The 55,380-nt window shown below is 65.8% G+C and carries 56 protein-coding genes (2 of these 56 only partly in view); 20 read left to right on the top strand and 36 right to left on the bottom strand.

Features of this window, described 5'->3' with window-relative positions; genetic code table 11:
* The 11 genes from fliF to WOC76_RS16495 form a co-directional block, all read left to right on the top strand.
* A protein-coding gene (fliF, locus tag WOC76_RS16545) for a flagellar basal-body MS-ring/collar protein FliF (RefSeq protein WP_341105312.1) crosses the window boundary here: on the top strand, positions 1-313 show its 3' end. Its footprint begins 1,361 nt before the window's first position; the window shows 313 of its 1,674 coding nt (coding positions 1,362-1,674); the start codon falls outside the window, past its left edge; it ends in the stop codon at positions 311-313.
* A gap of 9 nt (positions 314-322) precedes the next feature.
* The gene (locus tag WOC76_RS16540; protein ID WP_341431503.1) at positions 323-988 is read left to right on the top strand and encodes a hypothetical protein; all 666 of its coding nucleotides are present in this window, start codon (positions 323-325) and stop codon (positions 986-988) included.
* The gene (locus WOC76_RS16535; protein ID WP_341431502.1) at positions 985-1,974 is read left to right on the top strand and encodes a flagellar motor protein MotB; all 990 of its coding nucleotides are present in this window, start codon (positions 985-987) and stop codon (positions 1,972-1,974) included. Before WOC76_RS16540 ends, WOC76_RS16535 begins: the two co-directional genes overlap by 4 nt.
* Complete coding sequence (locus tag WOC76_RS16530) at positions 1,971-3,086, top strand: hypothetical protein (RefSeq protein WP_341431501.1); 1,116 nt, start codon at positions 1,971-1,973, stop codon at positions 3,084-3,086. The genes WOC76_RS16535 and WOC76_RS16530 overlap by 4 nt, the downstream gene beginning before the upstream one ends.
* Entirely contained in the window at positions 3,083-4,462 is a 1,380-nt protein-coding gene (locus WOC76_RS16525) for a flagellar hook-length control protein FliK (RefSeq protein WP_341431500.1), read from the top strand. Before WOC76_RS16530 ends, WOC76_RS16525 begins: the two co-directional genes overlap by 4 nt.
* 37 nt (positions 4,463-4,499) lie before the next feature.
* The gene (locus tag WOC76_RS16520) at positions 4,500-4,976 is read left to right on the top strand and encodes a transglycosylase SLT domain-containing protein (protein WP_341431499.1); all 477 of its coding nucleotides are present in this window, start codon (positions 4,500-4,502) and stop codon (positions 4,974-4,976) included.
* 69 nt (positions 4,977-5,045) lie between these two features.
* Positions 5,046-5,921: a flagellar motor stator protein MotA gene (motA, locus tag WOC76_RS16515; RefSeq protein WP_341105319.1), complete on the top strand. Its 876-nt coding sequence runs from the start codon at positions 5,046-5,048 to the stop codon at positions 5,919-5,921.
* A complete protein-coding gene (locus tag WOC76_RS16510) occupies positions 5,918-6,844 on the top strand; it encodes a FliM/FliN family flagellar motor switch protein (RefSeq protein ID WP_341105320.1) in 927 nt (308 codons plus the stop codon). Before motA ends, WOC76_RS16510 begins: the two co-directional genes overlap by 4 nt.
* Before the next feature lie 77 nt (positions 6,845-6,921).
* Positions 6,922-7,227 carry a flagellar motor switch protein FliN gene (gene fliN / locus WOC76_RS16505; protein ID WP_341108737.1) on the top strand — a complete coding sequence of 102 codons (306 nt, stop codon included), beginning with the start codon at positions 6,922-6,924 and terminating at the stop codon, positions 7,225-7,227.
* A gap of 16 nt (positions 7,228-7,243) precedes the next feature.
* Positions 7,244-8,266, top strand: a complete 1,023-nt coding sequence (locus WOC76_RS16500) for a flagellar motor switch protein FliG (protein WP_341389044.1) — start codon at positions 7,244-7,246, stop codon at positions 8,264-8,266.
* Positions 8,267-9,355 carry an EscU/YscU/HrcU family type III secretion system export apparatus switch protein gene (locus WOC76_RS16495; protein WP_341105322.1) on the top strand — a complete coding sequence of 363 codons (1,089 nt, stop codon included), beginning with the start codon at positions 8,267-8,269 and terminating at the stop codon, positions 9,353-9,355. It abuts the gene before it with no gap.
* Between the two features lie 31 nt (positions 9,356-9,386).
* On the opposite strand, the gene WOC76_RS16490 is transcribed toward WOC76_RS16495, so the two are convergent.
* Both WOC76_RS16490 and WOC76_RS16485 read right to left on the bottom strand, forming a co-directional pair.
* Positions 9,387-10,520, bottom strand: a complete 1,134-nt coding sequence (locus WOC76_RS16490) for an alpha-amylase (protein ID WP_341389042.1) — start codon at positions 10,518-10,520, stop codon at positions 9,387-9,389.
* A 426-nt stretch (positions 10,521-10,946) separates the two neighbouring features.
* Entirely contained in the window at positions 10,947-11,132 is a 186-nt protein-coding gene (locus WOC76_RS16485; protein WP_341105324.1) for a hypothetical protein, read from the bottom strand.
* A gap of 357 nt (positions 11,133-11,489) precedes the next feature.
* Between WOC76_RS16485 and WOC76_RS16480 the strand changes: the two genes are divergently transcribed.
* Positions 11,490-12,458: an outer membrane protein gene (locus WOC76_RS16480; RefSeq protein WP_341105325.1), complete on the top strand. Its 969-nt coding sequence runs from the start codon at positions 11,490-11,492 to the stop codon at positions 12,456-12,458.
* A gap of 83 nt (positions 12,459-12,541) precedes the next feature.
* Here the strand turns inward: WOC76_RS16480 and WOC76_RS16475 are convergent, their stop codons facing one another.
* From WOC76_RS16475 to rph, 11 genes are all read right to left on the bottom strand, one after another.
* Complete coding sequence (locus WOC76_RS16475; RefSeq protein WP_341105327.1) at positions 12,542-13,645, bottom strand: flagellar basal body P-ring protein FlgI; 1,104 nt, start codon at positions 13,643-13,645, stop codon at positions 12,542-12,544.
* Between the two features lie 4 nt (positions 13,646-13,649).
* Positions 13,650-14,102 carry a flagellar basal body P-ring formation chaperone FlgA gene (gene flgA, locus WOC76_RS16470; protein ID WP_341105328.1) on the bottom strand — a complete coding sequence of 151 codons (453 nt, stop codon included), beginning with the start codon at positions 14,100-14,102 and terminating at the stop codon, positions 13,650-13,652.
* The gene (flgG, locus tag WOC76_RS16465; RefSeq protein WP_341105329.1) at positions 14,099-14,887 is read right to left on the bottom strand and encodes a flagellar basal-body rod protein FlgG; all 789 of its coding nucleotides are present in this window, start codon (positions 14,885-14,887) and stop codon (positions 14,099-14,101) included. The genes flgA and flgG overlap by 4 nt, the downstream gene beginning before the upstream one ends.
* A 13-nt stretch (positions 14,888-14,900) precedes the next feature.
* Positions 14,901-15,227: a flagellar hook-basal body complex protein FliE gene (locus WOC76_RS16460; RefSeq protein ID WP_341431498.1), complete on the bottom strand. Its 327-nt coding sequence runs from the start codon at positions 15,225-15,227 to the stop codon at positions 14,901-14,903.
* Positions 15,227-15,646 (bottom strand): flagellar basal body rod protein FlgC, encoded by a 420-nt coding sequence (flgC, locus tag WOC76_RS16455; RefSeq protein ID WP_341105333.1) that lies wholly within the window; start codon positions 15,644-15,646, stop codon positions 15,227-15,229. The genes WOC76_RS16460 and flgC overlap by 1 nt, the downstream gene beginning before the upstream one ends.
* On the bottom strand, positions 15,643-16,053 hold the full coding sequence (locus WOC76_RS16450) for a flagellar basal body protein (RefSeq protein ID WP_341431497.1): 411 nt from the start codon (positions 16,051-16,053) through the stop codon (positions 15,643-15,645). The genes flgC and WOC76_RS16450 overlap by 4 nt, the downstream gene beginning before the upstream one ends.
* 34 nt (positions 16,054-16,087) lie before the next feature.
* Positions 16,088-16,591: a methylated-DNA--[protein]-cysteine S-methyltransferase gene (locus WOC76_RS16445; RefSeq protein ID WP_341105335.1), complete on the bottom strand. Its 504-nt coding sequence runs from the start codon at positions 16,589-16,591 to the stop codon at positions 16,088-16,090.
* Positions 16,588-16,938 carry a DUF779 domain-containing protein gene (locus WOC76_RS16440; protein ID WP_341108740.1) on the bottom strand — a complete coding sequence of 117 codons (351 nt, stop codon included), beginning with the start codon at positions 16,936-16,938 and terminating at the stop codon, positions 16,588-16,590. The genes WOC76_RS16445 and WOC76_RS16440 overlap by 4 nt, the downstream gene beginning before the upstream one ends.
* A gap of 132 nt (positions 16,939-17,070) precedes the next feature.
* Positions 17,071-18,588, bottom strand: a complete 1,518-nt coding sequence (gene adh, locus WOC76_RS16435; RefSeq protein WP_341105337.1) for an aldehyde dehydrogenase — start codon at positions 18,586-18,588, stop codon at positions 17,071-17,073.
* Positions 18,589-18,701: 113 nt separating this feature from the next.
* Entirely contained in the window at positions 18,702-19,331 is a 630-nt protein-coding gene (gene rdgB / locus WOC76_RS16430; protein ID WP_341105338.1) for an RdgB/HAM1 family non-canonical purine NTP pyrophosphatase, read from the bottom strand.
* Complete coding sequence (gene rph / locus WOC76_RS16425) at positions 19,328-20,047, bottom strand: ribonuclease PH (protein WP_341105340.1); 720 nt, start codon at positions 20,045-20,047, stop codon at positions 19,328-19,330. The genes rdgB and rph overlap by 4 nt, the downstream gene beginning before the upstream one ends.
* 158 nt (positions 20,048-20,205) lie before the next feature.
* Here rph and WOC76_RS16420 point away from each other — a divergent pair, with 158 nt between their 5' ends.
* Together WOC76_RS16420 and WOC76_RS16415 are read left to right on the top strand one after the other, a co-directional pair.
* The gene (locus WOC76_RS16420) at positions 20,206-22,287 is read left to right on the top strand and encodes an elongation factor G (protein ID WP_341105342.1); all 2,082 of its coding nucleotides are present in this window, start codon (positions 20,206-20,208) and stop codon (positions 22,285-22,287) included.
* Between the two features lie 157 nt (positions 22,288-22,444).
* Positions 22,445-22,765, top strand: coding sequence for a hypothetical protein (locus WOC76_RS16415; protein ID WP_341105344.1), 321 nt, complete (start codon positions 22,445-22,447; stop codon positions 22,763-22,765).
* 117 nt (positions 22,766-22,882) lie between these two features.
* Here the strand turns inward: WOC76_RS16415 and phbB are convergent, their stop codons facing one another.
* Together phbB and WOC76_RS16405 are read right to left on the bottom strand one after the other, a co-directional pair.
* On the bottom strand, positions 22,883-23,608 hold the full coding sequence (phbB, locus tag WOC76_RS16410; RefSeq protein WP_341105345.1) for an acetoacetyl-CoA reductase: 726 nt from the start codon (positions 23,606-23,608) through the stop codon (positions 22,883-22,885).
* Between the two features lie 82 nt (positions 23,609-23,690).
* Positions 23,691-24,866 (bottom strand): acetyl-CoA C-acetyltransferase, encoded by a 1,176-nt coding sequence (locus tag WOC76_RS16405; protein WP_341105346.1) that lies wholly within the window; start codon positions 24,864-24,866, stop codon positions 23,691-23,693.
* A 248-nt stretch (positions 24,867-25,114) separates the two neighbouring features.
* Between WOC76_RS16405 and phaR the strand changes: the two genes are divergently transcribed.
* The gene (gene phaR, locus WOC76_RS16400; RefSeq protein WP_341389033.1) at positions 25,115-25,741 is read left to right on the top strand and encodes a polyhydroxyalkanoate synthesis repressor PhaR; all 627 of its coding nucleotides are present in this window, start codon (positions 25,115-25,117) and stop codon (positions 25,739-25,741) included.
* 144 nt (positions 25,742-25,885) lie between these two features.
* Here the strand turns inward: phaR and ychF are convergent, their stop codons facing one another.
* Positions 25,886-26,983 (bottom strand): redox-regulated ATPase YchF, encoded by a 1,098-nt coding sequence (ychF, locus tag WOC76_RS16395; RefSeq protein WP_341105347.1) that lies wholly within the window; start codon positions 26,981-26,983, stop codon positions 25,886-25,888.
* A gap of 100 nt (positions 26,984-27,083) precedes the next feature.
* Complete coding sequence (locus WOC76_RS16390; protein ID WP_341105350.1) at positions 27,084-28,835, bottom strand: di-heme-cytochrome C peroxidase; 1,752 nt, start codon at positions 28,833-28,835, stop codon at positions 27,084-27,086.
* Between the two features lie 214 nt (positions 28,836-29,049).
* Between WOC76_RS16390 and WOC76_RS16385 the strand changes: the two genes are divergently transcribed.
* Positions 29,050-30,405 carry a L,D-transpeptidase family protein gene (locus WOC76_RS16385; protein ID WP_341105351.1) on the top strand — a complete coding sequence of 452 codons (1,356 nt, stop codon included), beginning with the start codon at positions 29,050-29,052 and terminating at the stop codon, positions 30,403-30,405.
* Positions 30,406-30,459: 54 nt separating this feature from the next.
* Here the strand turns inward: WOC76_RS16385 and WOC76_RS16380 are convergent, their stop codons facing one another.
* The 8 genes from WOC76_RS16380 to WOC76_RS16345 form a co-directional block, all read right to left on the bottom strand.
* Positions 30,460-31,236 (bottom strand): ABC transporter permease, encoded by a 777-nt coding sequence (locus tag WOC76_RS16380; protein ID WP_341105353.1) that lies wholly within the window; start codon positions 31,234-31,236, stop codon positions 30,460-30,462.
* Complete coding sequence (locus WOC76_RS16375; protein ID WP_341105355.1) at positions 31,233-32,051, bottom strand: ABC transporter ATP-binding protein; 819 nt, start codon at positions 32,049-32,051, stop codon at positions 31,233-31,235. The genes WOC76_RS16380 and WOC76_RS16375 overlap by 4 nt, the downstream gene beginning before the upstream one ends.
* A complete protein-coding gene (locus tag WOC76_RS16370) occupies positions 32,048-33,037 on the bottom strand; it encodes an ABC transporter substrate-binding protein (RefSeq protein WP_341105357.1) in 990 nt (329 codons plus the stop codon). The genes WOC76_RS16375 and WOC76_RS16370 overlap by 4 nt, the downstream gene beginning before the upstream one ends.
* A 41-nt stretch (positions 33,038-33,078) precedes the next feature.
* Positions 33,079-34,413 carry a TldD/PmbA family protein gene (locus tag WOC76_RS16365; protein WP_341105359.1) on the bottom strand — a complete coding sequence of 445 codons (1,335 nt, stop codon included), beginning with the start codon at positions 34,411-34,413 and terminating at the stop codon, positions 33,079-33,081.
* Positions 34,414-34,417: 4 nt separating this feature from the next.
* Positions 34,418-35,962, bottom strand: a complete 1,545-nt coding sequence (locus tag WOC76_RS16360) for a TldD/PmbA family protein (protein ID WP_341105360.1) — start codon at positions 35,960-35,962, stop codon at positions 34,418-34,420.
* A 19-nt stretch (positions 35,963-35,981) separates the two neighbouring features.
* The gene (locus tag WOC76_RS16355) at positions 35,982-36,728 is read right to left on the bottom strand and encodes an RluA family pseudouridine synthase (protein ID WP_341105361.1); all 747 of its coding nucleotides are present in this window, start codon (positions 36,726-36,728) and stop codon (positions 35,982-35,984) included.
* A gap of 23 nt (positions 36,729-36,751) precedes the next feature.
* Positions 36,752-37,543 (bottom strand): SGNH/GDSL hydrolase family protein, encoded by a 792-nt coding sequence (locus tag WOC76_RS16350; RefSeq protein ID WP_341105363.1) that lies wholly within the window; start codon positions 37,541-37,543, stop codon positions 36,752-36,754.
* Between the two features lie 141 nt (positions 37,544-37,684).
* Positions 37,685-38,710 (bottom strand): acyltransferase family protein, encoded by a 1,026-nt coding sequence (locus WOC76_RS16345; protein WP_341105364.1) that lies wholly within the window; start codon positions 38,708-38,710, stop codon positions 37,685-37,687.
* Positions 38,711-38,882: 172 nt separating this feature from the next.
* Between WOC76_RS16345 and WOC76_RS16340 the strand changes: the two genes are divergently transcribed.
* The gene (locus WOC76_RS16340) at positions 38,883-39,683 is read left to right on the top strand and encodes an enoyl-CoA hydratase (RefSeq protein ID WP_341105365.1); all 801 of its coding nucleotides are present in this window, start codon (positions 38,883-38,885) and stop codon (positions 39,681-39,683) included.
* Positions 39,684-39,690: 7 nt separating this feature from the next.
* Here the strand turns inward: WOC76_RS16340 and cysE are convergent, their stop codons facing one another.
* Both cysE and WOC76_RS16330 read right to left on the bottom strand, forming a co-directional pair.
* Complete coding sequence (gene cysE, locus WOC76_RS16335; RefSeq protein ID WP_341105367.1) at positions 39,691-40,542, bottom strand: serine O-acetyltransferase; 852 nt, start codon at positions 40,540-40,542, stop codon at positions 39,691-39,693.
* A 1-nt stretch (position 40,543) separates the two neighbouring features.
* The gene (locus WOC76_RS16330; RefSeq protein ID WP_341105368.1) at positions 40,544-41,140 is read right to left on the bottom strand and encodes a LemA family protein; all 597 of its coding nucleotides are present in this window, start codon (positions 41,138-41,140) and stop codon (positions 40,544-40,546) included.
* A 131-nt stretch (positions 41,141-41,271) separates the two neighbouring features.
* Between WOC76_RS16330 and WOC76_RS16325 the strand changes: the two genes are divergently transcribed.
* Positions 41,272-41,694, top strand: coding sequence for a SufE family protein (locus WOC76_RS16325; RefSeq protein ID WP_341105369.1), 423 nt, complete (start codon positions 41,272-41,274; stop codon positions 41,692-41,694).
* A gap of 36 nt (positions 41,695-41,730) precedes the next feature.
* On the opposite strand, the gene WOC76_RS16320 is transcribed toward WOC76_RS16325, so the two are convergent.
* Together WOC76_RS16320 and WOC76_RS16315 are read right to left on the bottom strand one after the other, a co-directional pair.
* Entirely contained in the window at positions 41,731-42,582 is an 852-nt protein-coding gene (locus WOC76_RS16320) for a DUF6456 domain-containing protein (RefSeq protein WP_341105370.1), read from the bottom strand.
* Positions 42,579-42,953 carry a chromosomal replication initiator DnaA gene (locus WOC76_RS16315; protein WP_341389026.1) on the bottom strand — a complete coding sequence of 125 codons (375 nt, stop codon included), beginning with the start codon at positions 42,951-42,953 and terminating at the stop codon, positions 42,579-42,581. Before WOC76_RS16315 ends, WOC76_RS16320 begins: the two co-directional genes overlap by 4 nt.
* Positions 42,954-43,075: 122 nt before the next feature.
* Between WOC76_RS16315 and WOC76_RS16310 the strand changes: the two genes are divergently transcribed.
* Both WOC76_RS16310 and WOC76_RS16305 read left to right on the top strand, forming a co-directional pair.
* A complete protein-coding gene (locus tag WOC76_RS16310) occupies positions 43,076-43,411 on the top strand; it encodes a DUF6477 family protein (RefSeq protein WP_341105372.1) in 336 nt (111 codons plus the stop codon).
* A gap of 65 nt (positions 43,412-43,476) precedes the next feature.
* The gene (locus WOC76_RS16305) at positions 43,477-44,283 is read left to right on the top strand and encodes a hypothetical protein (protein WP_341105374.1); all 807 of its coding nucleotides are present in this window, start codon (positions 43,477-43,479) and stop codon (positions 44,281-44,283) included.
* On the opposite strand, the gene yidD is transcribed toward WOC76_RS16305, so the two are convergent.
* The 7 genes from yidD to pheT form a co-directional block, all read right to left on the bottom strand.
* Positions 44,280-44,606, bottom strand: coding sequence for a membrane protein insertion efficiency factor YidD (gene yidD / locus WOC76_RS16300; RefSeq protein ID WP_341105376.1), 327 nt, complete (start codon positions 44,604-44,606; stop codon positions 44,280-44,282). The genes WOC76_RS16305 and yidD overlap by 4 nt on opposite strands.
* 85 nt (positions 44,607-44,691) lie before the next feature.
* Positions 44,692-48,873, bottom strand: coding sequence for a DNA-directed RNA polymerase subunit beta' (rpoC, locus tag WOC76_RS16295; RefSeq protein ID WP_341105378.1), 4,182 nt, complete (start codon positions 48,871-48,873; stop codon positions 44,692-44,694).
* Positions 48,874-49,042: 169 nt separating this feature from the next.
* A complete protein-coding gene (gene rpoB / locus WOC76_RS16290) occupies positions 49,043-53,182 on the bottom strand; it encodes a DNA-directed RNA polymerase subunit beta (RefSeq protein WP_341105380.1) in 4,140 nt (1,379 codons plus the stop codon).
* Between the two features lie 160 nt (positions 53,183-53,342).
* Positions 53,343-53,720, bottom strand: coding sequence for a 50S ribosomal protein L7/L12 (gene rplL, locus WOC76_RS16285; RefSeq protein ID WP_341105382.1), 378 nt, complete (start codon positions 53,718-53,720; stop codon positions 53,343-53,345).
* Between the two features lie 45 nt (positions 53,721-53,765).
* The gene (gene rplJ / locus WOC76_RS16280) at positions 53,766-54,281 is read right to left on the bottom strand and encodes a 50S ribosomal protein L10 (protein ID WP_341389023.1); all 516 of its coding nucleotides are present in this window, start codon (positions 54,279-54,281) and stop codon (positions 53,766-53,768) included.
* 571 nt (positions 54,282-54,852) lie between these two features.
* Complete coding sequence (locus WOC76_RS16275; protein ID WP_341105384.1) at positions 54,853-55,191, bottom strand: hypothetical protein; 339 nt, start codon at positions 55,189-55,191, stop codon at positions 54,853-54,855.
* Positions 55,188-55,380, bottom strand: the 3' end of a protein-coding gene (pheT, locus tag WOC76_RS16270) for a phenylalanine--tRNA ligase subunit beta (RefSeq protein ID WP_341105386.1). Its footprint extends 2,219 nt past the window's final position; the window shows 193 of its 2,412 coding nt (coding positions 2,220-2,412); its start codon lies beyond the right edge, outside the window; the stop codon is at positions 55,188-55,190. Before pheT ends, WOC76_RS16275 begins: the two co-directional genes overlap by 4 nt.

The following is a 55,380-nucleotide window of genomic DNA, read 5'->3' as shown; positions in this document are numbered from 1 at the left end:
CCTGGCGCCGGCGCGGCGCGCACTTCTCGCCGAAGCGCAGCCGGCGTCGCAGGAGAGAGTCGAGCCGCCGCCATTGGCCTCGCCCGCGGCGCCATCTCTCGCGCCGGCTGAACTTCCGCTCGCCCTCGAACCGGCTTTCCCCAATTTGGCGCCGATTCTCGACATTCCAGAGGAGGGATTACTGCCCGGCGCCGCGCTGTTCGATGGCATCGTCGAAGTGGCGAGAGGAAGCGCGCGCAAGAAACTCGAGCGGCTGATCGAGCAGGACGACGCTCATGCCGCTGCGATCATGAAACAATGGATGAGGTCCTAAGGCCACGCCATGAACATTCACGACGTTTCCACTTATCTGCTGCGTTTCGACGAGGCCCCCCGTCTTCCGCCGCAATCGCCGCTCCCTGCGCCGCTTCCTCCGCCCTCGCCGATCCTCGAAACGCTCTTCGAGGCGTCGGCGGAAATTCCGGACGAAGACTTCGCGCCGGATATCGTCGCGCGGGAAGCGCGCGATGACGCCGCGCTGCTGCGCCGGGCTTTCGACGAAGAGCTCGCCGCCGCGCTCGAAAAGCAACAGGCTGCGCATGAGGAGGATTTGCGCCTGCTGCGGACGCAATGGATCGAGGAGCAGGGCGAACTTCTGGCGAGGCGTCTTTCGGAGAGTCTCGCCGAGGCGCTGGAGGCGCTGAGAACCGATGTGGCGCGCATACTCGCGCCCTTTGTGGCGAGGGAAGTCGAGCAGACGACCTCGCAGGAACTGATCGACGCCATCCGACGCGCTGTCGCCGGCGAGAATGGACCGGCGATCCGCCTCCAGGGCCCGAGAGAGCTGATCGAAAAGATGGCCGAGGCGCTCGTGGAGCAGCAGGCTGCGGTGAGTTTGACCGAAACGGACGGCGTCGACGTCACGGTCGATTTCGACCTGACGCGGATCGAGACGCGGCTCGACGCCTGGATGCGGCGTCTGCGCGACAGCAGGAGTGAAGGTCTATGAGCAACGGCCCCCCGATCATCATCAAGAAAAAGGTCGAAGGCGAAGAGGACCATCACGGCGGCGTCTGGAAGCTCGCCTTCGCCGATTTCATGACCGCGATGATGGCCTTCTTCCTTGTGATGTGGCTCATCAACTCCACCTCCAAGGAAACGAAGGCGGTCATCGTTCAATATTTCAACCCCGTGCAGCTCGTCGACACGACCAAGGCGCACAAGGGGCTGCGCGATCCCGCCACCGGCTCGGAAGGGAAGAGCGCCATCAATCCGCCGGTGCCCAAGAAGGGGGGCGCAAGCGAGTCGAAGGATACGGAGGCGGCGCTACAGAGCGAGCCCCTGAAGACGCTCGACGCAATCGCAAGGGAGGAGCCGCGCGCGGGCGAGCCGCCGGCCTCCGAGGTCTTGCGCGATCCTTTCGAACGCACCCTGAAAAAGGAGATGCGGCCCGCACCCGAGCCTGCGCCGGCGGAGCCGCCGCCCGCGCACGACAAGGCTGGTCTCAAGCAAGGTCCGACGGCCGCGGGAGAGAAGGCCGCGATGGCGAGCGACTTGCAGGCGGAGATCGAAAAGATCGCCGCGCAGGAGGCGCGCGCGCCCAAGGTCGAGGTCCGGCAGACCGAGGAAGGCCTGTTGATCAGCCTCACCGACGACGCGAATTTCTCGATGTTTGATGTCGGCTCGATCAAGCCGAAGCCGCAACTCGTGCGCATCATCGGCGAAGTGGGCAAGATTCTCGCCGGCAAACCCGGCGCGGTGGAGCTCAGGGGCCATACGGACGGCCGCTCCTATAGTGGAAAGAACTACGACAACTGGCGGCTCTCCAGCGACCGCGCGACAATCGTCAATTACATGCTGATCCGCGGCGGCCTGCCGGCCACGCGCATGGAGAGAGTCGTCGGCTTCGCTGACAGGCGCCCCAGGAACGCGAAGGATCCATTGTCGCCGGTCAACCGGCGGATCGAAATTCTGCTGCGTGGAGTCGAGCCATGACAATCGCAGGAAGGGCGATCGCTTTCGCCGCCTTGTTGCAGATGAGCGGCGCGGCGCAGGCGGAGGAATTCGCGGCGATGGTGCGCGATCTCAACGCCATGCAAAATCTCATGGCGGCCGGAAACGCCGGGGCGCGCGACCGGGCGGCGCGGCAGTTCGATCTCATCGAGAAGCAGATCGATTCCGTCGAGCCCGACGGTTGGCGCGACGAGCGCAATATTCGCGCGGCGATCGTCTATCTCCTGTGCGGCGGCGCGCCGGCGAAACTGCGGGAAATCTACGAGGCTCAATTCGTCGATCCGAAAGACGCAGGATTATTCGCCGCGAGCGTCGAATATGCGGAAGGGCGCGAGGGCGGCATTCCCAAGGCGCTGCAGGAGATCAGCGCGCGTGACGCTCCGGCGCTGCTCGGCGGCCATCTCGCGCTGGTGCAGGGCGGCGCGCTGATCGGCAAGGACAATGCGCGGGCGGTCTCCCTTCTCGATCTCGCGCGCCTGCTGATGCCGGGCTCGCTCGTCGAGGAAGCGGCGCTCCGCCGTGAGATCGCCCTTCTCGACCCAGCGCGGGAAAGCGGCAAGCTGGCGATGCTGGCCGCGCGCTATACCGCCAAATACGCCGCCTCGCCCTATGCGCAGAATTTCTGGGAGGCGTTTCGTCAGGCGACGGTCGGGCAGGAGACGTTTCTCGATCGCTCCGAACCCTTCGAACCGCTCTTCGACAAGGCCGCCCCAAATCAGCGCCTCTCGCTTTATCTCGCCCTCGCGCGCCAGGCGTTGCAGGCGGGCCGGTTCGACTTCGCCAGCAAGACGATCGAGAAGGCGGCGCCTTCGGCGACGACTCCTTCCGCCAGAAAGCGCATCGACGCCTATCGCAGCGTCGTCGCCGCTTTGACCGATGAGAGAAGCGGCGACGATCTGAAGGCGCTCGACCAAAAACAGCTCGAGCGGGAGGACGCCCGGCTGATTGCGCTCGCGTCCGGGGTCGTGTCGAGGCTTGCGGCAAGAGAGGAGCCGGAGACAAGGCCGGACGACCCCCCCAACGAAATGCTCGAGACCGCGCGGCAGGCGATCGCCCGGAGCGACGAGCTTCTCGAAAGGTCGGCCCGCCGATGACGACGAGCCCCCTGAGCGATCCTTTGGGAGCGGGCGGCCTGCTGTTGCTGCTCGCGGGGCGCGCGGCGCCGGATGCGCCTCCGGCCGCGCCGCCGTCCGCCGATTTCAGCCGCATCCTCGATACGCTGGCCGAGACGGCGGACGCGTCGCCCGATAAGGGCGACGCCGGGGAGGCGCCGGCCCCCGTCGCCGTCTCGGGCGCGGCATTCTCCTTCGCTTTCCTCGGGCTGGCCGCGCCGGCGAAAGCGGCCGACGCCCCGCCGCAAAAGGCGCCCGATGCGGCCCCCGAAACGGCCACGGTCACGGACCCGCTGGCGAACGCCGCGCCGCCGCCTGCGAAAGCCCCGGATGAACGGCGACGCGCCGAAGCGGATGCGGCGCAAGCTCCGGCGGCCAATGCGCCGCCCGCCGCGATGCAGGCGCCGCCCGCCGACATGCAAGCGCCGCCTCCGCCGATCCAGCCTTCTGCGCCTGCGCCATCCGCGCTGGCGCCCGCGCAGGCGCCCGCGGCGGCGCAGGTCGCGCAGCCGGCGCCGTCTCCGTCCCGCCGGTCCGTGGCGCTCACCCAACCGCCAGCGGCGCGCGTCGCTGGGGGCGAGGAGAATGGCGTCGCATTGGTGGAGCCGAAAGCCGGCCGCCTGCGGCAGGCGGTCGCTCCCGCGCCCCAGGCGCATGCGCCCCAATCGAGCCGCGACGGCGGCGTCGAGAAGACGCCGGGCGGGCCGCCGTCCGTGACCGCGGAGGATGCGCCGCGGGAACGAATTCCCGCGGCTCCCCTCTCGTCCGCCTCCGCGAAGTCCGAAGCGCCCCCCGAAGCTTCCGCGCCGCTGCAAATCCGCGTCTCGGAGATCGTCACCCATCTGCCGGCCGTGGTCGCGCAGACATTGACCGCCGCGCGCGATGCGGAGGCGTCCGGCCGCCCCGCGCCGATCCTGAGCGGCGCGATCGCGCCGCCCCCGGAAAAGCCTGTCGAACCCCTGAAGATTCTCAAATTCCAGGTCGAGCCGGCTTCGCTCGGCGCGATCACGGTGCGCATGCGCGTGAGCCGCGCCAGGGTCGAGATCGCCCTCGACGCGGACTCCCCGAAAACCTCGGCGCTTCTGCTGGAGGCGCGAGACCATCTCGCCTCGGCGATCGGCGAGAAAGGGATGACGCTCGAGTCCTTCCATGTCGGCGTGAGCCCGCCCCCCGCGGCGCTTACGGCGGGACAGGAGGGCGCCGGCGCCGACGACCGGCCGCGGCAATATGGCGGGGAGCGCGGATTCGCCAATGAGGAACGACCAGACCAGCGGCAGAACTCTCAAACGCCGCCGCGCGACCGGCAAGGACGCGGCGAGAAGCCTGCTGCGGCTGGCGCTCCTGGCGTCCTTTTGTAGCGGGGCGCAGGCCGCGGAGAACGTCTGCGAAGCCGAAATGATTCGCGCCGCGCGGGAAAACGACGTGCCGGTCGCCGTTCTCTATGCGGTCGCGCTCACAGAAACGGGCCAGCGCGGCGCGCTTCATGCCTATGCGATGAACATTCACGGGCGCGCGGTCTTCAACGCGACGCTCGCCGACGCGCTCGCGACGTTCGGTCAGGCCCGCCGGCAGGGCGAGAGCCTCGTCGACATCGGCTGCATGCAGATCAACTGGCGCTATCACGGAAAGCAGTTCGCCTCGCTGGAGGAGATGTTCGATCCCGCGAGGAATGTCGACTATGCGGCGCGCTTTTTGAAGTCGCTGCACGAACGGGAAGGAAGCTGGACGGCGACGGTCGCGCGCTACCACGCCGGGCCCGGCAATGCGCCCGCGCAGCGCACTTATGTCTGCGCCGTCATTCGCAACATGGTGGCGAGCGGCTTCGGCGCCTGGACCGATGCGGCCATGGCCTTCTGCGGCGTGTCGCCATGACCCATCAGGCTCGGGCAAGTCCCACAACTTATCCAGAGCTTGTCAAACGGCAAGAAAGAGCGTGATGAAATGAGCTTCGTCATTGGTCTCATCGTAACGATGGGTTGCATGCTCGGCGGCTTCGCCGCGCTCGGCGGCCATCTGATCGTCCTTTGGCAGCCCTGGGAATTCGTCATCATCATGGGCTCCGCGCTTGGCACCTTCATCGTGGCGAATCCGATCAAGGTCATCAAGGACACGGGCAAGGCGATCGTTCAGGCGATCCTCGAAAAGACGCCCAAGCGGCGCGACTATCTCGACATTCTCGGTCTCCTGCACGCCCTGATGCGCGAGTTGCGCAGCAAGTCCCGCACCGAGGTCGAAGGCCATATCGACGCGCCAAACGAATCGCCGCTCTTCACAGCCTTTCCGAATGTTCTCAAGAACCCGGAGATCACCACCTTCATCTGCGACTATTGCCGCCTCTACATTATCGGCAATGTGAAGACATTCGAGATCGAGGCGCTGATCGACGAGGAGATTTCCTCAATCAAGCACGACAAGCTGAAGCCCTATCATGCGCTCACCGCCATCGGCGACGGCCTCCCCGCGCTCGGCATCGTGGCCGCGGTGCTCGGCGTCATCAAGGCGATGGGCGCGCTGGATCAGTCGCCGGAATTGCTGGGCGGCCTCATCGGCGCCGCCATGGTCGGCACATTCGCCGGCATCTTCGTCTCCTATGGCATCATGACCCCGCTCGCCTACAAGGTGAAGGTCGCCCGCAGCAAGGAGTGCCATGTTTTCCTCATCATCAAGCAGACCCTGCTCGCCTTCATGAACGGCGCGCTGCCGCAGGTCGCCATCGAACATGGCCGCAAGTCGATACCGGCGCATGATCGTCCGTCGATCGACGAAGTGGAAAACGAAACCATCAACGGCGGCGCTGCGGCGGCTGAGGCGGCATGATCCTGAAAGAAGCCTTGAAAGAAGCGGACGGCGAGGAGCAGCTCGTGCTCGTCGGGGATGCGACGATCGATCGCATGCCCGCGCTCACCGCCATCTTCGAGGAAACGGGCGCAGGCTTCGCCCGTTTTCTCAGCCGCTACGCGAGCGGCCTCGTCATTACGACGGAAAATTTCGAAGGCAGCCGGGTGCACGAACTTGCCGAAAAATACGGGGCGCTCGGCAAGATATTTGTCTTCAAAAGCCAGGAAAACGACTCGCGCGTCGCGATCGCCGTCGACGGCGTGTTTCGTTGCCTGGCCTTCGAGCTTCTGCTCGGTTCGGGCGTCATCGACGCGAGCCTCGACAGGCCGCCGACCCGCATCGAAGACCGCATCATCGGCTATTGCGTCACGAAATTGGTTTCCGGATTTGCGGAAAGCTTTTCGCGCCTCGCCAAATTGACCTATGAGCGCGAGCCGTCGCTCGAGGGTTCGGGCTTTTTCGCGCTCGGGCCCAAGGCGACCGTCGCCGCTTTCGTTCGCATGACGGTGCGTTACGGCGAACACGCCGGCCAGATACTGATCGCCATGCCGCGCAGCGCGCTCGATCCGTTCCGCACGGCGCTGTCGCGGCTTCCGGGCGCCGAAGGCAAGGCGACGGACGAGAAATGGTCGGAAAATCTCTATCAGAACGTCGTGCGCACGGAGGTGAAGGCGGAAGTGCGTCTCGAAGCGCGCGGCTTTACGCTCGGCGACGTTTCGCGTCTCGAAGTCGGCGACGTGCTGCGTCTGCCGATCGCGCCTACCGATCCGATCCGTGTCGTCGCGGAGGGGCGGACGCTCTTCTGGTGCACGCTCGGCCAGAAGGACAACATGTACACGGTGAGGCTCGAAGAATTTTCCGACGAGCGTGAATCTTACATAGAAAACATTCTGGGCGTTTGAGACATAGGCTGAGAGGAGCGGCGATGAACGACGAACTGGAAAGCGACGGGCTGGGGCCGTCTTTGTCTTCGAACGACATGCCGCTCGCCGGCGTCGGGGAGGATGAGCCGAAGGTCAGCTCCCGGCGGATCGACTCCATCCTGCGAATTCCGGTCGTTTTGCAGGTCGTCGTGGGCTCCGCGACGCTGCCCGTGTCCAATCTCCTGAAACTCGGGCGCGGCGCCGTCGTGCCGCTCGATCACCGCGTCGGCGACCCCGTGGATGTGGTGGTCAATGGCCGCACCATCGCGCGCGGCGAAGTTGTCGTCGTCGAGGAAGACGGCGCCCGCTTCGGCGTTTCCCTGACCGAAATTTGCGAACCGCAGAGTGAGCAACCGCGCTAGGCTTTAGACAACCGGCATGACGATCCACCCCCTCCCGGACGCTGGCCGCCCACTCGGCGGCCCTGAAAAGATCGCCGCTGTGCTGCTCGCGCTCGATCGCGAAGCGTCCAGCCGGGTGCTCAAACATTTCGACCATGGCGAGCTCAAGCAGATCGCGCGGGTCGCCGCGACTCTCGACATCGTGCCGTCGGCGGCGCTGGAAGAGATTTGCAACGGTCTCATCGACGAGATCAGCAACGGGCAGCCGGATCTTCTCGGCGGTGAATCCGTCGCGGAGGAATTGCTCGCGAGCGCCCTGCCGGATGAGCAGGTCGCCGACATCATGTCCGAGCTGCGGGGGAGATCGAACAAATTCCTCTGGCGTCGTGTCGGCGGCCTGTCGGACCAGGTGCTGGCCAATTATCTCGGGGCCGAACATCCGCAGACGGTCGTGATCCTCCTGTCCCGCGTCGATCCGGCGGTCGCCGCCCGCGTGCTTGCGCTGCTGCCGGGCGCGCTGCGCGCGGAGGCCATGCGGCGGATGCTCGTCTCGAAGCCTGTCTCCGAGCATGTGCTGCATATCGTCGAGGAGGCGTTGCAGGAGGATCTCTTCGCGGCGGCGAGCGCGCCCTCGACGAATGAGGTGAGCGCGCGTGTTGCGGGCATCGTCAATCAGCTCGAGCGGGAACACATCGTCGAAATCATCGAGGGCATCGCGCGCTCCGAGCCTGTCCTCGCCGAGCAGCTCAAGTCGATGATCTTCTCCTTCGAGGATATTGTCGGCTTGAGCGAGCGCGCTCGCATGATCATCTTCGATCAGGTGCAGATCGATCGGCTGATCCTGGCGCTGCGCGGCAGCGACGCCTCCGTGCGCGAGGCGGTGCTTCCCTGTCTTTCCGCGCGCACGAGGCGCATGGTCGAGTCGGAGCTGGCGTCGGCCGCCGATCCGCCGAAAAAGGAGGTCGTGACGGCGCAGCGCGAGATCGCCAATCTGACATTGCGGCTTTCGAGCCAGGGGCTCATCGATCTTGTGGCCGAAAGACGCGGCGAGGCGGCGTAAGTGTCGCAAGGCGAAGACGCCGACTCCAAAACGGAAGAGGCCACAGAGAAAAAGATCGGCGATGCGCTCGAACAGGGCAATACGCCGGTTTCGCGCGACGTCTCGACCGCCTTCGGCGTCCTGGGGCTTCTCGGCGCGCTCGCGTTTCTCGCGAGTTCGAGCGTCGCGCAGCTTTCTCGATCGTTACAGCTTCTTCTGGCGAATTGCGGCGCCTTGCGCCTGCATTCGGATGGCGACGCGTCCCGTTATCTCGAGGCCGTCGCCATGGAGCTCGCCGGCTTCCTGACGCCGTTGCTTCTCGTGCTCGTGCTGTCGGGCCTCGCAGGCGCCTTCGTGCAAGGCGCTCCGCGCCTCGTGCTGGACCGCATCATGCCCGATGTCGCGCGGATTTCTCCGATGGCGGGCCTCGGCCGCCTCTTCAGTCTCGCCTCGGCGCTGGAGCCGGCCAAATCCGCGGTCAAAATCGCGATCATGGGCGGCGCCATGGCGATCGTCGCCTCCGGGGATCGTTCTCTCTATGCCGACGCCATGGGCATGGAGCCCGCGAGCCTTCCCTCGATAACGCTGCGGCTCGTCATCCATCTCGTCAGCGTCGTGGCGATCGCCGTGTCGCTCATGGCGCTCGCCGATTTCTTCTGGACGCGCTTCAAATGGCGCCGCGATCTGCGCATGAGCCGTCAGGAATTGAAGGAAGAGTTCAAGCAGTCCGAGGGCGATCCGCTGGTCAAGGCGCGCATGCGCTCTCTTGCGATGGATCGCTCGCGCCGCCGCATGCTCGCCGCCGTTCCCGATGCGAGCTTCGTCATCGCCAACCCCACGCATTTCGCCATCGCGCTGCGCTATGTCCGCGAGGAAGGCGGCGCGCCGATGGTGCTGGCGAAGGGCAAGGACTTGGTCGCGCTCAAAATCCGCGAGGTCGCCGAGCAGCATGGCGTGCCGGTGCTGGAGCGCAAGGAGCTCGCGCGCGCGATGTACGACGTCGTGGAGATCGACAAGATGATTCCGCAGGAGTTCTATCGGCCGGTCGCCGAGCTGATTCATTTCCTCGAGCGCCTGTCGAGCAGGCGCTCGTCTTCGGGTCTGCGTTAAAGGCTGATCAATTTGCAGGCGCGCCCGGCGCTCAGATTTTGAATCGCAGCGACATGCCGGCCTGCCAGTTCTTCATGATCTGAGGCCCGTTGAGATTCTGATAGACAGGGAGGCCCGCCTCGACCGCGAGCGTCGTGTTCTCGAAGCCGATGAACTTGCCGCTGATTACCGCGCCGCCGAAGAGTTCGATGCGCTGACCGCCATAAAAAAGCGGATTGGCGGGCACGGCGGCGCCGCGGATTTCGGGATCGAGGCCACGGATGGGGCCTTGCGCGACGCCGCTCGCCCGGAAAGTCGTCGTCAGCCCTGGCGTCCATGTGTAACCGGCCCAACCGTTGAACTCGTGCAGATCGCCCCAGCGATACCCCTGCCGGTTGGCGGCGAGGGGCAGTCTCGCCCGATATGAGAGACCCCAGGACCACGGCCCCAGATTGCCGGCATAAACGATGCCCGGCATGGCGTCGAACGTGCCCGCGCCAGGCTGCATCCCATAGAAAGCGCGTATATTGCTGCGCAGGCCGTTCGGCAGCAGGAAATCCGAGAAGGTGGCGTTGTTGACGCCGGTTGGAAATGCGAGACCGACATTGATCTGGATGCGATGGATCTCATCCTGATAGATGCGATAGACGCCGGACAGGGTGAAATCCGCGAGGCCTGCTGTTGACGGGTAGCTCCAGCCAAGCGGGATGATTCCGGATGTCCCCTTGAAGGTCAACGCCTCGAGATTGCGCTCGACCATGCCGGCCGTGAAAACCACTGCGAAGTCTTTCGTAACGCCATAATTGAGACCCAGGATTTGCGTCGCAAGCGCAATGTTCTGAGGAACGATGCGCACCGTCTGTCTCGGGTTCAGGAAAAAGGGCACGGTTGAAACGATATATTCGTTCCAGACCGTTCGCGTGCCCATCTTGATGCCCGACAGATTGGCGAAAACGGGCGTGATGGACAAAATCAGCTTTCCCGGGGCGGGCATATCGACGCCAAAGACGCCCAACGGCGCGGGCGGCGGAGGGGGAGGAGTCGGAACGGCCGCCGGCGCGGACGCCGCCGGCTTTTTCGTGATCTCCGCTGCGCCGGCGCTCGAGAAGCCAAAGGGAAAAACCGTTGCGCCCAGCGCCATCGCAGAAGTGATAATTGCGTGTCGAATATTCTGTCCTGTTTTCATGATCAGCCGCCCTAGCGCCCGCACGAGCCCAAAACAAAAAAGCCGCTGTCCAGATGTCCCGCGCGCGGCGCGGAACGTCTGGAACAGCGGCGTTGCTGTTTTTGACCCGTCGTTGAGTCGACCACGCGAAACGTGGTGCGCCATCAATTTGCAAGTATCGCGCCAGGCGCGGCGCTATTGTAATGCGCTGGTTTTAGCCTCGCGAACAGGCTCGCAGGGATCCGACTGCTTCCGACCCGAGCGGAACGGATGACAAAGAATAGGCGAACTGCGGTTCATTTACTCGTTTGAAGTCAGCGGGCGCTTCCAGCGGCGACGGTCCGCAAACGCCCGGCTCGCGAACGTCGAACCGAGGCGCTCCGAGGGCGAAAAAATGGCCCGGATTGCTCCGAGCCAAGTCTGGGGAGGAAGAGTGTGTCGCGGCCTTCAGACGAGGCGCTCGACAAGGACGGACTTGCCACGCTGCCGCACCTTGAATTTCATCCCGTGGCGCAGGCCAAACATCTGGGCCGCGCTGCGGATGCGGTTGAGCGAGACGCTGTAATAGCGCCAGGCGTCGCCGAGTTTGAATTCATCGAAACCATATTTCACGCGTTTGTTCGTCTGATCCATAGCGACCCGTGCGCCTTTCCCGACATGTTGGGCATGACGACCATATATGAGACGAAGCTAATATATTCAAGCGTAGCTTTCAGGCGCTCGCGGCATCGTGGGGCGGCTCAAAAGCCGGCGTGCCCCCCCAAAAACCACCCGAATTTTTTGTGCCCTTTTCGCAACACAATGTAATCAAACTGCGGCTAAGCTTATGTCTGTTCGTCAGATTTCGTTGACTGTGCAGTCGCCTTACTGATGGATAGGGTCATGGCTGAGCGGGGGGAAGAATCGTTTCTCCGGCCAGGCCTGGCCAAAAAAGGTTGGGGGCGTGCGCTTGGGCGCGGTTCCGACAGAATTTTGTTCAAAGAGGCTTGAATGAAGAAGATCGCTCTTTCCGTCGCCGCGCTCGCGCTGACCGCTGGTTCTGCGCTCGCCGCCGATCTCCCCTCCCGCAAGGGCCCGCCGGTCCTTCCCCCGCCGCCCCCGCCGCCGCCCATGTGGACCGGTTTCTACGTCGGTCTGAACGCCGGCGCCACCTGGGCCAACAGCAACCAGCAGGTCGTCGCGGTCGGCCCGGTCGGCGTGGCCCCGAACTGGTCGCCCGGCTGGATCACCGGCGAGCAGGCCAACTACATCGGCGCCTTCAGCCTGGCCGCCTCTGCGGGCGGCGTGAACACGGGCAACAACGTCGGCTTCATCGGCGGCGGCCAGATCGGCTACAACTGGCAGTTCTACAACAACTTCGTTGTGGGCCTCGAGGCTGACATCCAGGGCATCGCCTCCAGCAATTCGTCGCGCACCTTCGCGACCGGCTCGGCCGTTCCCGGCATCGCCGGCAGCGCGCTCGGCGACTCCTTCGCCGGCATCCACAGCGTGCGCGGCAGCCTCGACTATCTCGGCACGGTGCGCGGCCGCCTCGGCTGGCTGTTCACCCCCACCCTGCTGGTCTATGGCACGGGCGGTCTGGCCTATGGCGGCGTGACGCTGAACTATGCGTCGGCTGTCGTCCCGTCGGGCATCTGGGGCAATACGCTGGCTCCGAGCTTCGGCGGCGTCAACTTCTCGAACACGCAGGTCGGCTGGACGGCCGGCGGCGGCCTCGAGTGGATGTTCATGCCGAACTGGTCGGCCAAGGTCGAGTATCTGTATTACGATCTCGGCACGGTCACGCAGAACTTCGCCCTGGCGTCGTTCGACCCGAACTTCCCGGGCGCCTTCGGCGGCAACGGCGGCGCCCTGTTCGGCGGCCAGGTGCGTGCGCGCCTCAACGGCAACATTGTTCGCGCTGGCGTGAACTATCACTTCAACTGGGGCGCTCCCGCTCCGGTCGTCGCGAAATATTGATAAACGACGCTCCAGCCTCGTCGTTTTCAATAGCGAGGAAGAAGCCCGGCGATTCGCCGGGCTTCTTTCGTTTTGCAGGGCCGTCACTGGATCAGGAGATCGGCCTGCAGCGCCCCGGCGCTCTTGATCGCCTGCAGGATTGAAATGATCCCGGTGGGTTTGAGCCCGATTTCGTTCAGTCCTTTCACCAGCTGTTTCAGCGAGGCGCCCGCCAGCATGGCGACCTGACCCGCCGGTTCGGCGGCGGAAATCGTGGTCTGGCTCGTGACGGTCGTGCGGCCGTTTGAGAAAGGCGCGGGCTGGGAGACCTCCGGCGTTTCCGTGATGCGCACTGTGAGGCCGCCCTGTGTGACGGCGACGGGAGAAATCTGCACGTCGGCGCCGATGACGACCGTGCCCGTACGCTCGTCGATAATGACGCGCGCGGGCGTTTCGACCGGCACCCGCAAATCTCCGACCTCCGCCAGAAAGCGCGTCGCATGGGCGCCTCTCGGCAGCGTCAGCAGCACGCTGCGGTCGTCGCGCTCCTGCGCCAGCGCGGACTTGTAGCGCTGGCGGGTGAATTTGTTGACGGCGTCGGCGACGCGCACGGAAGTCGCGTAATCCGGATTTCGCAATTGCAGGACCAGCGGACCGTCCTCGCCGGCCGTGGGGCGCGGCGGCTCGCGCTCGATCGTCGCGCCATTGGGAATGCGCCCGACCGTCGCGACGCCATGGGTCAGCGATTCATTCTGCCCCTGCGCGGCGAAGCCCGAGACCGCGATCGGCCCCTGCGCAATGGCGTAAACAGCGCCGTCCAGTCCCGTGAGCGAGGTCAGCACCAGCGTGCCGCCCATCAGCGAGGTGGCGTCGCCCATGGAGGAGACGGTGACGTCGATCGTGGTGCCCCAGCTCGTGAAGGGCGGCAGCGAGGCCGTCACCATGACGGCGGCGACGTTGCGCGTGCGCATGCTGTTATTGGGGCGCACATTGACGCCCATGCGGTCGAGCAGCGCGGAGGTCGACTGCTCCGTGAAGGGCGCGTTGCGCATCGTGTCGCCCGTGCCCTGCAGGCCGATGACGAGGCCGTAGCCGACGAGTTGATATTCGCGCGGCCCGACCGGCGACGTGATGTCCTTGATGCGCACGTCCGCCTCTGCGGCGGGCGCGAAGAGCAGCAAGGCCGCGAGGACGACGAAGCGCCGCATATCGTCAGCCCTCGCCGACGCGCACGGAGCCGTCGCTTTGCACGCGGCCCGAAAGGAAGAGGCCGCTGTCCTGATTGCGAATGCGGATTACGTCGCCGACGCCTCCGGCCTGCTGCGCGATTCCATAGGCCACGATATGCAGGCCGCCCTCGGCATAGACGATCTTGACCTGCGCGCCGACGGCGACGAGGCGCGGATTGTCGATGGCGATGACCGGGATGGGCTGCCCCGGCAACAGCGTGCGGCGCGCGACCTTGCCGACGAGCCCCTCGCGCGTGCGCATGTAGAAGCCTTGCGACTCCGGCGCGACGGCGCCCACGCGCGCGTCGAGCATCTGTTTGGTGATGGCGTCGCCGGGATAGATCGTGACGCGCGCGACGGGAAAACTCTCCTGCGCCTGCGCGACGCCGGCGCCGGTCGCGAGCAAAGCGGCGAGCAGACAGCGGGAAAGGGTCATCTGATGCCTTTCGAAATCGTGCCGGCCATTTCATCGGCGGCCTGAATGACCTTCGAGTTGAGTTCGAAAGCGCGCTGCGCCGCGATGAGATTGACGAGCTCCTTCACCGGATCGACGTTGGAGCTTTCGAGATAGCCCTGGTTGACGACGCCGAAGCCCGGATCGCCGGGCACGCCGACGATGGGCTGGCCCGAGGCCGCGGTCTGGCGGAAGAGATTGCCGCCGAGCGCCTCGAGACCCGCGTCATTGGGGAAGGTCGCGATGGTGATCTGGCCAAGCTGCTGCGGATTGGTTTGTCCCGCGATCATGGCGGAGACGACGCCGGTCTGGCTGATCGAGACGCTCAGCGCGTTGTTTGGCGCCGTGATCGTCGGGGAAAGCTGATAGCCGTCCACCGTGACGAGTTCGCCATTGGCGTTGGTGCTGAAGGAGCCGGCGCGCGTATAGACGGTCTCGTTGTCGGCGCCGAGGATCTGAAACCAGCCGCGCCCGTTGAGGCTCAGATCGTACGGATTGCCGGTGTTGCTCATGGCGCCCTGCTGTTGCAGGCTGCGCACGGCGGCGGTGCGCACGCCGAGGCCGAACTGCGAGCCCTGCGGCACGGTGGCGTCGCGGCCGCGGTTGGAGACGCCCTGGAGACGTTCCGTCTGATAGAGCAGATCGGTGAATTCGGCGCGCGCGCGCTTGAAGCCCGTTGTGTTGATGTTGGCGATGTTGTGGGAAATGACTTCGATGTTTTGCTGCTGCGCGCTCATGCCCGTCGCAGCGATGGCGAGTGCTCTCAAGACGCGTGCTCCCTCAGATCGCCATGCGGCTAATTTCCTGATAGGCGGAAACCGCCTTGTCGCGCAGCGCGATCGCCGTGTGCAGATCGCGCTCGGCCTGCATCACCGCGCCGACGACCTTCTGCAGGGATGCCTTGCCGTCGACGCCGGCGATGGCCGCCGCTTCGCCAGTCTTCAGCGAGTCGACGGTCTGCGCGGCGTATTGCTGCAACACCTCGCCGAAGGAGGCGCCGGCGGCCTCGGCCGTGGCGGCGGGGCGGGGGGGCTGGGCGAGGGCGGTCGCCGCCGTTTCCGCGAGCGGGCCGACAGCGGCGGCCGCGATGGAGGTCAGAGGAAGCATCAGGCGCCTTTCAGAAGATCGACGGTCATCGCGACGAGGTCGCGCGTCTGTTTCATGATTTGCAGATCGGCCTCATAGGCGCGATTGGCTTCGCGCAGATCGCCCATCTCGAGAAGCATGTTCACATTGGGCCGCTTGACGTCGCCATTGGCGTCGGCCGCGGGATTGCCGGGATCGCGCTCGATCGCGAAAGGGCTCGGATCGGTCCCGATGGCGTTGATCTTCACGAGATTGACGCCATTCGCGCGGTCGAGTTCATTGGCGAAGGAGACGGTCTTGCGCCGGTAAGGATCGGCCCCGGCGGTTTTTCCCGTGGACTGTGCGTTCGCCATGTTTTCGGAGACGACGCGCAGTCTCGCGGACTGGGCGGCGAGGCCGGAGGCGGCGATCTTGAGGGAAGCGTCGAGCGGATCGATCATGGCCGCGCCACCGACATCCACATCGTGTGGAAGCTGCGCATGAGATTGGTGTCGAGCGTGAAGGCGCCGCGGATTTCGCCGGCCTTGATCATCTCCTGCTCGGGAGAGACGGTGTTGCCGGAGATCGTCGTCTCCCAGGTCTCCGCGGGCTTCGCCGCGGCGGCCATGGCTTCGCTCGGGGAGGGACGCATGTGCAGGGGAGAGGAGCCCGCCATTTCGAGCGCGCTGCGCTCCATCACGCGCTCGAAGGGCAATGTGTCGAGCGCCTTGTAGCCGGGCGTATTGGCGTTGGCGACATTCTGCGCGACGAGCGACTGCCGGGTCGACAGCCAGCTCTTCTGCTGGTCAATGAGTTTGAAGAGATACACTGGCTCCATATTCGGCCTCACATGATCGAATGAGGCCAAGCTAGGCGCGCCCGCTTGTGTCTGGCTGGAGGTTTCAGGCCTCTGGCGCGCGCCTTTCGCGCGCCAGCAGCGCGCGCTTGCGGGCGACGCCCCAGCGATAGCCCGAAAGCTGGCCGTCGCTGCGCAGGATGCGATGGCAGGGGATGGCGACGGCGATCGGATTGGCGCCGCAGGCGCCGGCGACGGCGCGCGTCGCCGTCGGCGCGCCGATGCGCCGGGCGATCTCCGCATAGCTCGCCGTCTCGCCCGGCGGAATGTCGCGCAGCGCCGCCCAGACGCGACGCTGAAACTCGGTGCCGCGCGCATCGAACGGAAATTCGGGGCGCGAGGCCGGCGCGTCCAGAAGGGCGAGCGCGGCGGCGACGAAGCCCTCTTGATCCTGCTCCGTTTCCGTAAGCTGGGCTCTTGGAAAGCGGCGGCGCAGTTCCTCCCGCAGCGCCTCTTCTTCGTCGCCGAGCAGGATGGCGCAGACGCCCTTCTCATTCGTCGCGACGAGCGCGAGGCCGAGGCTGCATCGGCGCACTGCAAAGCGGATCATGTCGTAAGCTCCGCGAGTTCGGCATCGTCGAAGAGACGCGAGCGCGTGAGGAAGCGCCTGCCCGTGCCATTGTCGAGCGAGAACATGCCGCCCTGTCCCGGCACCACGTCGATGATGAGCTGGGTGTGTTTCCAGTAATCGAACTGCGCCGCGCCAATGTAGAAGGGCGCGCCGCCGATCTCGCCGAGCAGCACGTCGTTGTCGCCCGTGAGAAAGTCGCCACGCGGATAGCACATGGGCGCCGAGCCGTCGCAGCAGCCCCCTGACTGGTGAAAGAGGATGTCGCCATGCTCGGCGCGCAGACGCGCGACGAAGTCGAGGGCGGCTTCCGTCGCTGTTACGCGCATCGGCTTACCCGTTGTGTCCTCCAAGACCCCCTCCCTGTCCCGCCTCCGCTTGGCGGGAGAGGGGACGCTCACGATCCGCATTCTCTATAAAGCTCCCTCTCCCGCGACGCGGGGGAGGGTTGGGAGGGGCCTTTAGAAGAACCCCAGCTTCTTCGGGCTGTAGCTCACCAGCATGTTCTTGGTCTGCTGGTAATGATTGAGCATCATCTTGTGATTCTCGCGCCCGATGCCGGATTGCTTGTAGCCGCCGAAAGCGGCGTGCGCCGGATAGGCGTGATAGCAGTTGGTCCAGACGCGACCGGCCTGAATCGCGCGGCCGAAACGGTAGCAGCGATTGATGTCGCGGCTCCACACTCCGGCGCCCAATCCGTAGAGCGTGTCATTGGCGATCTGCAGGGCGTCCTCGTCATCCTTGAACGTCGTCACCGACACGACCGGGCCGAAGATCTCCTCCTGGAAGACGCGCATGCGGTTGTGGCCCTGCAAGACAGTCGGCTTCACGTAGAAACCGCCAGCAAGATCGCCGTCGAGCATGTTGCGCTCGCCGCCCTCGAGCACCTTTGCGCCTTCCTGCTTGCCGATGTCGATGTAGCTCAGGATCTTTTCGAGCTGCTCGGAAGACGCCTGCGCGCCGATCATCGTTTCGGGATCGAGCGGGTTGCCCTGTTTGATCGCCGCAACCCGTTCGAGCGCGCGCGCCATGAAGCGGTCGTAGATCTTTTCGTGGACGAGCGCGCGGCTCGGGCAGGTGCAGACCTCGCCCTGATTGAGCGCGAACATCACGAAGCCCTCGACCGCCTTGTCGAAGAAGTCGTCGTCGTCGCGCGCCACGTCCTCGAAGAAGATGTTGGGAGATTTGCCGCCGAGTTCGAGCGTCACCGGGATGAGCGTCTGGCTGGCGTATTGCATGATGAGTCGGCCCGTCGTCGTCTCGCCGGTGAAGGCGATCTTGGCGATGCGGTTCGACGAGGCGAGTGGCTTGCCGGCTTCGAGGCCGAAGCCGTTGACGATGTTGAGCACGCCTTTCGGCAGAAGGTCGCCGACGATCTGCGCCCAGACGAGAATGCTCGCGGGCGTCTGCTCGGCGGGCTTGATCACGACGCAATTGCCGGCGGCGAGCGCGGGCGCGAGTTTCCAGGCCGCCATCAGAAGCGGGAAGTTCCATGGAATGATCTGGCCGACGACGCCGAGCGGCTCATGGAAATGATAGGCGACGGTGTCGTGGTCGATCTCGGAAATGCCGCCTTCCTGCGCGCGCACGGCGCCCGCGAAATATCGGAAATGATCGATGGCGAGCGGCACGTCGGCGGCCATGGTCTCGCGGATCGGCTTGCCATTGTCCCAGGTCTCGGCGACGGCGAGACGCTCGAGATTTTCCTCCATGCGGTCGGCGATCTTGTTGAGAAGGCGCGCGCGCTCGGCGGCGCTCGTGGCGCCCCAGGCGGTCCTGGCGGCATGGGCGGCGTCGAGCGCGGCCTCGATGTCGTCCTTGTCGGAGCGCGCAATCTCGCACACCTTCCGGCCGGTGATGGGCGAGATGTTGTCGAAGGTGCGGCCCGATTTCGCGTCCGCCCATTCGCCATTGATGAAATTGCCGTAACGCGCCTCGAAGGGCGGTTTCGAGGCGGCGAAAGTCTCGTGCTTGGTCATCGGCGGCCTTCTTTGCGTTTCCATCCCGGCGCGCGCTTTCGCGCTGTTCCTAGCCGAGAGATAGTAACGCACAGGCCGGAGCCAAGAGAAAGGGCTGATGTCGCGGCTTTATCTCAGTCCAGGCAGGCCTTCGCCATGGCCTGAAACGCCCGCGCGCGATGCGACAGGGCGCGCGAGCCGTCGCCGGGCAGCGCGTGCTTCTCGGCCGACATCATCTCGCCGAAGGTCTTGTCGAGCTCGTCCGGTTTGAAGATCGGATCGTAACCGAAGCCCTTGTCGCCCTTGGGCGGAAACACGAGCGCGCCGTCGACGCGGCCCTCGAACTCCTCGATGTGGCCGTCGGGCCAGACGATCGCCAGCGCGCAGGTGAAATTGGCGCGATAGGGCGGCGCCGCCCCGCGCTCCTCGAGCCGGCGGCGCACGAGGTCGCAGGCCGCCTTGAAGTCTCTCGATTCGCCCGCCCAGCGCGCGGAATAGACGCCCGGCGCGCCATTGAGCGCATCGACGCAGAGGCCCGAGTCGTCGGCGAAGGCCGGCAGGCCCGAGGCCATCGCCGCCGCGCGCGCCTTCAGCGCCGCATTTCCGCGAAATGTCGTCTCCGTCTCCTCGGGCTCGGCGAGGCCGAGTTCGCCCGCGGAGACGGCGTCGACGCCATGCGGCGTGAGCAATTGTTGGAGCTCCCAGAGCTTGCCGGGATTGTGCGTCGCGATGACGAGCTTGCCGGCGATCCTGCGGTGGGTCATTTCGCCTCCAGCGCCGCCCGTTGCAGCGCAACGAGATCGGCGACGCCCTTTTGCGCCATCGCGAGCATGGCGCCGAGTTCGTCCTGCGAGAAAACCGCGACTTCGGCCGTGGCCTGAATCTCGACGAGGCCGCCGGATCCGGTGATGACGAAATTGGCGTCGGTCTGCGCGGTGGAGTCCTCGGCGTAATCGAGATCGATCACCGGCGTTCCGTTGAAAATGCCGCAGGAGACGGCCGCGACGTGATCGCGCAGCGGATTTTCCTTGATGATCGAGCGCGACCGCATCCATTCGAAACAGTCGCGCAGCGCGAGCCACGCGCCGGTGATCGACGCCGTGCGCGTGCCGCCGTCGGCCTGAATCACATCGCAATCGAGCACGATCTGACGCTCGCCGATCGCGGGGAGATTGGTCACGGCGCGCAGGCTGCGGCCGATGAGGCGCTGGATCTCCTGCGTGCGTCCGGTGAGCTTGCCGGCGGAAGATTCGCGGCGCGTGCGCGTGTGGGTGGCGCGCGGCAGCATGGAATATTCCGCGGTCACCCAGCCGCGGCCCTGGCCGCGCAGCCACGGCGGCGGCTTGTCCTCCAGCGATGCGGCGCACAAAACATGCGTATTGCCGAATTTCACGAGACAGGAGCCTTCGGCGTAACGGGCCACGCCGCGCTCGAAGCTCACGGAGCGCATCTCGTCGGGCGCGCGCTTGCTGGGACGCATCAAGAAACCCTTCTTCTTTGGAATTAGAGTCGTTCTAACCCGCTTTGGCGCGTCTTGGAAGCGCCTCCCTTATTCCTCGCTTGCGCTAATTGGATTGTAGTGGGAGCATGAAACAACGGAGCCGGCCGAAAAGGCTTCGGCGCATAAGGGAGGATATGATGGGCGAGTCGACCTCTTCCCACGAAGCGAGAGCGCGGGGACCCCGGCTGATCGCGCTGGCCGGTCCCTTCCAATGCGGCAAGACAACTCTACTGGAAGCCATTTTGTCCCATGCGGGGGCGATCCCGCGTCAGGGCGCCGTGGCCGACGGCGCGAGCCTCGGCGACGCGAGCCCGGAGGCGCGCGCCCACAGGATGAGCGTCGAGTCCAATATCGCGACCGTCGACTACATGGGCGACCGATATAGTTTCATCGATCTTCCCGGCTCGGTCGAATTCGCCCATGAGGCGCGCAACATCCTTCCCGTCGTCGACGCTGCGATCGTGGTGTGCGAGGCCGACGAGCGCAAGATTCCTGCGCTGCAACTGACGCTGCGCCAGCTCGAGGAGCTCGGCGTTCCGCATCTTCTCTTTCTCAACAAGATCGACGCCGCGACGATCGACGTGCGCCAGGCGCTCGGCGTCCTGCAGCCCGCGTCGCGCACGCCGCTGCTCCTGCGTCAGATCCCCATCTGGAACAATGGCGTCGCCGTCGGCTTCATCGATCTGGCGCTCGAGCGCGCCTATGTCTATCGCGAACACGCGCCCTCGGAGGTGATCGAGATTCCGAAAGGCGAGGCGGCGACGGAAAAGGAAGCCCGCTACTCCATGCTGGAGCGCCTCGCCGATTACGACGACGCGCTGATGGAGGAGCTCATCTCCGACATCGAGCCGCCGCGCGATCAGGTCTTCGACGATTTGACGAAAGAGCTGCGCGCGGGGCTCGTGGCGCCGGTCTTCATCGGTTCGGCCGAGCGCGGCGCGGGCGTCACGCGCCTTCTCAAGGCGCTGCGCCACGAAGCGCCGGGCGTCGCCGACATGCGGGCGCGCCTCGGCGTTGCGGAAAACGGACCGCCTCTTGCGCGCATTTTGCGCACGATCCATACGCCGCACGGCGGCAAGCTTTCGGTCGCGCGCGTGCTGCGCGGCGTTTTCTCCGATGGCCAGACGGTGACCTCGCCCAATGGCGAGGACCGCCTGTCGGGACTTTCACGCCTGCTCGGCCCCAATCTGACCAAGGTGAGCGAAGCGAAGGAGGGAGACGTCGTCGCGCTCGGCCGCCTCGAACACGCGCAGACGGGCGAGACGGTGGTCGCCGACGGCCGCGCGGAGAGCGCCGCGCTAACGACGCGCGCGCGCGTTCCGGAGCCCGTGCATGCGATCGCGCTTTCGGTGAAGGACCGCAAGGACGAGATGCGCCTCGCCGCGGCGATGGCGAAGCTCGTCGAGGAGGATCCATCGCTCGTCTTCGTCCACGATCAGGAGATGTCGCAGATCAAGCTTTACGGTCAGGGCGAGATGCATCTGCGCGTGGCGCTGGAGCGTCTGCAATCGCGCTTTGGCGTCGCCGTCGACGTGGCGAAGCCGACCGTCGCTTATCGCGAGACGATCCGCCACAAGGTGACGGTGCGCGGCCGCCACAAGAAGCAGTCGGGCGGGCATGGCCAGTTCGGCGACGTGGTGCTGGAGGTCGCGCCGCGCGGGCGCGGCGAAGGCTTCGCCTTCTCCGAGCGGGTCCATGGCGGCGCGGTGCCCAAGCAGTATTTCTCCTCGGTCGAGGCCGGGTGCCAGGACGCCATGATCCATGGTCCGCTGGGCTTTCCCGTCGTCGATGTGGAGGCCGTGCTGACGGACGGCTCCTATCACACCGTCGATTCCTCGGACATGGCCTTCCGCACCGCGGCGCGCATCGGCATGAGCGAGGCGCTCGGCAAGGCCGAACCCATTCTGCTCGAGCCGGTTCTGGCCGTGGACATCTTCGTGCCGAGCGACGCCATGTCGCGCGCGACGGGGCTCGTCTCGGGGCGGCGCGGGCAGATCATGGGCTTCGGGCCGCGCGAGGGCTGGGAGGGCTGGGACAGGCTGGAGGCCCTCATTCCCGAGGCGGAGATGGACAATCTCATCGTCGAGCTGCGCTCGGCGACGGCCGGCGCGGGCTTCTTCCAGGCGCGCTTCGATCATCTCGCCGAAGTCGTCGGCAAACAGGCCCGCGACATCGTCGCCGCCCACGTCGGTCACCCGGCGCGCGCCGCAGCGGGTTGAGTTACGCCCTCTTCCTCTCCCGCAGGATGCAAAGCCAGGCCCGCCCTTCCGGAACGACGGTAATGGCGGGTTTCGGATCGCCGCCCTATCTACCGCATCGAGAGCCATGGGGATGCCTGTGCGGCTGCATAGTCGCCGAAAACGCCGGAGCGTCGAGATGCGTCTTCTCCTGCTTGTTTTCTGGATATTTGCCGCAAGCCTGCCCGGCGCCGCGGCGGCTGAGAACGCACGCGCCGCCGTGGCGGGCGAAAGCCCCCGCGCAGCTGCCGAGAAGCAGCCCGAGCTGAGGACGCCGCCGGGCAAGCCGGCGCATTTTCGCTGCGCGAGGAAAATCACCCTCGGCCCGGACAAGAGCGAGGTCGCCTGCCTGTTGAAGAGGCACAATACTTACGCCGGAGGGCCCAGCCCGAAGCCGGCGCCGCAGCAGAAAGAGACTGGCGGGCGTGATCAGGACCGGCGGCAGCCTGGACGTCACTGAGGCGCCGCGCCGGTTCGTCAGTCGGCGGGCGCGGCCTGAGAGCCTATCTACGCCCAACAAAAAACCGGCGGCCTCCAGGGGCCGCCGGTCTGGCGCTGAAGCTTTCGTAGAGAAGCTCTAGGTCAGATACTGGCCGCCATTGATGGTGAGCGTCGAGCCGGTGATGAAGCCGGCGTCATCCGCCGCCAGGAAGACCACGGCGCGCGCGATTTCCTCCGGCTCGCCGAGGCGGCCGACCGCGATGTGGGAAATGACGTTCTTCTTCAGGATTTCGGGATCGACGGCCTTGACCATGTCGGTCGCGATATAGCCCGGCGCGATCGCATTGACGGTGACGCCCTTGCCGGCGCTTTCCTGCGCCAGCGCCTTCACGAAGCCGATGTCGCCGGCCTTGGAGGCGGAGTAGTTCGTCTGGCCCGCCTGGCCCTTCTGGCCGTTGATCGACGAGATGACGATGATGCGGCCGAAGCCGCGCTCGCGCATGCCGTTGATCACCGGGCGCGTGACGTTGAAGAGCGAGTTGAGATTGGTGCCGATGACGGCGTTCCACTGCTCCAGCGTCATCTTGTGGAAGAAGCCGTCCTTGGTGATACCCGCGTTGTTGACGAGAATATCGACCGGACCCAGATCCTTCTCGATCTGCGCGAGGCCGGCGGTGCAGGCGTCGTAATTGGAAACGTCGAATTTATAAACCGGAATGCCCGTATCCGCCTTGAACTTGTTGGCGGCCTCGTCGTTGCCCGCATAGGTCGCGGCGACAGTGTAGCCCGCCGCTTTGAGCGCCTTGGAAATCGCTTCGCCGATGCCGCGCGTGCCGCCCGTCACAACTGCTGTTCTGGCCACGTTTCTCTCCTCTCTCTCCAAATGGAAAGCCGCGCGCGTTCAAAGGCGCGCGGCGTGTTCTCCTGCCTCTCTTCGATGAGGCTCAGCGCTCCACGGTGAGCGCAATGCCCATGCCGCCGCCGATGCAGAGCGTGGCGAGGCCCTTCTTCGCGTTGCGGCGGCCCATTTCGTGCAGCAGGGTCACGAGGATGCGCGCGCCGGAGGCGCCGATCGGATGGCCGATGGCGATGGCGCCGCCATTGACGTTCACAATGTCGGTGTTCCAGCCCATGTCCTTGTTGACCGCGATGGCCTGGGCCGCAAAGGCTTCGTTGGCCTCGACGAGGTCGAGGTCGGAGACCTTCCAGCCGGCCTTCTCCAGCGCCTTGCGCGAGGCGGGAATCGGGCCGGAGCCCATCACGGACGGATCGACGCCGGCGGTCGCCCAGGACGCGATGCGGGCGAGCGGCGTGAGGCCGCGCTTCTTGGCCTCGGCCGCGCTCATCACGACGAGCGCCGCGCCGCCGTCATTGATGCCGGAGGCGTTGGCGGCCGTCACCGTCCCATCCTTGATGAAGGCGGGCTTGAGCTTGGAGACGCCTTCGAGCGTCACGCCGTGCTTGATGTATTCGTCCGCGTCGACGACGATGTCGCCCTTGCGAGTGGAGATGGTGTAAGGGACGATCTCGTCCTTGAATTTGCCGGCCTTCTGGGCGGCCTCGGCCTTGTTCTGCGACGCGACGGCGAAGGCGTCCTGCTCCTCGCGGGTGATCTGCCACTTCCGGGCGACGTTCTCGGCCGTGATGCCCATGTGGTAATTGTTGAAGGCGTCGGTCAGCCCGTCCATGATCATCGTGTCGATGAACTTCACGTCGCCCATCTTGGTGCCGGTGCGAAGCTGCGCGGCATGGGTCGAGAGCGACATGGACTCCTGTCCGCCGGCGACGACGATCGACGCGTCGCCCGCCTGGATCTGCTGGGCGGCGAGCGCCACGGCGCGCAGGCCCGAACCGCAGACCTGATTGATGCCGAAGGCGGTGGCGCTATCGGGAATGCCGGCCTTGATCGCCGCCTGGCGCGCCGCGTTCTGGCCCTGGGCGGCGGTCAGCACCTGGCCGAGGATGACTTCATCGACAGAACCGGGCTCGACCCCGGCGCGCTCTAGAGCGGCCTTGACAGCAGCGGCGCCGAGCTCGTGGGCCGGAACCGCGCCAAGGGCTCCGTTGAACGATCCGACGGCGGTGCGCGCCGCGGAAACGATCACGATATCGGTCGTCATGTCTGTCTCCTTGCAGATGGGTCGGGCTCTCGAGAAGCCCCGTTTGCGCCCGGCCGGCGCGGATGTGGTTGAGCATTTCGCGCTTGCGTTCGTCAAGCCGCGGCCCGTTTTGCACGGAATTGAGCGTGAGCGAAAGGCGTCGCGGAGGAAAATATTGCCGCAGGCGCCAAAATGCGCTTATCGTCGAACGAATGGTCCCTGGCGTTTTTTTGGGCGTCCGGCGGGTCGAGGGGAGCGGCGGCGCAGGTATGGCGACGGAAAAGAAACCTACTGTTATCAAGAAATACGCCAACCGTCGTCTCTACGACACGGGCACCAGCACTTACGTCACCCTCGAGGACCTCGCCGGCATGGTGAAGCGCGGCGAGGATTTCGTCGTCAGCGACGCCAAGACCGGCGAGGACATCACCCGCCCGGTGCTGACCCAGATCATCTTCGAGCAGGAGGGCAAGGACGGCCAGAGCCTGCTGCCGATCGCCTTTCTACGCCAGCTCATCCGCTTTTATGGGGATTCCATGCAGATGCTCGTGCCGAGCTATCTGGAGTTCTCCATCGACAAGCTGACCAAGGAGCAGCAGAAGTTCCGCGACCAGCTCACCTCGGCGCTTCCGGCCGGCCCCTTCGCCGAGCCGACGCGGGCCGCCTTTCAGGCGATCGAGGAGCAGACCCGCAAGAACATGGCCGTGTTTCGTCAGGCGCTGACCATGTTCAACCCCTTCGGCCTGCCGGCGGAAGGCGTGACAGGCACGACCGGCCCTTCGCTCGACGAGCGCGAGGCCGCCCCCGCCCGGGAGGGCGGCGCGGATGTGGCCGAGCTCAAGCGTCAGCTCGACGAGCTCAACAAGCGGATCGACAATTTGTCGAAGCAGGGATAGGGGCGGTCCCGATCTTCTGCCACGCGCTTTGGGCGTTGGACGGCCGGCTGGGCATGGATGGCCGGGACAAGCCCGGCCATGACCATCCAGGAGCCCGTCATGCCCGCGCTTGTCGCGGGCATTCAACTGCGGACCTCGCTCAACTCACGTATTGAACCTGAAGTGCATCACGTCGCCGTCAGCGACGACATAGTCCTTCCCCTCGAGCCGCAGCCGCCCCGCATCGCGGGCGCCCGCCTCGCCCTTGTTGGCGACGTAATCGTCGAAGGCGATGGTCTCGGCGCGGATGAAGCCTTTTTCGAAATCGGTGTGGATCACGCCGGCGGCCTGGGGCGCGCGCGTGCCTTTTTCGATGGTCCAGGCGCGGGCTTCCTTGGGGCCGACCGTGAAATAGGTGATGAGATGCAGCAGCTCGTAGCCGGCGCGGATGACGCGGTTGAGGCCCGGCTCCGTCAGCCCGACGGCCTCGAGGAAGTCCTTTTGCTCCTCGGGCGGCATGACCGCGATTTCGCTCTCGATCTTCGCCGAGACGACGACCGAGGCCGCGCCTTCCTCTGCGGCGCGCGCGGCGACCTTGGCCGAATTGCCGTTGCCCTCGGCGGCGGATTCCTCTTCCACATTGCAGACGTAGAGCACCGGCTTCGAGGACAGAAGCCCCAGCCCGTTGAAAGCCGCGCGCTCCTCCTCGGAGACTTTCGTCATGCGGGCCGGCTTGCCTTCGCGCAGCAGGACGAGGCAGCGGTTCATCAGCTCGACGAGCTCCTTCGCCTCCTTGTCGCCGCCCTTGGCCTTCTTCTCCAGAGCGACCACGCGCTTTTCGAGGCTTTCGAGATCGGAGAGCATCAGCTCGGTCTCGATCGTCTCGATGTCGCGGATGGGATCGACGCCGCCTTCCACATGAGTCACGTCGCCGTCTTCGAAACAGCGCACGACATGGGCGATCGCGTCGCATTCGCGGATATTGGCGAGGAACTGGTTGCCCAGGCCTTCGCCCTTGGAGGCGCCGCGCACGAGGCCGGCGATGTCGACGAAGGTGAGCTGTGTCGGGATGATCTGCTTGGAGCCGGCGATTTGCGTCAGCGTCTCGAGACGCGGGTCGGGCACCGCCACCGCGCCGACATTGGGCTCGATGGTGCAGAAGGGATAATTCGCGGCCTGCGCCGCCGCCGTCTGCGTGAGCGCGTTGAAAAGAGTCGATTTGCCGACGTTCGGCAAACCGACGATGCCGCATTTGAAGCCCATATCCGTCCCGTTCGATTGGAGTTGTTCGCTTGGGCGCGGTATGCGGGGCGGCGCGGCAAAAGGCAAGGGGGCGCGGGCGCCCCCTCGTTCGCGAGAGCGATCAGAGGCTTTTCAAATATTCCAGCAGGGCCTTTTTCTCGTCCGCCGAAAGCTTGACGCCGAACTCGTGGCCGCAGCGGCTGTTGCCCGAGTCGCGCTTGCCGCAGTCGTCGGCCGTATAGGTCGAACTCAACCCCGGCTGCTCCTGCGCGAGACCCACCTTGTCGATGTCATAGGCGCGGCCGACCTTGAACGAGGCGGGGCGCTTCGAGGCGGGTTCGAGCAGGTCGGAAAGCGTCGGCACCGAGCCATTGTGCAGATAGGGCGCCGCCGCCCAAATGCCCTTCATCACGCGCGACTCATAAGCGGGCGGGGGCGCCTCGCCAGGCTTCCGGTAGGTATTCTCCAGCGCCTGCCGCATCTTCTCGATCACCGCCGCCCGCAAGGCGGCCGGAGTCGCCGGCCTGATCGGCAGACACTCCTCCACGATCGGCCTGAACACATCCAGCCCGAAATGCAGCGGCGCCTCCAGGATCGAGCCGATGACGGACAGGCCGAGAATGCTGATGATCTTGTCCTTGGACTTCAGCGGCGTGTCGAGGCCCGGCAGGAAGGGCAGCGACGCCCCTTCGAGCACGCCGGTCTGCGCCTCGCGGGCCAGCACCGCATATTCCTTCGAGTCGGTTCCGACATCCTGTATCGGCGTCCGCCAGGTGCTGGGGTTGCAGGCGCGCGCCGCGCCAGTCGCGACCTCGTGGCACCCTGTCGCGCAGCCGCCGTCCTTGGGGGCGCGATGGAAGATTTCCTCGCCCTTGGCGACGAGCGCCGGGTCGAGCGGCCACGGCCATTTCGGCGGCTCGATCTGCTTGAGAAGAATTTCGAGCCTTTGCAGGCCGGCGTAGTTCAGGGAGGAATCGTTCAGAAAGTTGATGACGTCGGGCAGAATCGATTTTGTGGGACGATAGACGCCGAAGACGCCATAGACCTCGCCCACATTGCGCGCGAGGCCGAGAATATCGTCGCCATTGCGGGCGAAGCCCGGCCATTGCGTCGTGTCCTGAATGGGCGCGTTCCAGACGAAAGGATAGCGCACTGGCGCATTCGCGGATTCGATGTTGTCCCGGATGATGCGGGTCGGCGGCTCTCCGATGTCGAGCCCGGCGACGCGGTTGAAGATCATCGACACCGCGTCGGCGCGCCCCACACCCCACGCCGGCGAGGGCAGCGCCTTGCTCATCAGCGCGTGATAGGGCGCAAACCACGCCTGGAGGTCGTCGCGCAGCTCCTGACGGGCCTCCTCGCTCGCGGCGCCGACGGACTTGGCGAAACCGTCGAAAGCCGCGCCGTCTTTCAGGACGCGGTCCACCGCCGCGTCGATGTCGGCAAGAAGCGACTGGAAATCGGACAGCGCAGGCCCGCCGTCGATCCGCCAGGAGACGCCGTTCACCTCGATCTGGCGTGTGTGACACGCCGAGCAGGTCATGCTGAGCGTGCGGACGTTGTTTTCCGTGGCCGTGAGAAAGCCGACGGGGAGGCCGGGCGTCGGGCTGTCGGGATTGGGCAGATAGCCATAGCGGGTCAGGCCGTCGTCGAGGAATGCCGAGCCGTCGGCGCGCTTGAGCGCCTTGAACCAGGCGAAGGGCATGATCCGCGCCCCCTGGTCCCGCGTATAGAAGTCGCTGCGGCTCGCCTGCGTCCATTGTGCGCCCTGGCTCGCATATTTCAGTTCCGCTTTCGCGGGGGCGGCGGCGAGGGCAATCGATGACAGGCTCGCGAAAACGAGCAGGGAAATGGGTTTACGCTTCTCCCACATTGAATGATCTCCAATAGAAAAACCAAATATATCAGTAGGCTATCACGGTACGGTTCGGCGGGCAACCGCGGCGGCCGCCTGTCGCGGCGCTTTCCCCGCGGAATTCAGTTGACCCCCGAAGCCGGGGGACTGCAATAGGGCGTGGACATTCGATGCTTGACCCCGGGGTTGGTTGGCGCCACGGGGCGCAAGCCCGCGAGAGGCGATGGCTTTCATGGCGAGACGGACAGTTTCACGAAGGGTGCGCCTCGGCCTCGGCCTCGTCGCCTGCGCATGGCTCGGCGGGTCGCCGCTGCTGGCGCAAAACGCACCGCCGCTGCCGCCAACCGCGACGCCGGCGCCCGCGCCGCAACCGGCCGCGCCGCCCCCTGCAACGCCCGCCGCCGCGCCGAACCCCGCCGCTGCGCCGGCCACCGAGGCGAGCGCGGCCGCCCCCAAGCCCAAGCCGAAGCCCAAGCCCAAGCCGCCCGCGCCGCCGCGCGAGACGGCGCTGTCCGACGATCCGACGCCGGTTCTCCAGCCCGAAACCTTCTTCACGACCTCCAAGGCGTCGGAACGCTATGCGCAGATCGTCGATCTCGGCGGCTGGCCGACGGTCGGCGTTCCCTTGCGCGCGGGGGCCAAGGGACCCGCGGTCGTGGCGCTGCGCCGGCGCCTCGCGGCGGAGGACGACGCCGTCACCGCCACGCGCAAGCCGGGCTGGGACGCGGAGCTCACGGCGGCCGTCAAGCGGTTTCAGTTCCGCATGGGCCTCAAGCAGACCGGCGTGGTCGCGGGCGCCACCCTGCGCGCTCTCGACGTGCCGGCGGATGTGCGCTTCCGTCAGCTCGCCTCGAGCGCGCAGCGTCTCGCCGGCGTGGATTTCCCCTTCGGCGATCGCTACATCGTCGTGAACATTCCCTCGACGGCGGTGGACGCGGTGGAAAACGACCGCGTCGTCCGCCGCTACGCCGCCATCGTCGGCGATCCCGAACATCATTCGCCGGAAGTGCAGGCGAAGATCGTCGCGGTGAACATCAACCCCACATGGACCGTGCCGACCTCGATCATCAAGAACGAGATCGCGCCGAAGATGCTGACAGACCCCGGCTATCTCACGCGCTCGCGCATCCGGGTGCTCAACAATCGCGGCGAGGAAGTCGATCCGCGCTCGATAAACTGGGCGAGCGAGCGCGCGGTGAATTACACGCTGCGTCAGGATTCGGGCGCCGGCAATTCGCTGGGCTCGATCCGCATCTCAATGCCCAATTCGCACTCGGTCTATATGCACGACACGCCGTCGCGCAATCTCTTCGCCAATGACTACCGCTTTCTCTCCCATGGCTGCGTGCGCGTGCAGGGCGTCGTCGATCTTGCGGCGTGGCTGCTCGACGGCGCCAGCGGTCCCGCGCTGACCAAGGAGGAGATCGACGCGAAGATCGCGAGCGGCGAGCGCGAGGAGGTCAGGCTCGCGCGGCCTGTCCCGGTGGTGTGGGTCTACATGACGGGCTGGGCGTCCGCCGACGGCACGGTGCATTTCCGCGACGACGTCTATCACCTCGACGAGGTTGGCGGGGTGGCCGAACAGTAAAGTAGGCGCGGTAAGGGATCGAACGCCTCTCCTTCGAAGAAGGGCGCGAGGCGGTCAGTCGCCCCTTTCGCGCGCGCTTTCGTGCCAGCCGCGCAGCAGGAGATAGGAGAGCGCCGAGAGCGCGCCATAGATGGCGAGGCCGGCGAGCGAGATCAGCGCCAGCGCCGCGAACATGCGCGCAATGTCGAGCCTGAAGCCCGCCTCGACGATGCGATAGGCGAGGCCCTCGCCCTGGCCAGAGGCGCCCGCCGACAATTCCGCGACGATGGCGCCGACAAGGGAGAGGCCGCCGCCGATGCGCAGGCCCGTGAGAAACTGCGGCAGCGCTGACGGCAGCCGCAGATGGACGAGCCTTTGCCAGGCCGAGGCGCGGTAGAGGTCGAAAAGATCGCCGAGCGCGTGATCCACGGAGGCGAGGCCGAGCGCCGTGTTGGAGAGGATCGGAAAGAAGGCCACGAGAAAGGCGCAGACCAGCACGGCGTTGTCGGGCTTCATATAGACGAGAAGCAGCGGCGCGATGGCGATGATCGGCGTCACCTGCAAGACGACGGCGAAGGGCAACAGCGCGCGCTCGAGCCATTTCGATTGCGCGAGAAGCAGCGCCAGCGCCACGCCGGAGAGGGTCGCGACGGCGAGCGCCTTCAGCGTCACGCCGAGCGTGACGGCGAGCGAGGACAGCAGCAGCGCGCGGTCTTCGACGAGCTTGGCGAAGATCGCAGAGGGCGCGGGCAGCACATAGGGCGGAATGGTCCGCGCCGCGACGATCCACTCCCAAAGGCCGAGGAAAGCGAGGAAAACCGCAAGAGGGATGGCGATGTCGCGCAGCTTCACGCCGTCTCTCCCATGGCGCCGCGCAGGGCGAGGGAGGCGCGGCGCGCGGTTCGCGAAAAGCTCTCGCTCATGCGGTAATCGTCGTCGCGCGCAAGGGCGGGATCGACCCTGATTTCCTCGACGATGGCGCCGCGCGGGCGCGACATCACCACCATACGGGTCGAGACGAAGGCGCTTTCGAAAATGGAGTGGGTGACGAAGACGATGGTCGCGCCGAGTCGCTCCTTGAGCGTGACGAGCCCTTCGTTCAGCTTGCAGCGCGTGACTTCGTCGAGCGCGGCGAAGGGCTCGTCCATCAGCACCAGCGAGGGCCGCGTGATGAAGGCGCGGGCGATGGCGCAGCGCATTTTCATGCCGCCCGAAAGCTCGCGCGGCAGCGCCCGGGCGAAATCGGCGAGGCCGACCCGCTCCAGCGCGTCCATGACCCGCTCGCGCGAGCCGGCGCGGCTCTCGCCGGCAAGGCGCAGCGGCAGAAAGACATTGTCGAACACATTGGCCCAGGGGAGCAGCGTCGGGTCCTGAAAGACGAAGCCGATGTTTCGTCGCGCCGAGTCGTCGGCCCAGACGATGGCGCCGGCGCTCGGTTCGGTCAGTCCCGCGATCAGGCGCAGCACGGTGGATTTGCCGCAGCCCGAAGGGCCGAGCAGCGTCAGCGTCTCGCCCTGCCGCACGTCGAGTTCGAGGCCTGCAAGCGCCGTGACGCCGTTGGGAAAGGTCTTGCCGACGTTCTGGAGCGAAACGAGGATCGGCGCGAGCGCGTCCCGTGCGCGTCCCGAGGACTTTTCTTCGCTTGCGATGAAGAGAGAGTCGCTCATGGCCGCAGATCCATGCCGACCTTCTTGCCGATGAAGCGCAGCGTATAGCCTTTTGCGTAATCGAGGTCCGCCGGCGCGACGCCCGCCTTCGCCATTTTCTGAAAGAAGCTCTTCATGCGCTGATCGGTCATGACGCCGACGCCATAGGTGCGGGCGTCGCCCCCGTCGACGACTTCGCGCTCCTTCAGTTTCGCCAGCGAAAAAGCGATCTGTCCGTCGGTCATCTCCGGATTGTCGCGCTTGATCGCCGCATTGGCGGCGGCGTTGTCGCCGTAAAGATAATTGTACCAGCCGATGATCGAGGCGTCGACGAAGCGCTGCACGAGATCGGGCTTCTTTTCGATCGTGTCGGCCCGCGTCTCGATCGTCGTCGAATAGCTGTCGTAGCCCACGTCCGAAAGCAGGAAAACATTGGGCCTGAAGCCGCCCTGCGTTTCGACGGCATAGGGCTCGGAGGTGAGAAACCCCTGCTGGATCGACTTCCTGTCGGCGATGAAGGGCGCCGAGTTGAAGCCATAGGGCTTCACTTTTCCGTCCTGAAAACCATAGGCCTGTTTCAGCCATTGCCACAGGGAGGCGCGCATGTCGTTTGCGATGAAGACGGTCGCTTTCGGCAAATCCTCGAAGCGGTCGAGCCCTTCGCCCGGATGCGACATGAAGATGACGGGATCGATCTGGAACATGCTCGCGACCGTGACGAGCGGCACGTTCTGCTGCACCGATTCGAACATCTGAATCGTATTGGCGCCCATGGCGAAGTCGACGCGTCCCGCCGCGAGCAAGAGCCGCGCGTTGACCTGCGGCCCGCCCTGCTGGATGCGGACGTCGAGCCCATAGCGCGCATAGGTGCCATCGGCGGCCGCCTGATAGAAGCCGCCATGCTCGGCCTGCGCGCGCCAGTTGGTGGCGAAGGTCACCTTGTCGAGCGCGAGCGCCGGAAGCGCGACAAGGAGCGCGACGCATGCCGCGAGAAAACGAAGAAACATGAAGGGGCGCGCTCCGTTTGACCTCGCGGCGGCGGGATGACTTACACGCCGCTGGATTTCGATGAGAAATGGAACTTCTCGACGAGCATCGGCGGGGCCGCCGCCGCGCCGCCGCCGCCGGCCGCGCGCCATGTCCGTTCCGTCGGCCCGAGCGCGACGATATTGGCGAAGAGATCGCCGAGCCGCTGATTGAAGCGCATGTTGCGCACGGGCGCGGTCACGCGGCCGTTCTCGATCAGGAAGTTGCCGTCTCGGGTGAGGCCGGTGAGCAGCAGGCCCTTGGGCTCGACCATGTTCTCGTACCAGATGCGCGTCACCAGCACGCCGCGCTTCACCGAGCGGACCATGTCGTCGAGCGTGGCGTCGCCGCCCTCCATGATGAAATTGCGCGCGAAAGGAATGGCCTCGGCGCCGGTCTTCTGCGCCCAGGCGCGCGAGCGATAAAGCGAAGAGACGACGCCCCTGTCGATGAAGGCGCGGGCGCGATGCGGCACGCCCTCGTAGCCGACGCCGCCTTCCGGCGCGAGCGGATCGGCGGGGTCGATGCGGATCGTGAGTTTCTCGTCGAAGAGCGTCTCGCCGATCAGCGCGCCGCCGCCGGGGCGCGCGTAGAAGCTGCGGCCTTCGTCCGCCGCCCGCGCATCCATCGCACTCAAGGCCCAGAAGGCGAGTTCGGCGACGGCGACCGGCTCGAGGATCACGGTGTAATCGCCGGGCTCGAGATCGACGGGCTCGGCGTCATGCGCGGCCTTCTCGCAGGCGCGGCGCGCGATGCTCTCCGCGTCGAGGCGCCCGGCGAAGAACTGATGCGCGCCCGCCCAGCCGGACCATCTGTCGGATTTGTTGCGCGCCGTGGCCGAAAGGTCGATCTCGCTGCGCCGGTCATAGGCGAAGAGGCCGGCGCTCGTCGCCAGCGCCTCGAAGCGCCGCGCGCTCGACGCGCAGCCGAACGTATCGACGCCGACGCGCGCGCCTTCCTCGATCACCCGCGCCGCCTGGGCCGCGAGCGTATCGAGCCGCAGCGCGGCCGCGTTGTCGTCGTAGCGCGCCGAGGTTTCATAGTCCTGCGGCCCCAATGGCGCGACATAGTCGGGATCGACCGGCAACATGCGGGCGATCTCCTCCGAGCGGACGCGAGCGGCGTCGAGCGCGGCCTCGTCGAGGCGCGTCGTCGTCACCGAGCCGACGCGCCCGCCGATATGGGAGGAAATGCGCAGGCTCGTCTCGGAAATGGCGAGATTGGTGGTAGCGCCGCCGCGCGCGAAACGCAGGCTGTAATCCTCGCCGCCGTCGATCTTCACGACGCAGGCGTCGGCGTTGGAGCGCGCGATGATTTTCCCGGCGATTGTCTTCGCGTCGTCTGAGGTGAGAAACATGCGATTATTCGTCGCCAGTCGTGTTCAGCACGCGGACATTGCGGAAGCGCGCGGGCGGGCTGCCGTGGGAGACCGGCGCGACCTGCACCGGCTCCGCCTTGCCGCAGGTGAAGGTGCCGTCGAGGTGATAGGTCGAGGCGTCGCCGAGCCCGTCGAGCGCGTTCCAGAAGGGAATCGTGCGGCCCTGATAGGCGCCGTCGCGCAGCAATTCGCCGAGCCTGCCGTCCTTGATCTCGTAGAAGAGCTGCCCGCCGAACTGGAAATTGTCGCGCTGCTGGTCGATGCTCCAGCTTCCGGCGCCGACGACGTAAATCCCCTTTTCGACCCCCGAGAGGAGGTCGTCGAGCGTGCATTTTTCGGGGTTGGGCGCGAGCGAGATGTTCGGCATCCGCTGTATGGGGAAGGCCGTGGGGCTATCGGCGTAGGCGCAGCCGTTCGACGCCGACAGGCCGATGTAATGCGCCTGGCCCAGCGCCATCTGGAAGTTCTTCAGCACGCCCTTTTCGATGATGTTGAATTCGGCCGAGGAGGCCGGGGCGCCGTCGTCGTCGAAGCCGATCGTCGAGAGCGCGCCCGGCTGCGAACGGTCGGCGACGATGGTCATCAGCTCCGAGCCGAAGCGCAGATCCCCACGCATATGGGGCTTCACGAAGCTCGTGCCGGCGAAATTCGCCTCCCAGCCGAGCACGCGGTCGAGCTCGGTCGAATGGCCAACCGTTTCGTGGATGGTGAGCCAGAGATTGGTCGGATCGATGATGATGTCGTAGTCGCCGGAGACGACGGGCTTGGCGGTGAGCTTGGCGCGCGCCTGCGCCCCGGCCTCCGCCGCTTCCGCGACGAGCCCGGCGTCGGTCACATACTCCCAGCCGGCGCCCCGCGCCGGAACGAGGCTGTCGCGCGAGGCCATGCGCCCGGCGGCGCGGTCGACGGCCGTGGCGGTGAACGTCGGATGGACGCGCGTGCGGGTCTGGCGGATGCGCGCGCCGAAACTATTGGCGAAAAGCCGCTCCTCGCGCGCGAGTGAAAGCGAGGCCGAGCAGAAATCGGCGCCATTGTCGCGCGCGCTCGCGCAGATCGCGAGCAGAAGGTCGGATTTCTCGCTCGTGGAGACGGAGAAAGGATCGACGCCCATGGGCATGGCCCATTCGGCCTCGTGGGCCGGGAGCCGCTCGAGCGCGATGGGCGCGCCCTGAATGGGGCGGACGGCGCGGGCGTTCTCCAGCGCGCGCGCGACGCCCTCGCGAATGCTCGCCTCGTCGAGCCGGCGCGCGCCGTAGAAGCCCCAGGAGCCGTCGAGCAGCACGCGCAGGCCGAAGCCGCGCGTCGATCGCTCGTCGAAATGCTCCAGGCGGTCGTCCTTGGCCTGCGCATATTCGCGCAGCGTCTCGCCGAGGCGAATGTCGGCATAGGCCGCGCCGCCGCGCCTCGCGCCGTCGAGCGCGAGATCGGCCAGTCTGTCGAGAGCCGTGCGGTCGAGCGCGAAGCGGCTCGCATTCGTCGCATCGGCCCGCTCCGGGGCGTCCCTGAGGGGCGCAAATGTCGGCGCCACTGTCGCTTCTCCTTCGGATTCAGTCCGCTAATTTGAGCGCTTCGGACGCTTTTGGCAAATCGGGCGCCAAAGCCTCGGGCGCCGCGGCGTCCGCGCGCCAGCCGCAGGCGGCCAGAGCCTCGCGCATATGGTCGGGCGCCGGCGCCGTGACGTTCACCGTCGGCTTGCTGTCCTGCAAGGGAATGGCGATGGCCCTGGCGTGGAGATGCAGCGGCGGCGCGCCCTCGCGGCGGCCCCCGCCATAGACCGGATCGCCCAGGATCGGCCAGCCCATCGCCTGCGCATGGACGCGAATCTGATGCGTGCGGCCGGTGTGGGGGGTGAATTCGACAAAGGCGCGGGCGCCGTCGGCCGAGCGGCCGAGGACGCGCCAACTCGTGCGCGAGGGCAGGCCCAGCGGGTCCGGCCGCATCCACCAGCCGCGCGCGGCGTCGAGGCGGCCGAGCGCCAGGTCGATCTCGCCGGCCTCCTCCTGGGGCGCGCCCTCGACGACGGCCCAATAGGTCTTGGCGATTCGGCCCGTCTTGAACAGCTTGCCCAGCCGGTCAAGCGCCTTGCGATGGCGGCCGAGCACAAGACAGCCGGAGGTGTCCTTGTCGAGCCGATGGGCGAGGGCGGGGACGCGGGGCAGGCCGAAGCGCAGCTGATCGAAGGCGTCCTCGAGGCTCGGTCCCCCTTTGGGGCCGCGATGCACGGGAACGCCCGCCGGCTTGTCGATGACGAGCATCAGCCCGTCGCGGTGCAGGAGGCGGGAGAGAAGATCCATGGCGCGCTTATAGCAGGCCGCCGCTATTTTTGTTCGGCCATGCGGTGCGGCAGCGCCATCGCCCGGCCGATGAAGGCGCCGTATTTGTGCAGCCATTCATCGGTGAGATGCACGCCGTCGAATTTGTAATATTCCTCGTGGCCCTCGAATCTGTCGATGAAATTGTCGAATTCGATCACATGCAGGTCGGGGTGGTCGCGCCACAGGGCGACGCGATAGACGTCGTTCACCTGGAAATCGCAGCCGTCGTAGAAACAGCGCAGCACGTTGCGCTTCATGCGGCTGAAGAGATTGGGCGGCTTGAACCAGCGTTCGTTCACCCGCGGTATGGAGATGACCTCCACATCGCCGGCGTCGGGAAAATATTCGATGAGTTTCTTGGTGAACTCCACATAATTGCCCGCGCCGACGTGCTGGATCTCGTCGTTGACGCCGTTCATGACAATGACCTTGTTCGGCGGCCTGCCGTCAAAGAGCGAATAGAGCTTGTAACGGGGAAATTTTTCGCGCAGCTCCGAATAGAGAAGCCGCGAGTTGCGGCCGTTGAAGGCGACGCTGCACGCCTCGACGCCCCGGCCGCCGAGCCGGTTGGAGGCCGCCTCCGGCAGCTCCGGGAAGAGCTTGCCGTCGGAGGCCCAGGATTCCCCGACGACGAGCACGCGGTAATTGTCGGGACCACTGTTGACGATGGAACAGGCGACGACGGGCTCGTCCGTGCGCTTGACGGTCAGAAGCGTCAGGCCGGTGGTGACGGCAAGGACGAAAAGCGCACGCCGCAACTCCGGCAGAAGTATTGCGAAACCTTCTCTCAGCAAAGCGAAGCGCCCCGGCTGTCTCCTCGCCGGCAAGGCCAGGAGACCACGATGCGCCGCAGGCTATCAGCTTCGCGGTTCCCCCGCCACTCGTCGTTTGCGCCGTGGATCCAGAGGCCTGGCTTCGCGCCCGGGCCGAAGAGATCAGGCGAGGGCCGGTTGCAGGGCGCCCGCCTCGCCGATGATGCGCCGGCCGGCCACCCAGGCGGCCCGCAGCCTGCCGATCGGCCGGTCGAACACGAGCCAGATCAGCCAGGAGGCCGCGAGGATGACCACGACCGCCTCGGCGCAGAGCGCAAACCGCTCGAGAGAGGAGCCCTCGCCCGTGCCGATGGCGCCGATCACCGACCAGTGCAGAAGATAGAAGATGTAGGAGAGGTCGCCGAACATGCGGTCGGTCGAGCCGCTCTTCTGCTTCGTCGTGTAGATCGCCCAGGGCGTCATCATCACGGCGATGAACAGATTGGCCTTGCTGCTGAAGACGAGAAGTCCGGTCTGCGCCGGATCGGCCGCGACTTTGGCAAAGAAGATCACCGCATAGACTGCGAGCAGGGCGAAGGTCGCGCCAAGGGAAGCATAGGCGAGCCGCCGGCTGGGCGCGAGCCCATGGGTCGCGGCCGCGACGCCGATGCCGAAGAAATACAGGAACGGCAGCACGGTCGCCGAGCCGCCGAACTTCGGCGCCAGCAGCGACAGGACGATGCAGCCGAGCAGGACGAAAATGTTTCGCGAGACGAGGAAGACGATCACGGGCGCGACGAGATAGAACTGCATCTCCATGTCGAGCGACCAGCCCGGCACATTCGCCTGATAGGAAAGCGAATTATAGCCGAGGATCATGACATTGGAGAAGAGCTGCCGCATGAGTCCGCCCGCGTCCGCCGGCGCGACGCCGCGCCACCAAAGGAGCGTCCAGGCGATCGCAGAGCACAGCGCAAAGACCGGCGCAACGCGCCAGAAGCGCGAGACGAGAAAAGTGAAATAGGCGAGGGTCGTCTTGGAGTATGTTTTCGTCCACATGGTCGCGACCCAATAGCCGCTGAGGACGAAAAAGATCAGCACGGCGGACATGCCGAGATTGAACTTCGTCGTATGGTGCACGAAGACCGCGAAGGCCAGCGCCATTCTGAGCGCGCCGGGCGATCCGAATTTGTCTGTTCCAACCGCCATGACCGCTCCCATGCGCGTCAGCAATCCATGCAATTTGTTTACTCCCTCGCGGCGCGTGCGGACTGTGGCAAGAGGTCGCGAAGGCGGGCGGCCGGGTGTGACCTGGCGTCGCAGACCACCGGACGCGTTTTCGTCCTGTTGGAGACGTGGCGGTTTTTGCTACATCTCTTCCATGCCCATCGATTCACCTTCCTCCAAGCTGCGCGTTGATCTTCATCAAGGGGTCGCGCGTCTCCTCATCGACAATGGCGCCAAGCGCAACGCCTTCGACCTCGAAATGTGGCGGGCGCTGCCGGCGCTGATGGCCGCGATCGACGCCGAGCCGGAGGCGCGCGTCGTCGTCATGAGCGGCGCGCCGGGCCTCCCGTTCTGTTCGGGCGCGGATATTTCGGAATTCTCGACCGTGCGCGCCACGAGCGGCGGCGGGCGGGCCTATGAGCAGGCCAATGTCGAGGCCTTCGAGGCCATCTCGGCCTGTTCGAAGCCGACCATCGCGGCCATTTCGGGCTTCTGCATGGGTGGCGGCATGGGGCTCGCCTCGGCCTGCGATCTGCGGGTGGCGCAGGCGGGCGCGGCCTTCGCCATTCCCGCCGGGCGGCTTGGCGTCGGCTATCCGCCCTCGGCCATGCGCTATGTCGTGGCGGCGGTCGGCGCGCAGCGCGCCTTGGAGATGTTCTTCACGGCCCGCCGCCTCACCGCGCAGGAGGCGCTGGCGACGGGCTTCCTGTCTCAGGTTCTGGAGCCGGAGAGCTTCGACGGCGCCGTGGCGGCGCTCGCCGACACCATCGCCGCAAATGCGCCGCTGACGCTGAAAGCCGCCAAGGCCGCCATCCGCGCCGCCGCCGGCTTGCCCAATGCGCCGAGCCTCGACGCTTGCGAGGCGCTCGCGGCGCAATGTTTCGACAGCGCGGATTACATGGAGGGGCGCGCGGCTTTCCTCGAGAAGCGCGCGCCGAAGTTTACGGGGCGGTGAGCCGGCCTCAGATCACGTAATCGAAGGAATCATACGCGAGCCCGCGCAATAGTTGGTCCATGTCACGAGCCGGCTGCGCGGCCGGCTCCACGCCGACGACCTTCGCCGGCACGCCCGCGACGATGGAATTGGGCGGCGCGGCGTGCAGCACGACCGAGCCCGCCGCGATGCGCGAGCATTGGCCGATCTCGATATTGCCGAGGATTTTCGACCCGGCGCCGATCATGACGCCGCGCCGGATCTTTGGGTGACGGTCGCCGGCGACCTTTCCAGTGCCGCCGAGCGTCACGCCGTGAAGGATGGACACGTCGTCCTCGACGACCGCCGTCTCGCCGACGACGAAGCCCGTGGCGTGGTCGAGGAAAATCCCCTTGCCGAAGCGCGCCGCCGGATGAATGTCTGCGGCGAGCGCGTCCGACGTGCGGCTCTGGACGTAGAAGGCGAAGTCGCGCTTTCCGGCGCGCCACAGCGCATGGGCGAGGCGCGACGCCTGGATCGCGTGATAGCCCTTGAAGTAGAGCAGCGGCTCGATGAGGCGGCGACAGGCGGGGTCGCGCTCCACATAGGCCGCGGCATCGGCGCGGAAGGCGTCGCCCAGCGCCGGCTCGCTGTCGAGCGCGGCGAGAAAGGCGTCGGCGATGGCGGCGGCGTCGATCGCCGTGGTGCCGAGCCGGCCGCTCACGCGATGGATCACCGCCTCCTCGAGACTGTGACGATTCAGAAGTTCGCCCATGAAGAGCGGGGCGAGCGCGGGGTCGCGCCCAAGCGCGTCCTCCGCCTCCTGCCGCATATGCGCCCACATGGCGTCGCGCTCCTTGCAAAGCGCGCCAAGCTCTTCGGGCGGGCGCTCGGCGGCCATGCTAAAACTTCACCTGCGGAGCCTGCTGGGCGGCCTCGCTCGCGGTGAACTCCGCCATGGGCTTGGCGTCGGCGAAGAAGGTCTTGGCCCAGAGCAGGGTGGGGAATGTGCGCAGGGAGAGGTTATATTCCCGCACGGCCTCGATATAGTCGCGCCGCGCGACATTGATGCGATTCTCCGTCCCTTCGAGCTGGGATTGAAGCGCGAGGAAGTTCTGGTTGGATTTGAGGTCGGGATAGGCTTCGCTCACGGCGAGCAGCCGGCCGAGCGCGCCCGTGAGCTGGGCCTGCGCCTCCTGGAACTGCTTCATCTTTTCGGGGTCCGTGAGGTTCGAGGCGTCGATCTTCACCGACGTCGCCTTGGCGCGCGCTTCCGTCACGGAGGTGAGCACGTCCTTTTCCTGCTTGGCGTAGCCCTGCACGGTGGCGACGAGATTGGGGATGAGGTCGGCGCGGCGCTGATATTGCGACTGGACCGCGGCCCATTTGGCCTTGGCGTTTTCTTCGAGCGTCGGAATCGTATTGTAGCCGCAGCCGGAGAGCGAAAGGGCGGCGAGAATCGCAAGGGCGAGGAGGCGCCAGCGGGACATGATGCTCATATGCATCTCCAGAAAATCGGGACGCGCGTGCGCCCCGGCAAGTGATGATGGCTCGGAAGCTTAGGGATTCGCTTGCCGCATGGAAAGGGCGCGCGGCTGGTCTACAATGGGCGGGTAACAGGGGAAGGCGTATGGCCATCGACGACATCATCGGCAATTTCGAGCTGCTCGAGGAGTGGGAGGACCGCTATCGCTATCTCATCGAGCTCGGCCGCACGCTCGAGCCGCTGCCCAAGGACGCCTATACGGACCAGAACAAGGTGCGCGGCTGCGCCAGCCAGGTCTGGCTCGAGACGACGCGCGGACGGGACGCGGATGGCGCGCCGGTTCTCACCTTTCGCGGCGACAGCGACGCGCATATCGTGCGCGGCCTCGTCGCGCTGGTGCTGGCGCTCTATTCCGGCCGCCGCGCGCAGGAGATCGTCGAGACGGACGCAGCGCCGCTGTTCAAGCAGCTCGGCCTCGCCGACCATCTCACGCCCCAGCGCGCCAACGGCCTGCGTTCGATGGTCGAGCGCATCAGGAAAGAAGCGCGCGACGCGCTCCCGGCGTGACGCCGGCGCCGGAGGCTCCGGCGCCGGCGGGCTTTCTTACAGGCTGGGCCGGTAGTCCTCTGCGCCCCAGTGCAACAGGCCCTTCGCCCGGGCGGGGCCGGTCGCCCTGTCGCCCATGCCGTAATGGCGCGCGAGGCGTCCGAGCGCGATCTTCAAGACCACCTTCCCCGAGCGCGCGGGCCAGCCGCGCTCGCTTTCGACCATCTCCAACCCCTTGAGATAGCCGCAGACGTCGGTGAGCAGGCCGGCGAGATCCGGCCCGACGGCGTCATGGGCGCGGGCGAGGCGCCGTCGCGCGTCCATCGCGATCTCCGTGACCACGACGCCGGCGTCGGCCCCGCGCCGGGAGGCGGCGGCGGCCTCCCAGCGGGCGGTGACGCGCTGGAGAATCTGCGCCTGCTCGATGTCGCGGCGGAATCGCTCGCCCGCCTCGAACTGGACGGGTTCGAGGAAAGGCCGCCCATCCGCGCCCTTGCGCCGGGCGAGCCAGGCGAGCGGGCTCTCGGCGTCGTTCACCAGCGTCGGGCGCGCGCCTTTTTCGGGCGCGCGGCGGGCGTGGTCGCCATGCTGGGCGCGGAAGGGATCGAGCTCCGGATCGGCGGCCGCCAGCCGGCGCAGGAAGGCGCGGCCGCCGTCAGTCAGACGCAGGCGCCGCGCCGCGCCGTCGCAGTCCCATTTCGCGAGGCCCTGCGCCACGGCTTGCCCGCCGATCGTGGCCGCAAATCGGGCGCGCGGCACTGTGACGCCCTTGCGGGGGACCAGAACGACGAGCGTGTCGTCCTCGAAATCGCTGCGAACCGCGCTGGCGCCGGCCTCGCCGAGCGCGCGCGCCAGCCGCTCGAGTGCGCGCGCCGCCGTTTCTTCCCGAGTTTTCGTGGCTTTGCTCATTGTCCGGCTCCTTCTTGCGCCGAGACGAGCGACAGGACCATGTCGCGCTGAGCGGCAAGCGCCTGCTCCAGCCGGGCTGCGCAGCGGTCGAAGGCGGGATCGTCGCGCAGGTCCTCGATGCGGGCGCAGGCATAGCGCATCGAGGCGCGATCTCCGGCGAAGTCGCGGGCGCAAGCCGAAAGGCTCGCCCCGAGCGCGACATGATGAAGGTAAACCGCGAGGTGGCGCGCCCGCGCGACATGCGCCCGCCGCCGCCAGGGATCAGCGAGGGCCGCCGCCGGAAGGCCGGCCGCCGCCGCCGCCGCCGCCGTGCTGAGCCCCCCGATCGGTGGGGGTGGAAAAAAACTCGTCTCGAGAAAAGCCTGCGTCATCTCGGTCTCCATTCGCTATGACAAGGCAAAGCTTATGACGGAAAAAAATCCTATTCAATGGAAAATATTCTTTCCCCAGGGGGGTCCACGGAGTCGATCCTCGGCGTCTGGAGGATCGAACCATGACCAGAGCCAAGAACTCGAAAGCGAGCGCAAAGACCCAGGTTTTCGAGAGGCTGGAGGCGGCGGCGCGGCCCGCCGTCGAGGCGGCGCTCGTCGCAAGCCTCGCCGCCTACAATCGCGCTCATGCCTTGTCCCGCTTTCACCGTCTGTCGGCGGAGACGATCCTGAGCGAAACGCCTCAGGCCGCAGGGCTGATCCTGCGCGAAATCGAGCGCGCCTTGCGCGCCGAGCGGGCGCGTCGCGGCCATTGGACCTATGATCTCAATAATCATATCGCGCTGCTCGTGGCGCGCCGCGCTGAAAGCGCGCGGCTCGAACGCCTGCGAAAAGCTTAGAACTTGCTTCACGGCGGCCTTTGCCTAAATTCGGGCGTCCGCTCTGCGCGTCACAGGCTTGCTGAATGCTCTTCGTTGAAAGAATTCTGGCGCTCGCCGCCGCCGCCGTCGTGGCGATCTGCCTCGGCGTCGGGATGATGATCATGGCGTTCAGCCCACCGCGGCCGGGCGGGGCCATCGCCGCCTTGAGCGGTCCGCTCGACCTCGCTTCCGCGCGGCAGATCGTGGAGACGGAGATCGCGCAGACGCCTGAATATGCGCGATTCTTTGCGCGGCTGCGGGAAACCTTCACGAGCGATTACGAACGGATGCTCCAGGATTTTGCGGAGCGGCTCTCGCAGACGAAGACCGAGCAGAGCGTCGATTATTATCTCTCCGAAACCGTCCGAAGCCTGCGCCAGTCGCGCGGGGAGTTCGCCGCCAAGGCCGAGCCAGAGGCGATGGCGCGCGTGTTCTCCGAGCAGCTGGCTGTGTTGCAGGCGGTGGCGCGGGAGGACAAGAAAATGTGCGTCGCCTTCCTTTATGGCGCGACCAATCAGGACTTCCAGCGTTTCGCCGCTGCGCAGCGGCCCCTCGTCGCCAGCATGGCGATGGCCGGGCTGGAGGCGATGGTGAACGGCAAGGCGAAAAACCTTTCCCGCAGCCCGCCCACCGAAGCCGATTTCAAGGCGCTCGAAACGGCGCTGGCCGCGCGCGGCCTCGGCAAGGCGGAAATCGACGCCTTGCTGGACGGCAAGATGCCCGACCCGCCGCTCGACGACGCCAGGATGTGCGCCGCCGGCCAGACCTATCTCGAAGTCTTGCGCACCTTGCCCGAGGGGTCCCGCGCGCGGATCTATGCGCTCGCGCTCGAGCTTATGGCGAAGACCTAGCGGCTGTCTTCCGCCTCTTCGCAGCGGAACGGACCTCGCCAGCGCGCGTAGCGCCAGGGCGTGCATGCGCTGGCGTTCCCGGGCAACGCCTCGGGGACGGGATCGAATCCCTCGCCGCCGCCCGGACGGCAGCGGCAGATGCGTGCGAAGCCCATCCAGCCGCCGGCCCAGAGGCCGTGCCTGGCGATCGCTTCCTCCGCATAATCCGAACAGGTCGGCGCATAGCGGCAACTCCGGCCGGCGAAGGCGGAAAAGGTGACGCGATAGAGGAGAATGAGCGCGCGCGCGGCGCGGGCGGGCAGGGAGAGGACCGCCTCGATCATGCGCTTTCCTTCTTGTGAAAGGGAAAAGGCCGCCCTTGTGGGGCGGCCCTGTGTTCTCGCCGTGCGGTCGCAAAGGCGCGCGCCTTTACTCCGCGGGCGGCAACGCCGGGGCCGGAGCCGGCTCGGCGGCCTCGGCACGTTGCGTGATGATGAGGTCGTCGCGGCCGGAGGCGATGCCGCGGAACTTGGCCATCGCCGCGCCAGTGCCGGCCGGGATCAGACGGCCGACGATGACGTTCTCCTTGAGACCCACGAGCGGATCGATCTTGCCGTTGACGGCGGCCTCGGTGAGGACGCGCGTCGTCTCCTGGAAGGAGGCGGCCGAGAAGAAGGAGCGCGTCTGCAGCGACGCCTTGGTGATGCCGAGCAGCACCGGCGTCCCGCTCGCGGGCTTGCCGCCATTCTCGATCGTCCTGGCGTTCGTCTCGTCGAGCTCGACATTGTCGACCTGCTCGCCCTCGAGGAAGCCGGTGTCGCCCGGATCGACGATGTCGACCTTCTGCAACATCTGGCGCACGATCACTTCGATGTGCTTGTCGTTGATGTTCACGCCCTGGAGACGATAGACCTCCTGGATCTCGTTGACGAGGTAAGCCGCGAGCTCCTCCACGCCCTTGATCGCCAGAATGTCGTGCGGCGCCGGATTGCCGTCGACGATGTAATCGCCCTTCTCGACCACGTCGCCGTCCTGAAGGTGAATGTGCTTGCCCTTCGGGATCAGATATTCGACGGGGTCGGCGCCTTCCTCGCTCGGAATGATCGACAGACGCTGCTTGTTCTTGTAGTCGCGGCCAAACTGCACCGTGCCAGAAATCTCCGCGATGATCGCGTGGTCCTTCGGCCGGCGCGCCTCGAAGAGCTCGGCGACGCGCGGCAGACCGCCCGTGATGTCGCGGGTCTTGGCGCTTTCGACCGAAATACGCGCGACAATGTCGCCGGCCTTCACCGTGCCGCCGGGCTCGACTGCGATGATCGAGTCGACGGGCAGGAGATAGCGGGCGTCGCCGCCGCGCGCGAGCTTGGCGATCTTGCCGTCGGCGCCCTTGATCACGATCGAGGGCTTGAGGCTCGCCGATCGCAGATTGAGGCGATAATCCATGACCATGCGCTTGGCGATGCCGGTCGATTCGTCGATCGTCTCCGACATGGACTGGCCTTCGACGAGATCCTCGAAGCCGATGACGCCGTCCACCTCGCTGATGATGGGACGCGTATAGGGATCCCATTCCGCGATCCGCTGGCCCCGCTTGACGGTATCGCCCTCGTCGACCTTCAGCTTGGCGCCGTATTGGATACGGTTCACGGCGCGCTCGACGCCGTCCGGCCCGAGGATCACCACGGCGACATTGCGCGCCATGACGATGAGGTCGCCGTCCGAGTTGCGGGCCACATGCCGGTTGCGCACATGCACCGTGCCTTCGAAATTCGATTCGATGAAGGACTGGTCCGCAAGCTGCGCCGCGCCGCCGATGTGGAAGGTGCGCATGGTGAGCTGCGTGCCCGGCTCGCCAATGGACTGCGCCGCGATGACGCCCACGGCCTCGCCCATGTTGACGGGCGTGCCGCGCGCGAGGTCGCGGCCGTAGCACTTGGCGCAGACGCCGTTCTTGGCCTCGCAGGTGAGCACCGAGCGGATCTTCACCTCCTGAATGCCGGCGGCGTTGATCGGCTCGAGATGCCATTCCTGGATCATATCGCCCGCGGGCACGATGACGCGGCCGTCCGGCGCCTTCAGATCCTCGGCGGCCGTGCGGCCGAGGATGCGGGAGGCGAGCGAGGCGACGATCTGACCCGCGTCGATGATCGCGCGCATCCGGATGCCGCCCTGCGAACCGCAATCGGTCGACGAAATGATCGAGTCCTGCGCCACGTCGACGAGACGTCGCGTCAGATAGCCCGAGTTTGCGGTCTTCAACGCCGTGTCGGCGAGACCCTTGCGGGCGCCGTGGGTGGAGTTGAAGTATTCGAGAACCGTCAGCCCCTCCTTGAAGTTGGAGATGATCGGCGTCTCGATGATCTCGCCCGAGGGCTTGGCCATCAGGCCGCGCATCGCGGCAAGCTGGCGCATCTGCGTCGGCGAACCGCGGGCGCCCGAATGCGACATCATGTAGATCGAGTTGATCGGCATGTCGCGTCCCAGGTCATCCTTGCGGACGGCGGAGATGCGCTGCATCATCTCCTCGGCGAGCTTCTCCGAGCATTTCGCCCAGGCGTCGACGACCTTGTTGTATTTCTCACCCTGGGTGATCAGGCCGTCGTTGTATTGCTGCTCATATTCCTTCGCCGCGGCGCGCGTCTCGGACACGATCTTCTCCTTCGTCTCCGGCACGACCATGTCGTCCTTGCCGAAGGAGATGCCGGCCTTGAAGGCCTCGCGGAAGCCGAGCGCCATGATGCGGTCGCAGAAGATGACGGTCTCCTTCTGACCGCAGTTGCGGTAGACGGTGTCGATCATGTTCGAGATCTCTTTCTTCGTCATGAGCTTGTTGACGACGTCGAAAGGTATCTTGTGATGTTTCGGCAGCAACTGCCCGAGCATGAGGCGCCCAGGGGTGGTGTCGAAGATCTTCGACACGCGGTTGCCCGCCGCATCATAGGTCCAGCCACGGCCCTTGACCTTGGTGTGCAGCGTGACCGCCTTGGCGGCGAGCGCGTGCTCGATCTCGCCCTGGTTGGCGAAGCACATGCCCTGGCCCGGCTCGCCGTCGCGCTCCAGCGTCAGATAATAGAGGCCCAGAACGATGTCCTGCGACGGCACGATGATCGGCTGACCATTGGCCGGATGCAGGATGTTGTTCGTCGACATCATCAGGACGCGCGCCTCGAGCTGCGCCTCGAGCGACAGCGGAACGTGCACGGCCATCTGGTCGCCGTCGAAGTCGGCGTTGAAGGCGGCGCAGACCAGCGGATGCAACTGGATCGCCTTGCCCTCGATCAGCACCGGCTCGAAGGCCTGAATGCCGAGGCGATGCAGCGTCGGCGCGCGGTTCAGGAGCACCGGATGCTCGCGGATGACCTCGTCGAGAATATCCCAGACCTCGGGCTTCTCCTTCTCGACGAGCTTCTTGGCCTGCTTCACGGTCGCCGAATAGCCCTTCGCGTCGAGACGCGAATAGATGAAGGGCTTGAACAGCTCCAGCGCCATCTTCTTGGGCAGGCCGCATTGATGTAGCTTCAGCTCGGGGCCGACGACGATCACCGAACGGCCGGAATAGTCGACGCGCTTGCCGAGCAGGTTCTGACGGAAGCGGCCCTGCTTGCCCTTCAGCATGTCGGCGAGCGACTTCAGCGGACGCTTGTTGGCGCCCGTGATCACGCGGCCGCGGCGGCCGTTGTCGAACAGCGCGTCGACGGCCTCCTGCAACATGCGCTTTTCGTTGCGGATGATGATGTCCGGCGCGCGCAGCTCGATCAGCCGCTTGAGGCGGTTGTTGCGGTTGATGACGCGGCGGTAGAGGTCGTTCAGATCGGAGGTCGCGAAACGCCCGCCGTCAAGCGGCACGAGCGGACGCAGATCAGGCGGAATGACCGGAATTTCTTTCAGAATCATCCATTCCGGGCGGTTGCCCGACTGGATGAAGGCCTCGATGATCTTCAGGCGCTTGGCGAGCTTCTTGGGCTTGAGCTCCGTCTTCGCCTCGGCGATCTCCTGACGCAGCGACGCGGCGATGCCCTCGAGGTCCATCGACTCGAGCAGCCGGCGGATCGCCTCGGCGCCGATCATGGCCGTGAACGTGTCCTGGCCGAATTCGTCCTGTGCGGTGAGATATTCCTCTTCCGAGAGGAGCTGACGCTCCTTCAGCGGCGTGAGGCCCGGATCGATGACGATATAGGACTCGAAGTAGAGAATACGCTCGAGATCCTTCAGCGTCATGTCGAGCAGAAGGCCGATGCGCGAGGGCAGCGACTTCAGGAACCAGATATGCGCCACCGGCGCGGCGAGGGAAATATGGCCCATGCGGTCGCGCCGCACGCGCGCGAGCGTGACCTCGACGCCGCACTTCTCGCAGATGACGCCCTTGTATTTCATGCGCTTGTACTTGCCGCACAAGCACTCGTAGTCCTTGATCGGCCCGAAGATGCGCGCGCAGAACAGGCCGTCGCGCTCGGGCTTGAAGGTACGGTAGTTGATCGTCTCGGGCTTTTTGATTTCGCCGAACGACCAGGAGAGAATTTTCTCCGGGCTCGCGATCGAAATCCTGATCTGGTCGAAGGCCTGCGTCGCCACGACCGGATTGAAGAGATTCATGACCTCTTGCTGATTCATGGTCTTCTCCTGGGACGCCGGGGCGGGAAACCCGCTCTTCCTGCGTCGTAAAATCTCAAAGGGCGGCGCCCGTCCCTGCGATCGAAGCGACGCCCTCCAGAGCCGCTCTTCGGCTGCTGGATTGCGTCATCGCTTCGGTCCTCGTCGTGGCGGGCGACAGTCGCATCGACTATTCCGCGGCCTCCACTGCGGCCGGCGCGGTCTCTTCCTCCTCCGGCGCAGCATTGGTCAGCTCGACATTGAGCGCCAGCGAGCGCATTTCCTTGATGAGCACGTTGAAGCTCTCCGGAATGCCGGATTCGAAAGTATCGTCGCCGCGCACGATCGACTCATAGACCTTGGTGCGGCCCGCGACGTCGTCGGACTTCACGGTCAGCATTTCCTGAAGCGTGTAGGCCGCGCCGTAAGCTTCGAGCGCCCACACCTCCATCTCGCCGAAACGCTGGCCGCCGAACTGCGCCTTGCCGCCCAGCGGCTGCTGGGTGACGAGCGAGTAGGGGCCGATCGAGCGCGCATGGATCTTGTCGTCGACGAGGTGGTGGAGCTTCAGCATATAGATGTAGCCCACGGTCACCTTGCGGTCGAAGGTCTCGCCGGTGCGCCCGTCGAACAGCGTCACCTGACCCGAGGAGGAGAGCCCCGCCTTGGCCAGCATGTCGACGATGTCCTTCTCTCGCGCGCCGTCGAAGACCGGCGTCGCGATCGGTACGCCGCGCTTCAGGTCTTTGCCGATCTCGATGAGCGTCGTCTCGTCGATCCGGTCGATCTCCTCGTCGGGACCATAGATGTCCTTCAGGGCCGCTCGGACAGGCGTTGCGTCCTTGCTGCGCATATAGGCGTCGACAGCCTTGCCGACCTGTTTGCCCAGACCCGCGCAGGCCCAGCCGAGATGCGTCTCCAGAATCTGGCCGACGTTCATGCGGCTTGGCACGCCGAGCGGGTTCAGCACGATATCGACGGGCGTCCCGTCCTCGAGGAAGGGCATGTCCTCCTGCGGCACGATGCGCGAGACGACGCCCTTGTTGCCGTGACGGCCGGCCATCTTGTCGCCAGGCTGGATCTTGCGCTTCACCGCGACGAAGACCTTGACCATCTTCATCACGCCGGGCGGCAGCTCGTCGCCGCGCTGCAGCTTCTCGACCTTGTCGAGGAAGCGGTTTTCGAGGCCCTTCTTCGACTCGTCGTACTGTTTGCGGACCGCTTCGATCGACGCCATCAGCGCGTCGTCCTCGATCACGAAGGTCCACCACTGCGAGCGGGGATATTCGTCGAGGATCGCCTGAGTGAGAACCTGATCCTTCTTGAAGCTCTTGGGGCCGGCGATCGCGTTCTTGCCCACGAGGGTCTCGCCGAGGCGCGCATAGACGTTGCGGTCGAGAATCGCGAGCTCGTCGTCGCGGTCCTTGGCGAGCCGCTCGATCTCCTCGCGCTCGATCGCCTGGGCGCGTTCGTCCTTGTCGACGCCGTGGCGGTTGAAGACGCGCACCTCGACGATGGTCCCCTGCACGCCCGGCGGCACGCGCAACGAGGTGTCGCGCACGTCGGAGGCCTTTTCGCCGAAGATCGCGCGCAGGAGCTTTTCTTCCGGCGTCATCGGGCTTTCGCCCTTCGGCGTGATCTTGCCGACGAGAATGTCGCCCGCCTGCACCTCGGCGCCGATATAGACGATGCCGGCCTCGTCGAGATTCTTCAGCGTCTCTTCGGAGACGTTGGGAATGTCGCGGGTGATCTCCTCGGGGCCGAGCTTGGTGTCTCGCGCCATCACTTCGAATTCGTCGATGTGGATCGAGGTGAACACGTCCTCCTTGACGATGCGCTCGTTCAGTAGGATCGAGTCTTCGAAATTGTAGCCGTTCCAGGGCATGAAGGCGACGAGCACGTTGCGGCCGAGCGCCAGATCGCCGAGGTCCGTCGAGGGGCCGTCGGCGATGATGTCGCCCTTCTTCACCAGATCGCCGACGCGCACGAGCGGCTTCTGATTGATGCAGGTCGACTGGTTGGAGCGCTGGTATTTCATCAGCCGGTAGATGTCGACGCCGGGCTTGGCGGGGTCGAGTTCTTCCGTGGCGCGGATGACGATACGCGTCGCGTCGATCTGATCGACGACGCCCGTGCGGCGGGCCGAGATCGCGGCGCCGGAGTCGGCGGCGACGACGGCCTCCATGCCGGTGCCGACGAGCGGCGCATCCGCCTTCACCAGCGGCACGGCCTGGCGCTGCATGTTCGAGCCCATGAGCGCGCGGTTGGCGTCGTCGTTCTCGAGGAACGGGATCAGCGCCGCGGCGACCGAGACGAGCTGCTTGGGCGACACGTCCATGGCGTCGACCTTCTCGCGCGGCACCAGCATCACGTCGCCGGCGTGGCGGCAGAGCACGAGGTCTTCCGTCAGATTGCCGTCGGCGTCAACCGGCGCGTTGGCCTGCGCGACATGGTATTTCGACTCTTCCATCGCCGAGAGATAGGCGACCTCGTTCGTCACCTTGCCGTCGCGCACGCGGCGGTAGGGCGCTTCGATGAAGCCGTATTTATTGACGCGGGCGAAGGTCGCAAGCGAGTTGATCAGGCCGATGTTCGGGCCTTCGGGCGTTTCGATCGGGCAGATGCGGCCGTAATGCGTCGGATGCACGTCGCGCACCTCGAAGCCGGCGCGCTCGCGCGTCAGGCCGCCCGGACCCAGCGCCGAGAGACGACGCTTGTGCGTGATCTCGGAGAGCGGGTTGGTCTGATCCATGAACTGCGAGAGCTGCGAGGAGCCGAAGAACTCGCGGACCGCGGCGGCCGCGGGCTTGGCGTTGATCAGATCCTGCGGCATGACTGTGTCGATGTCGACCGAGGACATGCGCTCCTTGATGGCGCGCTCCATGCGCAGCAGGCCGAGGCGATACTGATTTTCCATCAGCTCGCCGACCGAGCGGACGCGGCGGTTGCCGAGATGGTCGATGTCGTCGATTTCGCCGCGGCCGTCGCGCAGGTCCACGAGCGCCTTCACCACCGCGAGAATATCCTCGCGGCGCAGCGTCCGCACCGTGTCCGGCGCGTCGAGATCGAGGCGCATGTTCATCTTCACGCGGCCGACGGCCGAAAGATCATAGCGCTCCGCGTCGAAGAACAGCGAATGGAACATCGATTCCGCCGTGTCCATCGTCGGCGGCTCGCCGGGACGCATAACGCGATAAATGTCGAAGAGGGCTTCCTCGCGGTTCGAATTCTTGTCGACCGCGAGCGTGTTGCGAATGTAGGGGCCGACGTTGATATGATCGATATCCAGAACCGGAAGCTCGTCGAAGCCCTTCTCGAGCAGCAGCGGCAGCGTCTTCGCGGTGATCTCGTCGCCTGCTTCCGCAAAGATCTCGCCCGTGCTCGGATCATAGAGATCCTCCGCGAGATATTGGCCGAAGAGGTCCTCCGACGACACGCGAATCGCCTTCACGCCCTTCTCGGCGAGCTGGCGCGCGGCGCGCACGGCGAGCTTCTTGCCGGCCTCCAGAATGACCTGCCCGGTGTCGGCGTCGATCATGTCGGCGACGGCCTTCACGCCCTTCATGCGCTCGGCGTCGAAGGGCATGCGCCAGTTTTCGCCATCGGCCTTGTAGGTGATGGTCCTGTAGAAGGTCGAGAGAATCTCTTCGCCGTCGAGACCCAGCGCGAAGAGGAGCGACGTCACCGGAATCTTGCGGCGACGGTCGATGCGCGCATAGACGATGTCCTTGGCGTCGAATTCGATGTCGAGCCAGGAGCCGCGATAGGGAATGATGCGGGCGGCGAAGAGCAGCTTGCCCGAAGAATGGCTCTTGCCCTTGTCGTGGTCGAAGAACACGCCCGGCGAGCGATGCATCTGGGAGACGATGACGCGCTCGGTGCCGTTGACGATGAAGGTGCCGTTCGACGTCATGAAGGGCATGTCGCCCATGTAGACGTCCTGCTCCTTGATGTCCTTGACCGACTTCGCCTGCGTGTCGGGATCGACGTCGAACACGATCAGACGCAGCGTCACCTTGAGCGGCGCCGCAAAGGTCATGCCGCGCTGGCGGCACTCGTCCACGTCATATTTGGGCTGTTCGAATTCGTAGCGGACGAACTCGAGCAGGGCGACCTGCGAGAAGTCCGAGATCGGGAAGACGGATTTGAAGACGGACTGGAGACCTTCGTCGGGGCGGCCGCCCTTGGGCTCGTCGACAAGCAGGAACTGATCGTAAGAGGCCTTCTGCACTTCGATCAGATTGGGCATCGCCGCGGCTTCGCGGATGTGTCCGAAGAACTTGCGGGTGCGCTTGCGACCGGTGAACTTGCGGGCCGACGTCTGAGCCATGTCGCTTTTCGAGCCTCTCTCGTAAGGGCCGGCTGGCTCCCTGTGGAGCCGCTCTCGCCCTGTCGGGCGCCTGCCACATAGCGCCCCTTCTCAACCGCGCGCGGCCCCGGCTCGAGCCGGGACCGCGATTCTCATCACGCCGCGTGGTGGCGGCGGGGAATTACTTGAGCTCGATCTTGGCGCCGACCTTCTCGAGGGTCGCCTTGATCTTCTCGGCCTCTTCCTTCGAAGCGCCTTCCTTCAGCGGCTTCGGCGCGCCTTCGACGAGGTCCTTGGCTTCCTTCAGGCCGAGGCCGGTGATCGCGCGGACCTCCTTGATGACCTCGATCTTCTTGTCGCCGGCCGAGGCCAGGATCACGTTGAACTCGGTCTTCTCCTCGGCGGCCGGAGCGGCGGCGCCAGCAGCCGGCGCGGCGGCGACGGCCACGGCGGCGGCGGCGGAGACGCCCCACTTCTCTTCGAGCATCTTCGCGAGCTCGGCCGCCTCGAGGACGGTGAGAGCCGAGAGGTCTTCGACGATCTTTTCGAGATTAGCCATAGTAACGTCCTTTGGATTTGGTTCTTGTGTTGGTCTTCGAGCCTGTCAGGCCGCGTCTTTGTTGGCGTAGGCGCCGAACACGCGCGCGAGCTTGGCGGCTGGCGCGGTCGAGAGCTGGGCGATCTTGGTCGCGGGCGCCTGGATGAGGCCCACGAGCTTCGCGCGCAGTTCGTCGAGAGACGGCAGGGTCGCAAGCGACTTGACGCCGTCCGGGTTCAGCAAAGTGGCGCCCATGGCGCCGCCCAAAATCACGAACTTGTCGTGATCCTTGGCGAAGGCCACAGCCACCTTCGGCGCCGCCACCGGATCGTCCGAATAGGCGATCAGGGTCGGTCCCTTCAGCAGGGAACCGAAATCGGCGACGCTCGCGCCATCAAGAGCGATCTTGGCGAGGCGGTTCTTGGCGACCTGAACAGTGGCGCCCTCTTGGCGGGCCCGCTTGCGCAGGGCCTGCATCTGGGCGACCGTCAAGCCGGAGTAGTGCGCAACGACGATCGCGCCGGCCTGATTAAAGACCTGGTGCAACGCCGCGACGGCTTCTTTTTTCTCCGCTCTATCCACGGTTGCTCTCTTCATAACTGGCGGGAAGATCCCGCCGGTTGCGACTTGCCGCCCGCGGCCGCGGGCGGCTCCGTAGATCCTGTCCCCAGAGCGCCTCGCCGGATGACGAAAGCCCTGGTTGAAGGGGCGTGAACCAAATTCAAGGGACGTCGGCGCCTTCGCGCCAGCGGCCAGAAATTACGGTTTCCCCGTCTGTGCAGGCCGCTTTCGGACGACAGATGACTCTGATCGTCCTCCAGCCGATTGAGCCGCTTCGGGGAAACCCCTCGGACGGCGCCGGCAGTCTCGGACAGGACATGGCCGGACGGGACACGGGGTTTTTCCCCGGATCCGCCGGCCTATCCACCGCCTGTCTCCTAAGCCATTGACAAAGCCTTGGTTCGGGCGGAAGCTCCAAATCTGAAAGCGGGGTCGAAGACCTATGTCAACCCCGGAACGCCCTATTTATAGGGCCGGCGTCCGTTTGCCAAGAGGCAAATTGGGTGCGGGGAGCGTTTGTCCGCAATCTCGACATTGCCTGCAATCTCGACATTGCCCGCAATCTCAACGGCGGCGATCAGAGTGGCGTTCCTCATTGCCGCCCCGGCGTAAATTCCATCCGCACCCGTCCGCCGGCGCGGCTCATGCTGGCTCCGACAGATCGCGGCGACCCGTGGCGCCCCGTCGCTCTCTTGCCGCCGGAAGCCTTTTCGCCGCCTTTTTCCCCCTCGCTCGCGACGCCCGGATAGCTTGCGCCATGTTGGCCGCGCGTGGGGCCGAAGGAGGCGAGGCAGAGATTATAGGCGTTGGCGTCCTTTATGGCCTCGCAGTCGTCGATGGTGCGCGGGCCCGCAGAGGCCGGCGCCGCCAATATCAGGCCCAGAAGGAGGGCCAGGGTCTCGCGGCGACGCGAGGAGAACGCCGGGATCACCGCAGCGTCGCTCCCGTCTTTTTCTCGGCCTCCGTGACGATCTTCTGCGCCACCGCCTCGATTTCCGCATCGGTCAGCGTTTTTTCGCGAGGCTGCAAGGTCACGGCGACCCCCACGGATTTCTTGCCTTCCGGCACGCCGACGCCCTCATAAATGTCGAAGACGCTCACATCGGCGATGAGCGCCTTG

It is taken from the genome of Methylocystis sp. IM3 (assembly GCF_038070105.1).
In the GTDB taxonomy this organism is placed as follows: domain Bacteria; phylum Pseudomonadota; class Alphaproteobacteria; order Rhizobiales; family Beijerinckiaceae; genus Methylocystis.
Note: the sequence above shows the minus strand (reverse complement) of the source record. Positions and strands in the feature narration are given on the sequence as shown.

Bases quoted from the DNA above. Each gene is read 5' to 3' on its own strand.
- WOC76_RS16480 (WP_341105325.1), top strand. From the start codon at position 11,490: ATGAAGAAGATCGCTCTTTCCGTCGCCGCGCTCGCGCTGACCGCTGGT.
- motA (WP_341105319.1), top strand. From the start codon at position 5,046: ATGAGCTTCGTCATTGGTCTCATCGTAACGATGGGTTGCATGCTCGGC.
- WOC76_RS16460 (WP_341431498.1), bottom strand. From the start codon at position 15,227: ATGCTTCCTCTGACCTCCATCGCGGCCGCCGCTGTCGGCCCGCTCGCG.
- rdgB (WP_341105338.1), bottom strand. From the start codon at position 19,331: ATGACCCACCGCAGGATCGCCGGCAAGCTCGTCATCGCGACGCACAAT.
- flgA (WP_341105328.1), bottom strand. From the start codon at position 14,102: ATGACCCTTTCCCGCTGTCTGCTCGCCGCTTTGCTCGCGACCGGCGCC.
- WOC76_RS16445 (WP_341105335.1), bottom strand. From the start codon at position 16,591: ATGATCCGCTTTGCAGTGCGCCGATGCAGCCTCGGCCTCGCGCTCGTC.
- WOC76_RS16375 (WP_341105355.1), bottom strand. From the start codon at position 32,051: ATGAGCGACTCTCTCTTCATCGCAAGCGAAGAAAAGTCCTCGGGACGC.
- WOC76_RS16510 (WP_341105320.1), top strand. From the start codon at position 5,918: ATGATCCTGAAAGAAGCCTTGAAAGAAGCGGACGGCGAGGAGCAGCTC.
- phaR (WP_341389033.1), top strand. From the start codon at position 25,115: ATGGCGACGGAAAAGAAACCTACTGTTATCAAGAAATACGCCAACCGT.
- WOC76_RS16490 (WP_341389042.1), bottom strand. From the start codon at position 10,520: ATGAAAACAGGACAGAATATTCGACACGCAATTATCACTTCTGCGATG.
- rpoB (WP_341105380.1), bottom strand. From the start codon at position 53,182: ATGGCTCAGACGTCGGCCCGCAAGTTCACCGGTCGCAAGCGCACCCGC.
- WOC76_RS16365 (WP_341105359.1), bottom strand. From the start codon at position 34,413: ATGTTTCTCACCTCAGACGACGCGAAGACAATCGCCGGGAAAATCATC.
- WOC76_RS16310 (WP_341105372.1), top strand. From the start codon at position 43,076: ATGACCAGAGCCAAGAACTCGAAAGCGAGCGCAAAGACCCAGGTTTTC.
- rpoC (WP_341105378.1), bottom strand. From the start codon at position 48,873: ATGAATCAGCAAGAGGTCATGAATCTCTTCAATCCGGTCGTGGCGACG.
- fliN (WP_341108737.1), top strand. From the start codon at position 6,922: ATGCCGCTCGCCGGCGTCGGGGAGGATGAGCCGAAGGTCAGCTCCCGG.
- WOC76_RS16330 (WP_341105368.1), bottom strand. From the start codon at position 41,140: ATGAGCATCATGTCCCGCTGGCGCCTCCTCGCCCTTGCGATTCTCGCC.
- WOC76_RS16475 (WP_341105327.1), bottom strand. From the start codon at position 13,645: ATGCGGCGCTTCGTCGTCCTCGCGGCCTTGCTGCTCTTCGCGCCCGCC.
- WOC76_RS16535 (WP_341431502.1), top strand. From the start codon at position 985: ATGAGCAACGGCCCCCCGATCATCATCAAGAAAAAGGTCGAAGGCGAA.
- WOC76_RS16355 (WP_341105361.1), bottom strand. From the start codon at position 36,728: ATGGATCTTCTCTCCCGCCTCCTGCACCGCGACGGGCTGATGCTCGTC.
- WOC76_RS16415 (WP_341105344.1), top strand. From the start codon at position 22,445: ATGCGTCTTCTCCTGCTTGTTTTCTGGATATTTGCCGCAAGCCTGCCC.
- rplL (WP_341105382.1), bottom strand. From the start codon at position 53,720: ATGGCTAATCTCGAAAAGATCGTCGAAGACCTCTCGGCTCTCACCGTC.
- WOC76_RS16390 (WP_341105350.1), bottom strand. From the start codon at position 28,835: ATGTGGGAGAAGCGTAAACCCATTTCCCTGCTCGTTTTCGCGAGCCTG.
- WOC76_RS16340 (WP_341105365.1), top strand. From the start codon at position 38,883: ATGCCCATCGATTCACCTTCCTCCAAGCTGCGCGTTGATCTTCATCAA.
- WOC76_RS16440 (WP_341108740.1), bottom strand. From the start codon at position 16,938: ATGCGCGTAACAGCGACGGAAGCCGCCCTCGACTTCGTCGCGCGTCTG.
- WOC76_RS16305 (WP_341105374.1), top strand. From the start codon at position 43,477: ATGCTCTTCGTTGAAAGAATTCTGGCGCTCGCCGCCGCCGCCGTCGTG.
- WOC76_RS16345 (WP_341105364.1), bottom strand. From the start codon at position 38,710: ATGGCGGTTGGAACAGACAAATTCGGATCGCCCGGCGCGCTCAGAATG.
- WOC76_RS16525 (WP_341431500.1), top strand. From the start codon at position 3,083: ATGACGACGAGCCCCCTGAGCGATCCTTTGGGAGCGGGCGGCCTGCTG.
- flgC (WP_341105333.1), bottom strand. From the start codon at position 15,646: ATGATCGATCCGCTCGACGCTTCCCTCAAGATCGCCGCCTCCGGCCTC.
- adh (WP_341105337.1), bottom strand. From the start codon at position 18,588: ATGACCAAGCACGAGACTTTCGCCGCCTCGAAACCGCCCTTCGAGGCG.
- WOC76_RS16485 (WP_341105324.1), bottom strand. From the start codon at position 11,132: ATGGATCAGACGAACAAACGCGTGAAATATGGTTTCGATGAATTCAAA.
- WOC76_RS16540 (WP_341431503.1), top strand. From the start codon at position 323: ATGAACATTCACGACGTTTCCACTTATCTGCTGCGTTTCGACGAGGCC.
- WOC76_RS16530 (WP_341431501.1), top strand. From the start codon at position 1,971: ATGACAATCGCAGGAAGGGCGATCGCTTTCGCCGCCTTGTTGCAGATG.
- rph (WP_341105340.1), bottom strand. From the start codon at position 20,047: ATGCGTCCCAGCAAGCGCGCGCCCGACGAGATGCGCTCCGTGAGCTTC.
- WOC76_RS16405 (WP_341105346.1), bottom strand. From the start codon at position 24,866: ATGACGACCGATATCGTGATCGTTTCCGCGGCGCGCACCGCCGTCGGA.
- ychF (WP_341105347.1), bottom strand. From the start codon at position 26,983: ATGGGCTTCAAATGCGGCATCGTCGGTTTGCCGAACGTCGGCAAATCG.
- WOC76_RS16325 (WP_341105369.1), top strand. From the start codon at position 41,272: ATGGCCATCGACGACATCATCGGCAATTTCGAGCTGCTCGAGGAGTGG.
- WOC76_RS16500 (WP_341389044.1), top strand. From the start codon at position 7,244: ATGACGATCCACCCCCTCCCGGACGCTGGCCGCCCACTCGGCGGCCCT.
- WOC76_RS16520 (WP_341431499.1), top strand. From the start codon at position 4,500: ATGATTCGCGCCGCGCGGGAAAACGACGTGCCGGTCGCCGTTCTCTAT.
- WOC76_RS16420 (WP_341105342.1), top strand. From the start codon at position 20,206: ATGGGCGAGTCGACCTCTTCCCACGAAGCGAGAGCGCGGGGACCCCGG.
- WOC76_RS16385 (WP_341105351.1), top strand. From the start codon at position 29,050: ATGGCGAGACGGACAGTTTCACGAAGGGTGCGCCTCGGCCTCGGCCTC.
- WOC76_RS16370 (WP_341105357.1), bottom strand. From the start codon at position 33,037: ATGTTTCTTCGTTTTCTCGCGGCATGCGTCGCGCTCCTTGTCGCGCTT.
- yidD (WP_341105376.1), bottom strand. From the start codon at position 44,606: ATGATCGAGGCGGTCCTCTCCCTGCCCGCCCGCGCCGCGCGCGCGCTC.
- WOC76_RS16315 (WP_341389026.1), bottom strand. From the start codon at position 42,953: ATGACGCAGGCTTTTCTCGAGACGAGTTTTTTTCCACCCCCACCGATC.
- cysE (WP_341105367.1), bottom strand. From the start codon at position 40,542: ATGGCCGCCGAGCGCCCGCCCGAAGAGCTTGGCGCGCTTTGCAAGGAG.
- WOC76_RS16320 (WP_341105370.1), bottom strand. From the start codon at position 42,582: ATGAGCAAAGCCACGAAAACTCGGGAAGAAACGGCGGCGCGCGCACTC.